The organism is Citrobacter sedlakii, from assembly GCF_018128425.1.
GTDB lineage: Bacteria > Pseudomonadota > Gammaproteobacteria > Enterobacterales > Enterobacteriaceae > Citrobacter_A > Citrobacter_A sedlakii.
Genome location: NZ_CP071070.1, coordinates 3,733,713 through 3,791,383 on the forward strand (window position 1 = coordinate 3,733,713; position 57,671 = coordinate 3,791,383).

A 57,671-nucleotide genomic window follows, 5' to 3' on the forward strand; every position below is an offset into this window, starting at 1 on the left:
CAGCGGAGTACGCGCTTCGTCGATCAGGATGGAGTCAACCTCATCCACCAGCGCATAGTGCAGTTTGCGTTGGACGCGTTCTTCAGGGCTGAACGCCATGTTGTCACGAAGGTAGTCAAAACCGTATTCGTTATTGGTGCCGTAGGTGATGTCAGCGGCGTAGGCTTCGCGCTTGGCGGGCGCAGGCATACCCGGCAGGTTAATGCCGACGGTCATGCCGAGGAATTCAAACAGCGGACGGTTGTTTTCGGCGTCACGCTGCGCCAGATAATCGTTCACTGTCACCACGTGTACGCCCTTTCCGCTCAGCGCGTTCAGGTAGGCGGGCAGCGTCGCGGTCAGGGTTTTACCCTCGCCGGTACGCATTTCTGCGATGCAGCGATCGTTCAGAACCATACCACCGAGCAACTGCACGTCGAAGTGACGCATACCGAATACGCGCTTGCTCGCTTCACGCACCACGGCGAACGCTTCCGGGATCAAGCTTTCCACGCTAGCGCCTTTCTCGAGACGCGCACGGAACTCTCCGGTCTTGGCTTTCAGCTCTTCGTCGGTGAGTTTTTCCATTTCCGGTTCCATGGCGTTGATCACGCCGACCACTTTACGCATACGACGCAGCGTGCGATCGTTACGGCTACCGAATACTTTAGTTAACAATTTGATTAGCATATTAAAATCTCAAACGCCCCGCACAGCGGAGTCATAATTATCAGAGGAAGGTTTTCTGTTTTTAGCTGAGGCGTTGAGGACCGGCACGAATACCCTGCGCCTGGCTTATCCAGGCAGGAACGGTAAAGACGGCCAGCGGCATGAAATGGGCGTACGCGACGCGCTGCGGAGTCGCAGCGGGCGTGCCTTCCTGAGTCAGCAGCGCGCTGAGCGTGTTCAGTAAGGCTAAATGATGCGCCTGAAGCGGCGACGGCTCTTCGACCACGGGCAATGCCTGCGGCGCCATGGCGAAGGAGAGATGGCGGATAACGGTGCGGATGGCGTGCTGATGCCAGTAATCGACAGTAAAATTAGGCCGACGGTTGGAGGCTTCCAGCAAAGCAAGCTGGCTGAAATTAACGCTGACCTGTTGATCGTGGCGACTGGCCGCCGCTTTAGCTGGCGTGTTGGGTTCCGCGGCATTGCTGAGCGCAGGCAGACCAAGACTCGCCGCGACCATCCCTAATAAGAGATGCGGCCAGAAATAGCGTCTACCTAACTGTCGCCAACGCGTCAGTATTCCACTCACGTTAAAGCCATCCCATAAATGTTATTCAAACGTTTTTTGCGCACAAATCTTATCATTAATGCTCAGGTACTACAGCAGTATTGATGAGAAGATACGGTTAAAAACGCTTAAGAAACCAGCGTTCGCACAGCATTTTAGTGCAGAATGGGTTTTGACATTGAAGAAAGTCTGTTACCCATACCGGCCCGCTCAACGAGCAAAAAAAAACGACTGGCTTACCTGGCCGGAGAGAGTGCCAGATTTACCAGTCGAATTTATGCGACAACGCGTGTCGTTATGCCAGTACGGTCGATGGTGCTTTGAAAGCCAACGGCAGTTCTGCGTCGTCTTCGAAGGTCACATATTCCCAGGCTTCCTGTTTTGCCAGAACAGCCTGCAACAATTTGTTATTCAATGCATGACCGGACTTATACGCGGTAAATGCACCAATAATGTTGTGACCACACATGAACAAGTCACCAATCGCGTCAAGCATTTTGTGACGAACGAATTCGTCTTCAAAACGCAGGCCGTCTTCGTTCAGTACGCGATAATCGTCAACAACGATGGCACAATCGAAGCTGCCGCCCAGGCACAGGCCGCGGGACTGCAGATATTCGATATCACGCATGAAGCCGAAAGTACGCGCGCGGCTGATCTGACGCATAAACGCGTCAGCAGAGAAGTTCATCGCATAGCGCTGCGTGCTGGAGTCGATCGCCGGATGGTTAAAGTCGATGGTGAAATCCAACGTAAAACCATTGTATGGCTTGAACTCAGCCCACTTGTCGCCATCTTCGATGCGAACGGTCTCTTTGATGCGAACAAATTTCTTCGCGCTTTTCAGTTCTTCGATACCGGCGTCAAGGAGCAGGTAGACGAACGGCGCAGCGCTGCCATCCATGATCGGGATTTCCGGAGCATCGACTTCAATAACGATGTTATCGATACCTAAACCCGCCAGCGCCGCATTCAGGTGCTCAACGGTTGAAATCCGTACATCATGCTCGTTGACCAGACACGTACAGAGCATGGTATCACGCACAGATTTGGCATCGGCCGGAAAATCTACCGGTGGATTCAAGTCGGTGCGACGATAGATGACCCCGGTGTTGGCCGGCGCAGGGCGTAAGGTCAGGGTGACTTTCTTGCCGGTATGTAAACCGACGCCAGTCGCCTGAACGATACGTTTAAGTGTCCTTTGTTTGATCATCGTATAATCTCGCCAAATTACCTATCCAACCGAAGTGTACTATACATTCGGTGGGCCAGTTTAGCACAAAGAGCCGCGAATCCCAACTTCCAGCTAATTCTTAATCAGCTTGCTTACGCAGGAAGGCAGGAATATCCAGATAATCCGGCTCTTTCGCGGTCTGCGGCGTATTGTCGTTTACCACTTTTGCGGCTGGCTTCTGCTCCTGGGTCAGCGGCGCCATGCCGTGCTGCTGGTAACGATCCAGTACCGGCTGCTGTACCTGTTTGTTGGTCACCAGCGTGATTTCCGGACGTTTGTCCATACCAATTCCGGTCGCCACGACGGTAACGCGCAGTTCGTCGTTCATATCCGGGTCCAGAGAAGTACCGATAACCACGGTCGCGTTATCCGAAGCAAACGCACGGATGGTGTTCCCCACGGTTTCGAACTCATCCAGACGCAGGTCGAAGCCCGCGGTGATGTTAACCAGCACGCCGCGCGCGCCAGACAGATCGATATCTTCCAGCAGTGGAGAAGAAATCGCCATTTCAGCCGCTTCTTCCGCGCGGTCTTCACCGCTTGCCACGCCGGAGCCCATCATCGCGTAGCCCATTTCGGACATCACCGTGCGCACGTCCGCAAAGTCGACGTTCATCAGACCCGGACGGGTGATCAGCTCTGCGATACCCTGCACCGCGCCTTTCAGCACGTCGTTCGCCGCGCCAAACGCGTCAAGCAGAGAAATACCGCGACCCAGCACTTTCAGCAGCTTGTCGTTCGGAATGGTGATCAGCGAGTCCACATGCTTGGACAGCTCAGTGATCCCCTGCTCCGCAAAGGCCATGCGCTTTTTGCCTTCAAAGTTGAAAGGCTTGGTCACCACGGCAACGGTCAGAATGCCTAAATCTTTTGCGACTTCAGCAACCACTGGCGCAGCGCCGGTACCGGTACCGCCGCCCATGCCCGCGGCGATAAACACCATGTCTGCGCCATCCAGCGCGGCACGCAAGGCTTCACGGTCTTCATCCGCAGCGTTGCGCCCCACTTCCGGGTTTGCGCCGGCACCCAGACCTTTGGTAATTCCGCTACCAATCTGAATGGTCTGGCCAACCGCAGTTTTACGTAACGCTTGCGCGTCAGTGTTCACTGCGAAGAATTCGACACCCTCAATGCGCTCGCGCACCATGTGCTCAACGGCATTACCACCGCCGCCACCGACGCCGATGACTTTAATCACCGCGTCGTTGGTTAATTCCATTGGTTCAAACATAATCTCTCTCTCCGTTGTGCCTGTCGCCTGAGACCGTAATTTTCGCCGGTCTCATAAAAAAATTAAAACTCTTTACGCAGCCAGCTGTTGATACGCTTGATCCACGAGCCGACCGAAGCTGTTACGCGTTTTTCTACTTCAGCTTCACCATTTAAGTGGGACTCTTTCCCGTAGTGAAGCAGCCCCACCGCCGTCGAGTAATACGGCTCCTGAGCGTAATCCGTCAGACCAGTAATATTCAGCGGCGCACCGATACGCACCTGCGTATGGAACACGCGCTGGGCGCAGGCAGCAAGACCTTCGATCTGCGCTGCGCCACCGGTTAACACAATCCCCGCCGCAAGATGATGTTTCACCCCCTGCTGGCGAAGCTGTTCCTGTAATTGCAATATTTCTTCGTTGACCAGGTTGAGCAGCTCGGTGTAGCGCGGCTCAATAACCTCCGCCAGCGTTTGTCGTTGCAGACTGCGCGGCGGACGACCGCCCACGCTCGGCACTTCAACGCTTTCGTCTTTACCGACGATGGAACCCAACGCGCAGCCATGGCGAACTTTGATCGCTTCGGCGTCGCTTGGCGGCGTACCGAAAGCGTAGGCAATGTCGCTGGTGACCACGTTACCTGCATAAGGTATCACCTTGGTATGGCGCAACGCCCCGCCAGTATAAACGGCGATATCCATTGTACCACCCCCGATATCCACGACGCAGACGCCCAGTTCACGTTCATCTTCCGTCAATACGGAATAGCTGGCCGCCAGGCCGGCAAATATCAGTTGGTCAACTTTCAGGCCACAACGTTCAACGGCTTTCACAATGTTTTTTGCCATATCGTTGTGGCAGGTGATCAAATGCACTTTCGCCTGCATTCGCACCCCGGAAAGACCGACAGGATTTTTGATGCCTTCCTGATAGTCAATCGCATATTCCTGCGGAATCACGTGCAGCACACGGTGCTCATCGCGTACGCGTACCGACTTCGCGGTATGCACGACGTTTTCCACGTCTTCCTGCGTCACTTCTTCTTCGGAAATCGGCACCATGCCGATTTCATTCTGACAGCTAATGTGCTTGCCGGAAAGCGCCAGATACACAGAGGAAATCTGGCAATCCGCCATCAGTTCTGCCTGGTCGATAGCGCGCTGTACGCACTTCACTACCGACTCAAGGTCATTAACCCCGCCTTTATCCATACCGCGCGACGGGCAACTGCCCACGCCAATGATATTGACCATACCGTCGGGCAGAACTTCCCCTACTAAAGCGGCAACCTTCGCGGTGCCAATCTCCAGTCCAACTACCAGTTTTCTGTCCGTCGCCTTGATCATTGTTGTTCTGCCTGTGCCTGATTCTGTTGCTGAGTAGATTCCTCAGGCGGTAAGGGCGCCCACCCTACTGCCGCACCTGAGTCATAACGCAAATCAACGTAGCTAATCCGTTTGCCATCGGTTTGCGCCTGCTGCTGTAAAACCGGATAGAGTTCTACAAAGCGAGCCAAACGTTTCATCGTGTCGCCCCTGCCAAGGTTGAGCTTAATATCGTTATTCAGCGTCAACTGCCAGGAACGACGTGCGGTCATCGCCGCTTCCTTCAGAGTAAATCTGTCCTTCGCCAGTATCTGTCCCATCTCGCGATAGCCCTGCAACACTTCACTTGCGCTGCCTTCCGGGCCATACAGCATCGGCAGGACCTGTTTGCTGGTACGTTCTGACGGCACGCTGAAAGCATTTCCTTCGGCGTCCACCATATGCTGATCATTCCAACGCGCTATCGGCACATATTCAACCAGATGAATCTTCAATTCATCGGGCCATTGCTTTCTGACGCTGGCCTGCTTGATCCACGGCAGGCGTTCAATCTGGTTCTGAATGATATTGACATCCTGCGTCATGAAGGTGCCGGGCGCGCCCAGCGCCAGAATTGACTGCCGGATATCATCATTTTTCGTGTAGTGCCGCTCGCCGGTTAACACCAGTTTTGACAGCGGTAAACGCTGCGCGTCTTCCATCCAGCCCAACACCACCCAGCCGCTGACAAACACGGTACACAGCACCGTCAGCAGAAATAAAATTCCTGCAAGACGCGTTCCATTATTGCGACGTGATGAAGACACCTCTTCGTCACTGTTTCGCGTGTTCAGCGCCGCCTGCGACATATCAGTCCGCCAACTCCAGAATACGTACCACTAACTGCGAGAAGCTCATCCCGGCCTGTCGCGCCGCCATCGGCACCAGACTGTGGCTGGTCATACCCGGTGAGGTATTCGCTTCCAGCAGATAAAACTGCCCATCGCTATCCAGCATGGCGTCAATACGCCCCCAACCTTCGCAACCTAACGTTGACCATGCTTTTTGCACTAAAGCGCGCAAATGGGTCTCCTGATCGGATTCCAGACCCGCCGGGCAGAAATATTGTGTCTCATCAGACAGATACTTCGCCTCATAATCATAGAAGGTTCCAGCGGGTTGGATACGTATCGACGGTAAAATTTCTTCACCCAGTATCGCGACGGTAAATTCCGGTCCGCTAAGCCATTTTTCAATCAATACTTCTTCATCATGCTGAAATGCCAGCGCTAAGGCGCTGTGTAAACCATCATATTCCGAAACCTTCGACATGCCGACGCTGGAACCTTCGCGGCTGGGCTTCACGATCAGCGGTAAACCGAGCGCAGAAATTTCCGTGACGGCCGCCTCGCTGAGGCCTTTCTCAAACTGGGCGCGAGTCAGCGCCACCCATGGCGCAACGGGTAACCCCGCGCCCTGCCACAGCAATTTACTGCGCAATTTATCCATGGAGATGGCAGAAGCCATCACGCCGCTGCCGGTATACGGCAGGCCGATCAACTCCAACAATCCCTGTAACGTACCGTCTTCGCCCCCACGACCGTGCAGCGCGATAAAGACTTTCTGAAACCCCATCGCTTTCAGTTGCGTCACGTCGGTCTCTTTCGGATCGACAGGATGCGCATCCACGCCGCCTTCACGCAGCCCGGCGAGCACCGCCGCGCCGGAATTCAGCGACACATCACGTTCAGCGGATGTCCCCCCCAGCAGGACCGCGATTTTATCAGCCATGTTGCTCGTCCTCCTGAATTTGCGGCTTCAGTTTGATTTCAGCTAAGGAACGCGCGATTTTGCCGATATTTCCCGCACCCTGCACCAGAATTAAATCATTGCCGGTTAAGACCGGCGCCAGCATTTCAGCGACCTGCGCCGGATCGGGAACCAGAATCGGGTCAATCTTACCGCGCCCGCGAATCGTGCGGCACAGCGAACGGCTGTCAGCGCCCGGAATCGGCGTTTCCCCGGCGGCATACACATCCAGCATCAACAGTGCGTCAACCTGAGTCAGCACGTTGGCAAAGTCGTCGTACAGATCGCGGGTACGCGTAAAGCGGTGCGGCTGAAACAGCATCACCAGGTTTTTATCCGGCCAGCCCGCGCGAGCGGCTTTGATAGTCGCGTCCACTTCCGTTGGGTGATGACCGTAATCATCCACCAACATCGCCGTTCCGGCCTTGCCATTTACTGGCTCAAGCGGGAATTCCCCGAGGAAGTCGAAGCGGCGACCGGTGCCCTGGAAACTTTCCAGCGCACGTAAAATAGCGTCGTCGGCAATGCCCTCTTCCGTCGCCACCGCCACGGCAGCCGCGGCGTTCAACGCATTATGACGCCCCGGTGCGTTCAGGGTTACACGCAGCTCAGGCATCCCCTGACGCAGCAACGTAAAATGCCCCTGCGGACCGATCTGCTGATAATCTTCCACGCGAACGTCAGCATCATCGCTAAAGCCGTAAGTCGTGGTCTGACGCCCGACGCGCGGCAACAGCTCGCGGATCACCGGGTCGTCAACGCACATCACCGCACGACCATAAAACGGCAGGTTATGCAGGAAATTAATGAACGTCTGCTTTAAATTTTCGAAGTCGCCATGGTAGGTATCCATATGATCGGCTTCGATGTTAGTGACAATCGCCACCATCGGTTGCAGGTGCAGGAACGATGCGTCGCTCTCATCTGCTTCCGCAATCAGATAACGGCTATGCCCGAGACGCGCATGCACGCCCGCCGCTTTCACCAGACCGCCGTTGACAAAGGTGGGGTCCAGGCCCGCTTCCGCGTATATGCTGGAAACCATCGCGGTGGTGGTCGTTTTGCCGTGCGTCCCGGCAATTGCGATACCATGACGAAAACGCATCAGCTCCGCCAGCATCTCCGCGCGGCGGATCACCGGTATGCGCGCTTCATGCGCCGCCACGATCTCCGGGTTATCGGCGGAGATTGCGCTGGAGACCACCACCACGCTGGCGTCGAGCACGTTTTCCGGACGATGGTTAAAGTAAATCGTCGCTCCCAGGTTGGTAAGCTGCTGCGTCACCGGGTTTGGCGCTAAGTCGGAACCACTGATCTGATAACCTTCGTTAGCCAGAACTTCGGCAATACCGCCCATACCGGCACCACCGATGCCGACAAAGTGAATGTGCCGAACGCGACGCATTTCGGGCACGATGGAACGCAGTTTTGCCAGTTGTTGTGTATTCATTCTTTACGCCATTAACTACTTCAAAAAATTCGTGCAGCGCAACACGCGCTGCGAGGGTTAAGCCCGGGCTGCCAGGCTGACTTCTTTCGCCACCCGTTCAGTGGCATCCGGGATGGCCGTCGCGCGCGCGCGTTGCGCCATCTCCAGTAATACGTCCCGATCCCACCCGGACAGGGTGTTCACAACGGCATCCACGGTAAACTGCGGCTGCTCAAGGATTTTAGCGGCGCCCGCTTTTTCCAGCGGTAGCGCATTCCAGTACTGCTGTCGGTCTTTGTGCTGGAAAGGCACAAACAGCGCAGGTAAACCGGCTGCAGCGATCTCACTGACCGTCAGGGCGCCTGAACGACATACCACCACATCGGCCCATGCGTAAGCGGCGGCCATATCATCTATAAATTCAGTCACTTTATGCTGCGGTTGCCCGGCGCTGGCGTAAGCCTGTTCGACCGTCTGCTGCCCACCTTTTCCGCTTTGATGCCAGATGGTCACGGCATTACCGAGTTTCGCGGCAACCTGCGGCAGCGTTTGATTCAGTACGCGCGCCCCCTGGGAACCACCGACCACCAGTATGCGAATCGGGCCAACACGCCCTGGAAGGCGATCCTGCGGCAGCGGTAACGCCAGCACGTCAGTCCGAACCGGGTTCCCTACCACTTCCGCATTCGGGAACGCGCCCGGGAAAGCCTGCATAACCTTGGTGGCAATTTTCGCCAGCCATTTATTGGTTAGCCCGGCAATGCCGTTTTGTTCGTGCAGCACCACCGGAATACCCAATGACCACGCGGCAAGGCCGCCGGGGCCGGAAACATAGCCGCCCATCCCCAGCACGACGTCAGGCTTAAATGACTTCATGATCGCGCGCGCCTGACGCCACGCATTGAAAATACGCAGCGGCGCGGCCAGCAGCGCGTTGACGCCTTTCCCGCGCAGCCCGGAGATGCGGATGAAATCAATGTCAATTCCGTGCTTCGGAACTAAATCCGCTTCCATACGGTCTGCGGTGCCCAGCCAGCGAACATCCCAGCCCTGAGCCATTAAATGGTGCGCGACCGCCAGCCCCGGGAACACATGTCCGCCGGTACCGCCCGCCATCACCATCAACCGCTTCGCCTGACCCCTCATCGTAAACCTCGTGTAAACGCCTGGGCTTTTTCCAGACGTGTTTCATAATCAATTCGCAGCAACATCATGATTGCCGTCGACATAATCAACAGACTTGAGCCACCGTAGCTGATAAGCGGCAGCGTCAGACCTTTGGTTGGCAGCATCCCCGCCGCGGCCCCCACGTTAACCAGCGCCTGGAAACTAAACCAGATCCCGATAGAGCAAGCCAAAAAGCCGGAAAAGCGGTGGTCAATCTGTAACGCCTTACGGCCAATCGACATCGCGCGAAAAGCGACGAAGAATACCATTAAAAGTGCCAGTACCACACCGATATAACCCAGTTCTTCCCCAATAATGGCGAAGATGAAGTCGGTATGCGCTTCCGGCAAATACTCCAGTTTCTGTACTGAGTTACCCAGCCCTTGTCCCCAGACTTCCCCGCGACCGAACGCCATCAGAGACTGAGTGAGCTGATAACCGCTACCGAATGGGTCTTCCCACGGGTTCCAGAACGAAGTCACGCGGCGAATACGATACGGTTCTGCGAGGATCAGCAGCACGACCGCCGAAATCCCCATGCCGATGATGGCGATGAACTGCCACAGCTTCGCCCCGGCCAGAAAAAGCATCGCCAGCGTGGTGACGAACAGCACCACAACGGTGCCGAGGTCAGGCTGCGCCAGCAGCAATACCGCCAGTACGAGGATCACGCCCATCGGTTTTAAAAAGCCGCGCAGGTTGTTACGCACTTCGTCAACCTTGCGCACCAGATAGTTCGCCAGGTAACAGAACAACGACAGCTTGGTGAATTCCGCCGGCTGAATACGCAGCGGCCCGAGCGCAATCCAGCGCGATGCCCCGTTCACCGAGCTGCCGACCACCAGTACGATCAACAGCATGATGATCGAGGCGATCAGCATCGTGGTGCTGTAGCGCTGCCAGAACTCCATCGGCAGGCGTAGCGTGATCATCGCCAGACAAAATGCCAGTAAAATATAGAGCGCGTCACGTTTGGCAAACAGGAACGGATCGCCCGCCAGACGCTGGCCTACCGGCATAGATGCCGAAGTCACCATCACGAAACCGATCGCCGCCAGGCCAAAAGTCAGCCACAGCAGCATACGGTCGTACATCACCAGGCTGTCGGTGTCTTTATCCCGCGAGCCCATCACCCAGCCTTTCAGCGCCGCAAAGATCCAGACCAGGATGCCAAATCCCGGCAGGCGCGGCAGTCTCAGGCGAGGGAGAGATAAACGCATCAACCTAACTCCTTCGCCAGACGGGTAAAGACATCACCCCGTTGCTCAAAATTCTTAAACTGGTCGAGGCTGGCGCAGGCCGGAGAGAGCAGAACCATATCACCCGACTTCACGCGCGGCGCCAGCAGGCGCATTGCTTCTTCCAGGGTTTCTGTCTGTTCGGCGATCTCCGGACGCAGCGCGGCAAGCTGCGCTCCATCGCGACCAAAGCAGTACAGCCGCACGCGATCGCCGTCGAGGTAGCGCGCAAGCGACGAAAAATCCGCCGACTTGCCGTCGCCGCCCAGCAGCAGATGCAGCGTGCCATCAACGTGCAGCCCGTTCAGCGCCGCCTCGGTACTGCCCACGTTGGTGGCTTTCGAATCGTTGATCCAGCGCACCCCGTTGTGCTCCAATGCCAGCTGGAAGCGATGCGCCAGGCCGGTAAAGGTGGTCAGGGCTTTCAGGCTGCTGGCGCGTGGTAAACCTGCGGCGTCCGCCAGCGCCAGCGCCGCCAGGGCATTGGTATAATTGTGCTGCCCGCTGAGTTTCATCTCTTTCACGTTCAGCACTTTTTCGCCTTTCACCCGCAGCCAGGTTTCGCCCTGCTGGCGGTTAAGGTGGTAGTCACCCATGTTTACGCCGAAGCTGACGCAACGCGCATCGGCGCCGCGCACCGGCATGGTCAGCGCATCGTCAGCATTGACGACGCACACTTTGGCGTTCTCATAGACGCGCAGTTTCGCCGCGCGGTACTGCTGCAGACCAAACGGGTAGCGATCCATATGATCTTCAGTCACGTTGAGGATCGTCGCCGCCACCGCCTGCAGACTGCAGGTGGTTTCCAGTTGGAAACTGGACAATTCCAGAACGTACAGTTCGCGCTCGGCATCCAGCAGCATCAACGCGGGCAGACCGATATTGCCGCCGACGCCGACGTTTACGCCTGCCGCTTTCGCCATCTCGCCCACCAGCGTGGTGACCGTACTTTTGCCGTTCGAGCCGGTAATCGCCACAATCGGCGCCTGCGCTTCACGGCAGAACAGTTCAATATCGCCGACAATTTCCACGCCTGCGGCGGCGGCGGCGCTCAGCGCCGGGTGCGCCAGGGCAATACCAGGGCTGGCGACAATCAGATCCGCAGCCAGCAGCCAGTCTTCATTCAGGCTGCCAATGTGGCGCTCAACCGCTTCGGGTAGTTTATCCAGCCCCGGCGGCGTCGCCCGGGTGTCCATCACGCGAGGAGTCACGCCGCGGGCAAGAAAAAAGTCCACGCAAGAGAGTCCGGTAAGCCCCAGACCGATAATGACGACGTTTTTGCCCTGGTAATCAGCCATGATTAACGTACCTTCAGCGTTGCCAGGCCAATCAGCACCAGCATCAGCGAAATAATCCAGAAGCGCACAATCACGCGCGGTTCCGGCCAGCCTTTCAGTTCATAATGGTGATGAATCGGCGCCATGCGGAAAATACGCTGTCCGCGCAGTTTAAAGGAGCCGACCTGCAGGATCACCGACAGGGTTTCCACGACAAACACGCCGCCCATAATCACCAGCAGGAACTCCTGACGCAGCAGCACAGCAATAATCCCCAGCGCGCCGCCCAGCGCCAGCGAACCGACATCGCCCATAAAGACCTGCGCCGGGTAAGTATTGAACCACAGGAAACCTAATCCCGCGCCGACTATCGCCGTACAGACGATCACCAGTTCCCCCGCATGACGCAGATACGGAATATGCAGATAGTTAGCGAAATTCATGTTACCGGTCGCCCACGCCACCAGGGCAAATCCCGCGGCGACGAAGACGGTAGGCATAATGGCTAAGCCATCCAGACCGTCGGTCAGGTTCACCGCATTCCCCGTCCCCACAATCACGAAATACGCCAGCAGGACGTAGAACAGGCCCAACTGCGGCATGACGTCTTTAAAGAACGGCACCACCAGCTCGGTGGCAGGCGTATCTTTCCCGGCGAGATACAGGGCGAATGCCACACCCAGCGCAATCACCGACATCCAGAAATACTTCCAGCGGGCAATCAGCCCTTTGGTGTCTTTACGCACCACTTTGCGGTAGTCGTCAACAAAACCAATAATGCCGTAGCCAATCAGCACAACCAGTACACACCAGACGTACGGGTTGGACGGATAAGCCCACAGCAGCACGGAAATCACAATCGCCGTCAGGATCATAATGCCGCCCATCGTCGGCGTCCCACGCTTGCTGAAGTGAGATTCCGGACCGTCGTTACGCACGACCTGACCGAAGGAGAGCTTTTGCAAACGGGCAATCATGCGCGGGCCCATCCATAAGGAGATGAACAGCGCGGTCAGCAGGCTGACGATGGCGCGAAACGTCAGATAGGAAAAGACGTTGAAGCCGGAATAATATTTGACCAAATGTTCGGCCAGCCAAACTAACATGTTCCATTCTCCTGTAATGCGCGTACTACCTCTTCCATGGCGGCACTACGTGAACCCTTCACTAAAATGGTAATGATCTGCTGCTCTGCAATCAGCGCCTTCAGACGGGCGATCAGCGCGGATTTGTCCGCGAAATGCTCGCCTGTGCCGCTGGCCTCGCTGATGGCATGGCTCAGTTTTCCTGTACTCAGTACACTGTCGATCCCCGCCGCGCGCGCGGCAGTGCCGACCTGCACATGGCACGCTTCGCTTTCTGCGCCCAGCTCCGCCATATCGCCCACCACCAGTACGCGGTAGCCCGGCATTTCGGCCAGGACCTGTACGGCGGCGGTCATCGATCCGACGTTAGCGTTGTAGGAATCATCCAGCAGCAGCTTGTTTTCTGCCAACTGAACCGGGAACAAACGTCCCGGCACCGCTTTCAGATCCGCGAGGCCGGATTTGATCGCCTCCAGCGGCGCGCCGACAGCCATCGCCAGCGACGCTGCCGCCAGCGCATTGGCGATGTTGTGACGCCCCGGCAGCGGCAACAGCACATCAATGCCCCCCACCGGCGTCTGGAGGGTGAACTCCGTACCGTGCGAGGTCACATGGATGTTGGTCGCGGTAAAATCGCTGTTGGCGGCATTCGGGGAAAAGCGCCAGACTTTACGGTCGCCAATCACGCTTTGCCAGTTCAGCCAGTCGTTGTTATCGGCGTTCATAATGGCAATGCCGTTTTCCGGCAGGCCGGTATAGATTTCGCCTTTCGCCTTCGCCACGCCCGCCAGAGAGCCGAAGCCCTCAAGATGCGCGGCAGCCAGATTATTGACCAGCGCCGCTTCTGGTCGCGTCAGGCTGACGGTCCACGCAATTTCGCCCTGGTGATTGGCACCTAATTCAATAACGGCAAAGTCATATTCTTCGGTTAACCGCAGCAGCGTCATCGGTACGCCAATATCATTATTAAGATTGCCTGCGGTGTATAAGGTTTTGCCACACTGACTCAGAATAGCGGCGGTCATCTCTTTGACGGAGGTTTTGCCGGAGGAACCAGTCAGCGCGACTACGCGAGCCGGTACCTGCGCGCGAACCCACGCGGCCAGTTCGCCAAACGCCAGACGGGTGTCCTGAACGACAAGCTGCGGCAAGTCACAGTCCAGCGGACGGCTGACCAGCAGCGCCCCCGCTCCGCCCTCTTTCGCCTGGGCGGCAAAATCATGGGCGTCAAAGCGTTCGCCTTTCAGCGCCACAAACAGGCAGCCCGGCGTCAGTTTGCGCGTATCGGTGGTCACGGCGTCGAGGGTCAGATCGTCCCCTTTCAGTTTGCCGTTAAGGATGCCGGCAAGTTGACTGAGCGTTACGCTAATCATGCGATAACCCCCAGCAGCCGCGCTGCGGTTACGCGGTCAGAATAGTCGAGACGCTGCGTGCCGATGATTTGGTAATCTTCATGACCTTTACCCGCTACCAGCACCACGTCGTTTTCTTTCGCCTGCATAATGGCGTTCGTGACCGCCTCGGCGCGGCCTTCCATCACCCGGGCGTGTCCGGCATCGAGCATTCCCGCCAGAATGTCATCGATAATAGCGCGCGGTTCTTCGGTACGTGGATTGTCGTCGGTAACGACAACCACATCGGCAAACTCTTCCGCGATCGCCCCCATCAGCGGACGCTTACCTTTGTCGCGATCGCCGCCACAGCCAAAGACGCACCAGAGCTGACCGGTACAGTGCAGACGCGCCGCCTGCAACGCTTTTTCCAGCGCATCCGGGGTGTGGGCGTAGTCGACCACCACGGTGGTTTTACCCGGCGCGCTGAACACTTCCATGCGACCGCAAACCGGCTGCAAACGCGCGGCGGTTTTCAGCAGTTCGCTCAGTGGATAGCCCAGCGCCAGCAGCGTCGCCAGCGCCAACAACAGATTACTGACATTAAAGGCGCCCATCAGACGGCTTTCGATTTCGCCTTCACCCCAGCTTGAAGCAAAGCGAATCGTCGCGCCGCTATCGTGATAGTTCACGTCGACTGCCTTCAGCCAACGGCCATGGCAGTTCGGGTTGATGTGATCTTCCATCGAGACGGCAACCGCGTCCGGCAGATTTGCCAGCCAGCGGCGACCCACTTCGTCATCCGCGTTGATAATGGCCTGACCATAATGATGCGTGGAGAAAAGCAGCCATTTTGCCGCTTCGTACTGTTCCATATCACCGTGATAGTCCAGGTGATCGCGGCTGAGATTGGTAAAGACGGTCGCGGCGAATTTCAACGCCGCCACGCGATGCTGCACCAGACCGTGCGAAGAGACTTCCATTGCGCCAAAGGTGGCGCCTTCATCGACCAGTCCCGCCAGGACATGCTGCACATCTACCGCCGACCCGGTGGTATTTTCAGTCGGGATCACTTTCCCCAACAGGCCATTGCCGACGGTGCCCATCACCGCGCTGGTTTCGCCCAACAGTTGGCTCCACTGCGCCAGCAATTGTGTGGTGGTGGTTTTACCGTTGGTGCCGGTCACGCCAACCAGACGCATGTTTTCAGAGGGTTCGTGATAAAAGCGACCAGCCAGTGCAGATAAACGTTCGTTCAGTTGGCTCAGATAGATGACCGGTACGCCGTGCATTTCACGAACTTCGCCGTCGGTCGCCTCTTCTTTCGCTTCTGCAATAATGGCAGCCACACCTTGCGCTATCGCCTGCGGGATATATCGACGCCCGTCCGCCTGATGACCTTTCACTGCCACAAAGAGATCGCCCGAAGCAGCCACGCGGCTGTCGAGTGTCATCTCTCGCAGTTCTCTCGCAGGTAAACCTGGTACCCACGGAGCAAGAAGGTCGCGCAAATTACGATCTGCCACCTGTTCCCTCGCCTTGATTAATTACGAATTCACTTTTTTCGCCCGTGGCCAGCGCATCCGGCTCGATGTTCATGGTGCGCAGTACGCCGCCCATGATGGCACCAAAGACCGGCGCGGACACGGCGCCGCCGTAGTATTTACCCGCCTGCGGATCGTTGATAACAACAACCAGCGCAAAGCGCGGCTGACTCGCAGGCGCAACGCCCGCGGTATAAGCAATGTATTTGTTGATGTAGCGGCCATCCGGTCCGACTTTTTTCGCCGTCCCGGTTTTAATCGCGATGCGATAACCTTTAATTGCCGCTTTCACGCCGCCACCGCCCGGCAGGGCCACGCTTTCCATCATATGTACGACGGTGCGCACGATGGATTCCGGGAAGATGCGTTCTCCCGGAACAGGGGGATCAACTTTGGTGATCGACAGCGGACGGTAAACCCCGTAGCTGCCGATGGTTGCGTAGACTCGCGCTAACTGTAACGGCGTTACCATTAGCCCGTAGCCGAAAGAGAAGGTGGCCCTCTCTATGTCAGACCACCGTTGTTTTTGAGGATATAAGCCACTGCGTTCTCCGACCAACCCCAAATTGGTCGCTTTTCCCAGCCCAAAACGTGAGTAAGTGTCTACTAACGCTGAGGACGGCATCGCTAACGCCAGCTTAGAAACACCGACGTTACTCGACTTCTGTAGAACCCCGGTCAGGGTCAATTCGCTGTAGCGCGCCACGTCTTTGATTTCGTGACCGTTAATTCGATAGGGAATGGTGTTGAGCACCGTGTTCTCGTTGACGATACCCCGCTGGAGCGCCGTCATGACCACCATCGGTTTGACGGTGGAACCCGGTTCGAAAACGTCGGTAATGGTCCGGTTACGCATCGCGCCTTTCGGCGTACCGCTGAGGTTGTTCGGGTTGTAGGACGGGCTGTTCGCCATCGCCAGGACTTCGCCGGTGTTCACATCCACCAACACCGCGCTGCCGGATTCCGCTTTGTTAAACGCCACCGCGTTGTTCAGCTCGCGATAAACCAGCGCCTGCAGGCGCTCATCAATACTCAGCGCCAGGTTGTGCGCCGCCTGGCTGTCGGTGGAGGAGATATCCTCAATCACGCGGCCATAGCGGTCTTTACGCACCACACGTTCGCCAGGCTGGCCGGTCAGCCATTTGTCGAAGCTTTTTTCGACGCCTTCGATACCCTGGCTGTCAACGTTGGTGAACCCGATGAGGTGAGCGGTCACTTCGCCGGAAGGGTAGTAGCGACGTGATTCTTCACGCAAATGAATGCCCGGTAGCTTCAGCTTTTTGATGTAGTCGGCCATATCCGGGTTGAGCTGACGCGCCAGATAGATAAAGCGCCCTTTCGGATTGGCGTTAATGCGGGCAGCCAGCTGATCGAGCGGGATATTAAGCGCGGTGGAGAGCGCTTTCCAGCGATCCCCGACGCTGACGCCACCCGCGTCATGCACTTCTTTCGGGTCCGCCCAAATCGCTTTCACCGGCACGCTGACCGCCAGCGGACGCCCGGAACGGTCAGTGATCATACCGCGGGAAGTGGCGACTTCCTGGACGCGCAGCGAACGCATGTCGCCCTGACGCACCAGCATATCCGGGGCGATAATCTGCAACCAGGCCACGCGGCCCAGCAGAAAACCCAGCGCCAATAAAATGCAGCCGCAAAGCAACGCAAAACGCCAACTGATAAAGTTGGTTTGTTCTTCCTGGCGTTTCGCTTTTATACGCGTCATGCTTCAAGCTGCCTCTGCGTTGGCTGCGCACACGTCTCCCGGTCGCTTACGTGTGTAAGCGCCTGGAGATTCATGTGCTTGCTGCCTTGATGCATCATGAATGCTTTTGCGTAGCGTGTTTCCTGCATTGCTTTCATGCGTCGCGCTGTTCCTTATTTTTGGACTACGATATTTTCTTGTGAGGGATCAACATGCTGCATTTGCAGCTTTTCCGTTGCGATCCGTTCCACCCGGCTATGGTCGCCGAGCGCGTTTTCTTCAAGGATCAGGTTGCGCCATTCAATATCCAGCGCATCACGCTCCAGAACCAGTTGTTCACGCTGCGCGGTCAGTAACCGCGTATGGTGAGCGGTCGTTACCACCGTCACCGCCGTCACAATGATGCAAATGAACAGGCAGAGTGGCAGCTTCCCGAATCGCAAAAGATCGTCACCGATCACGCCAGGCAAGGCATGGCGCTCGTTGCTTCCTATCGATCCCTTCACTTTGCTAAGGGCTTCTGTCACTCTGCTGATCATGCGTTCGTCCTCTCTGCAATGCGCAGAACTGAACTACGGGCACGAGGATTTTCTGCGACCTCTTGTTCACCCGGCATCAACTTGCCTAACGCTCTTAACTCACGGCCGCCCAGTTTACTGAGCTGCGCTTCCGTCATCGGGATCCCGGCGGGCACTTTCGGACCGCGGCTTTGCTCGCGCATAAAGCGTTTCACAATGCGATCTTCCAGCGAGTGGAAGCTGATGACAGAAAGCCGCCCACCCGGGGCCAGCACGCTGAGCGAGCTTTTTAGCGCCTGCTCTATCTCCTCCAGTTCACTGTTTACCCAGATGCGCACCGCCTGGAAGGTACGGGTCGCGGGATGTTTGAATTTGTCCTTCACCGGTGTTGCCGCCGCGACCACCTCCGCCAGCTCTTTGGTACGGGTCATCGGCTGCTCGCGGTTACGTTCAACGATGGCGCGGGCGATGCGCTTCGCAAAACGCTCTTCGCCAAAGGTTTTCAGTACCCAGGCAATATCCGCTTCTTCCGCGGTTTGCAGCCACTCGGCGGCGGAATGGCCGCGCGTCGGGTCCATCCGCATGTCCAGCGGGCCGTCGCGCATAAAGGAAAAGCCACGTTCAGCATCGTCGAGCTGCGGTGAAGAGACGCCAAGATCGAGAAGAATCCCGTCGATCTTGCCGGTAAGATCGCGCTCGCCGACATAGTCAGCCAGCGCCGAAAAAGGTCCATGAATGATGGAGAAGCGCGGATCATTGATGGTTTGCGCAACGGCGATCGCCTGCGGATCGCGATCGATTGCCAGCAAGCGCCCTTCTTCGCCAAGCTGCGAGAGAATGAGGCGCGAGTGGCCACCGCGACCAAATGTCCCATCAATGTAGATGCCATCAGGACGAATGTTCAGGCCGTTGACGGCCTCGTCGAGCAGCACCGTGGTGTGTTTAAAGTTTTCCATCATCTTATAGAGACAAGTCCTGCAGGCGTTCCGACAACGTCCCGGTAGCGCTCTGCTCTGCGTCGATATCTTCCTTGACCTGTTGATACCAGGTCGTTTCATCCCACAGTTCAAATTTGTTGAACTGTCCAACCAGCATCACTTCTTTCGTCAGACCGGCATGTTGCCGGAGAACAGGCGCTATCAGCAGGCGACCGGCGCTGTCCATCTGACATTCGCTGGCATGACCCAACAGCAGGCGCTGCACGCGGCGTTCTACCGGGTTCATGCTCGACAGACGCGATAATTTTTGCTCGATAATTTCCCATTCAGGCAGGGGGTAAAGCAGCAGGCATGGGTGATGGATGTCAATGGTGCAAACCATTTGACCGGTAGCGTTCTCGATCAGTTGATCCCGGTAACGGGTGGGCACGGCTAAGCGCCCTTTACTGTCGAGATTGACTAACGTTGCTCCCCGGAACATGCCAGCTCAACCCCTTATCACCACTTTGCCCCACAAATTCCCACTGAAAGGAGTTTACGGAGCGGAGGAAAAGCTTGTCAAGCGAGTCACAACGCTTACCAGAGTAAAAAACCCAATGTTTACGGCTAATATCAGCGTTGATTAAATTCTGTCCAACGAGCGAAGCAAATTAACGTCATGAATATTTGTAAGAAAAAATCCAAATACCCCTCCTCGTTTTTAAACGAACTTCTCTTCTCCTAAAGAAAATATAAAGTGTCAGTTTGCGACGCGAGCGGCATTTTAGGACATATTGCACTGCGAATACAGTCCCTGTTTAGCGCGGTTAACGCCGCGCGCCATCAAGCCAGCCGAGACTTTCGTAAAGAAGAAAAGGAAAGTGTCTGTTAATTCGGCAATTCGCGACAAACCTGTAACAAAAAAATACAAAACGGGCCGCGGTAAACGCAGTAATTACCCTTCGGGCTCGCACATGCGTTTAAAAAATCGTTTATTTGCCGTCGGGTGAGATAATACTAAGGAATAATCTTAATTCTGCTGGGGGTATTGTCTGGAAGGCATATTTCCCGCAGACCAGATTAACGCGAACGCCACCTGGACTGCGGTAAGGTTATCAGTTGCGGCTGAGAACGCCGCGACGGTACAGGTTACGTTTGATTCGCGTTAAGCCAGGCTTCGGTTTGCGCGGCTCGTCGAGACTCGCCAGCACGATCTCCAGCACGCGTTCCGCCACGTCGCGATGACGCTGCGCTACCGCCAGTACCGGGCACTGCAGGAAATCCAGCAGCTCATTATCGCCAAAGGTTGCAATGGCCAGATCGGAAGGCAGCTTGCCGTCGCGACGCAACGTCACATCCATCACGCCTTGCAGCAGAGCGAAGGACGTGGTGAACAGCGCCTGCGGCATCGGGTGTGTTTCCAGCCATTTTTCAAAGAGCTGCGCAGCCGCTTCACGCTCGTAGCTATTGGCGTACAGAAAGTGAACCTCACGCGGATCGTCTTTCCAGACGCTGCGAAAACCCTGCTCCCGCAGGAAACTCACGGACAGCTCCGGCAACGCGCCGAGATAAAGTACCGTTTCAGCGGGGAATTTACGCAGCTCTTGCGCCAGCATTTCCGCATCGTCCTGGTCGGCGCCGACGACACTGGTGAAATGTTCACGATCCAGCGCGCGATCCAACGCCACAATCGGGAAGGAGTCATTCGCCCAGCGTTGATAGAACGGATGCTCCGGCGGCAGCGAGGTGGACACGATGATCGCGTCAACCTGACGCTGCAAGAGATGTTCGATGCAGCGCATTTCATTGTCCGGCTGATCTTCCGAACAAGCAATCAGCAGTTGATAGCCGCGCTGACGCGCCTGGCGCTCAAGATAGTTTGCAATGCGGGTGTAGCTTGTGTTCTCAAGATCGGGGATCACCAGCCCGATTGAGCGCGTGCGTCCAGCGCGCAGCCCGGCAGCCACGGCGTTCGGGTGGTAATTATGCTCGCGTACCACTGCCATGACTTTTTCGACAGTCTTGTCGCTCACGCGGTATTGCTTTGCTTTTCCGTTTATCACGTAGCTTGCAGTCGTTCGCGAGACACCGGCCAGCCGAGCGATTTCATCCAGTTTCACAATTGCCCCTTGCATAAAAAGTACAAACCATAACCATTGTAACGGCATGGATTAGTTTCATTAACATTCAAGCGCAGAATAATGACTGCGGCAACCGCTTTTGTTCCGGGTTTCCGCTGATTTCGCAAAAAAAAGCCCAACTTTAACCGTTGGGCTTGCGGATCAAGAATAAAGGTAGAGCGGTTAAACGTTAACGTCACGCTTCCCCCCAGGCGTTAGCGCATGATTTTATCGCCGCGCGACAACCCCACGACGCCGGAGCGAGCCACCTCGACAATTTTGGCCACTTCGCGCAGCGTCGCCAGAAACGCGTCCAGCTTATCGCTGGTTCCTGCCAGTTGCACTGTGTAAAGGGTTGGCGTGACGTCAATAATCTGTCCGCGGAAGATTTCCGTGTTGCGCTTCACTTCCTCCCGGCCATAGCCGCTGGCCTGAAGCTTCACCAACATAATTTCCCGTTCAACGTGCGCCCCCTGCCCCAGTTCACTCACCCGCAGGACATCGACCAGCTTGTGCAGTTGTTTTTCGATCTGCTCCAGCACTTTTTCATCGCCTACCGTCTGGATGGTCATGCGGGAAAGCGTAGGATCGTCCGTTGGCGCAACGGTCAGGCTTTCAATGTTGTATCCGCGCTGGGCAAAGAGGCCAATAACGCGCGACAGCGCGCCGGACTCGTTTTCCAGCAGTACTGATAATATCCGGCGCATAATCAGGTTCTCTCCGTTTTGCTTAACCACATTTCGTCCATCCCGCCGCCGCGAATCTGCATCGGATAAACGTGCTCGCTGCCATCGACGTTAACGTCGACAAACACCAGACGGCCGCTTTGCACCTGGGCCAGCGCCTCGCTTAGCGTGTCTTCCAGCTCTTCAGGACGGGAAATCCGAATTCCGACATGCCCGTAGGCTTCCGCCAGACGGACAAAATCGGGTAGCGACTGCATATAAGACTGAGAATGGCGACCGGAGTAAATCATGTCCTGCCACTGTTTCACCATTCCCAGATAGCGGTTATTCAGGTTGAGCACCAGCACCGGAAGTTCATACTGAAGCGCGGTCGACAGTTCCTGGATATTCATCTGGATACTGCCGTCGCCGGTAACGCACACAACCGTTTCGTCCGGCAGCGCCATTTTTACGCCCAGCGCGGCTGGCAGTCCAAAGCCCATCGTGCCGAGGCCGCCAGAATTAATCCAGCGACGCGGTTTGTCGAAAGGATAATACAGGGCGGCGAACATCTGGTGTTGGCCGACATCAGAAGTGACGAACGCATCGCCACGGGTCAGACGCCAGATAGCCTCAATGACCGCCTGCGGCTTGATGCTTTCGCTGTGGGTATCATATTTCAGGCACTGGCGGGCGCGCCAGCGCTCAATCTGCTGCCACCAGTCACGAATATCATCCAGCGGTTGTTGCGCGGTTTCCTGAGGCAGGAGTTCCAGCATCTGCTCCAGCACCAGACGCGCATCCCCCACGATAGGAATGTCTGCCGTCACCGTCTTGGAGATAGACGTCGGGTCGATATCGATGTGCAATACCGTTGCATTCGGGCAATATTTCGCCAGATTATTGGTGGTGCGATCGTCGAAACGGACGCCAACGGCAAAAATCACATCGGCATTATGCATCGTCATGTTGGCTTCGTAAGTGCCATGCATGCCGAGCATCCCCAGCGCCTGACGATGGGTCGCCGGGAAAGCGCCCAGCCCCATTAATGAGGAAACGACCGGCAGATTGAGTGTTTCGACAGCCTGACGAAGCGGCGCATAGCAGCCCGCCGTCACCGCCCCGCCGCCGACATACACCACCGGTTTTTTCGCCGCGACGAGCGTTTGCAGCGCGCGTTTGATCTGTCCTTTATGGCCGCCGGTGGTGGGGTTATAAGAACGCATACTGACCGAATCAGGCCAGCTATACGGCAGTTTATTTGCCGGATTGAGAATGTCTTTGGGTAGGTCGACCACCACTGGCCCTGGTCGGCCGCTCGCTGCCAGCCAGAAGGCTTTTTTCAGCACCTGAGGGATATCTTCTGTCTGCTTAACCAAAAAGCTGTGCTTCACTACCGGGCGGGAGATCCCCACCATGTCGCACTCCTGGAAGGCGTCGTAGCCGATTAGCGAGGTCGCCACCTGGCCGGAAAGAATGACCAACGGAATGGAATCCATATAGGCCGTGGCGATGCCGGTAATGGCATTGGTGGCGCCCGGACCTGAGGTCACCAGTACGACTCCCACTTCTCCCGTCGCCCGCGCCAGGCCATCAGCCATATGCACAGCAGCCTGTTCATGGCGGACCAGCACGTGATCGATGCCGCCAACCGTATGCAATGCATCATAAATATCGAGGACTGCGCCCCCGGGATAACCGAATACCTGCTTAACGCCCTGATCGATGAGCGATCGGACGACCATCTCGGCTCCAGACAACATCTCCATGGCCTGCCTCACTGAATGACGAATAACGCGTGTTATTAAGTACAAAACACATTAACCGCTCGTTACTGCGCAGGCAATTCACTATCGGTTTTCTGACAGAAGGGAAATAAGAACAAACGAAAGGAAAGCGCCAAAGAAACGGGAAATTACACCAAATATGATTCTTTCGTTAATGAATAATCGCTTAAACCGGAAGGCTTGCAGAGAATCATCAATTTTTTGATCGATATGCCACCGCGCGCGCCAATCAATTCAGCATATAATTTCATAAAGAATGAAATAAAAAGAATAAACCGGATGTTCACACCCGGTTTATTTTGCCTACGCTTAGCGCTTGCAAACAGACGCCAGCAGTTCTTCCATCCATTGATGGCCCTTGTCCCGGCCTGCCGCTTCATGCCAGGAGAGATAACAGGTTCGACTATTGAGTTTTAACGGCAGCGGCAGCACTTGCAGATCCAGCGAATCAGCAAACTCATCCGCCAGCCAGCGCGGCGCAATCGCCACTAACTGAGTCTGCGAAACCACATTAAGCACGCTAATTAATGCCATTCCCTGATAGGCAATGCAGGATTGTTTATCCGCAGTGTCATACCACGGCTGGCTGAACGAGGCAAAACGGTCCAGAGACACAACGGCATGCTGTTCATTATAAACATCGCTTTCCAGTAATGGACCGCTAATACGCGGGTGCTTACGGCTGGCGACGAGAACCATTTCATCTTTAAACAGAGGGATACTGGTAAATTCAGGGCGACGGAATTCCTCATAACTAATAACGAATTCGGTTTCCTGATAACGTAATTGATGCTCTGTATTTTGATTTAATGAAGATTTGAAAACGACATGAATATTCGGCGCAATCTGCTCAACACGATTATAAATCAGGGAGGTAAGCACATTGTCCAGCGGGCTGCAGACGCAAAGATTAAACACGCGTTCACTGCTGGCCGGTTCGAAACCGGAACCCGGTAATTCATTTTGCACTAATTGCAACGCCTGGCGAACCGCGCCAAAAAGCTGGAAGGCGCGTGCGGTCGGTTGGATCCCACGACCATAGCGCACAAACAGTTCGTCGTTGAACATCACTTTCAGACGCGCAACCGCGTTGCTTACCGCGGGCTGCGACATCCCAAGGGCATGAGCGGCCCGCGTAATATTTTGTTCCTGCATCACCGCATCGAAGACTGTCAACAGATTAAGATCAACCATACGAAGCTGCGGCTTTTCCATCTCTATAAGAGGTGTATGAGGTTTATCATTTTTTACTTCTGGCATACTTAACTCCACTGTCACGCTTACTCCCTTTTCCAGCCGGAATGCAGAGAAATAATCTCAGAAAATATGATTTACCATGCATATAAAATAAGAAAAAGGGTACGGATAAAAATTAGGAAAACATAAAGATGCAAAAACAAAACACGAATAAACAGCGCAGGCGCGATGTGGCATCCTTCACGACACGACGAATCAATAAGTTTTAATGACGCGTGCAATATAAACATAAGCCAGACAAATAAACAATCATGTGTTTTATGAATAATACATTAAGTATTAATTAAATGTTTATATTACTCTGTCGTTAATTCTTAACATTAGCTTATCAATAAACGGTTTTCAGTAAATGTTAATTTATTCATTGTCGTTATAACAGCTTAAAAATCATAGAGATAACCAATCTTTTTCGAACGGTACACGTCCCGTATTTCTCTCACTAATTGAAAAAAAATATGCTTAAGTATGACAAAAGATGAAAATTATGTACGCGCGCTACGCGTTTATTCCGGAAGAGGGGCAAAAGTTCAGCACAATTAGCTAAAGCAACGGGTGAGATTTCTTCTCGCCGTGGCGGCCTTTTTGGCAAACGGGGTTGACATCAGCAGCGGTATCCAGTACCACTAAAAGCATATCGCATTCGCCTGGAGTTAAACTTAATGATACGTATCGCCCGCTTTAACGGTCTACTACTACTAAACGCATTTTCGTTGCGCGGTAGACTGGTGAGCGGCATTCAGCATTAAGTCAGCATCCAGTTAGATAAAAAACCCGCGCCGTTGCGCGGGTTTTTTTATGCTCGAAGCAAGGCGCCCTCAAGACCAAGGACCTAAACCATGAGCCAGCAAGTCATTATTTTCGATACCACTTTACGCGACGGAGAACAGGCGTTACAGGCAAGCCTGAGTGTGAAAGAAAAACTGCAGATTGCGCTGGCCCTCGAGCGCATGGGCGTAGACGTAATGGAAGTTGGCTTTCCGGTTTCCTCACCGGGCGACTTTGAGTCTGTGCAGACCATCGCCCGCCAGGTGAAGAACAGTCGGGTTTGCGCCTTAGCCCGCTGTGTGGAAAAGGACATCGACGTTGCGGCAGAGTCGCTGAAAGTGGCCGAGGCCTTCCGGATCCATACCTTTATCGCCACCTCGCCAATGCATATCGCCACCAAGCTGCGCAGTACGCTGGATGAGGTGATCGAACGCGCGGTGTACATGGTGAAACGCGCACGTAATTACACCGACGACGTTGAGTTCTCCTGTGAAGACGCGGGCCGTACGCCTGTCGCCGATCTGGCGCGGGTGGTGGAAGCCGCCATCAACGCAGGCGCCAGAACCATCAATATTCCCGACACCGTGGGCTATACCATGCCCTTCGAGTTTGCCAACATTATTTCCGGTCTGTATGAACGCGTGCCCAATATCGATAAAGCCATTATCTCCGTCCATACACACGACGATTTAGGTTTAGGGGTTGGCAACGCGCTGGCCGCCGTGCATGCGGGCGCTCGCCAGGTGGAAGGCGCAATGAACGGCATTGGTGAACGCGCCGGCAACTGCTCTTTGGAAGAAGTGATCATGGCGATCAAAGTGCGCAAGGATATTCTGAACGTCCACACCCGCATTAATCATCAGGAGATCTGGCGCACCAGCCAGTTGGTCAGTCAAATCTGCAATATGCCCATCCCGGCGAACAAAGCGATTGTCGGTAGCGGCGCCTTCGCCCACTCCTCCGGTATTCACCAGGACGGCGTACTGAAAAATCGTGAAAACTACGAAATCATGACGCCGGAATCGATCGGCCTGAATCAGGTGCAGTTGAACCTGACATCCCGTTCCGGACGCGCGGCGGTAAAACACCGCATGGATGAGATGGGTTACAAAGAAAGCGAGTACAGCCTGGACGATCTGTACGACGCGTTCCTGAAGCTGGCGGATAAAAAAGGCCAGGTATTCGATTACGACCTGGAAGCGCTGGCATTCATCAATAAACAGCAGGAAGAACCTGAACATTTCCGCCTGGACTACTTCAGCGTGCAGTCTGGCTCAAACGATATCGCGACCGCCTCGGTGAAACTGGCTTGCGGTAATACTGTAAAAGCTGAAGCGGCAAACGGTAACGGCCCGGTCGACGCCATTTACCAGGCGATCAACCGTATTACCGATTACCACATTGAACTGGTGAAATACGGCCTGTCCGCTAAAGGACACGGTAAAGACGCGCTGGGCCAGGTGGATATCGTCGCTCACTATAACGGTCGCCGCTTCCATGGCGTCGGTCTGGCGACAGATATCGTTGAATCCTCCGCCAAGGCGATGGTGCACGTACTGAATAACATCTGGCGCGCCGCTGAAGTCGAAAAAGAATTGCAACGCAAAGCTCAGAACAACGAGAACAACAAGGAAACCGTGTGATGTCGAAGAATTACCATATTGCTGTTTTGCCGGGTGACGGAATTGGCCCGGAAGTGATGGCGCAAGCCCTGAAAGTCCTGGAAGCGGTTCGCGGCCGGTTTGATATGCGTATTACCACCAGCCACTACGATGTCGGCGGAGCCGCCATCGATAATCACGGTCAACCGCTGCCGAAAGCGACCGTAGAAGGCTGCGAGCAGGCCGACGCCGTGTTGTTCGGCTCCGTGGGTGGCCCAAAATGGGAACATTTGCCGCCAGATCAACAGCCGGAGCGCGGCGCCCTGCTGCCGTTGCGTAAACACTTCAAATTATTCAGCAATCTGCGTCCGGCGAAACTGTATCAGGGGCTGGAAGCGTTCTGCCCTCTGCGCGCCGACATCGCGGCAAATGGCTTTGACATCCTGTGCGTACGTGAACTGACTGGCGGCATTTACTTCGGCCAGCCGAAAGGCCGCGAAGGTAGCGGTCAGCATGAAAAAGCGTTCGATACCGAGGTGTATCACCGTTTTGAAATTGAGCGTATTGCGCGCATCGCCTTTGAATCCGCCCGCAAGCGCCGCCGTAAGGTAACGTCTGTTGACAAAGCCAACGTCCTGCAAACGTCTATTTTGTGGCGCGAAATCGTCAACGACGTCGCTAAAGCGTATCCGGACGTTGAGTTGGCGCACATGTATATTGATAACGCCACCATGCAGTTGATTAAAGACCCGTCTCAGTTCGACGTATTGCTGTGTTCCAACCTGTTTGGCGACATCCTGTCTGACGAGTGCGCAATGATCACCGGCTCCATGGGGATGTTGCCGTCCGCCAGCCTGAACGAGCAGGGCTTTGGTCTGTATGAGCCAGCAGGCGGCTCCGCGCCGGATATCGCCGGGAAAAATATCGCGAACCCTATCGCGCAGATTTTGTCGCTGGCGCTGCTGCTGCGCTACAGCCTGGATGCGGATGAGGCGGCAACCGCCATTGAACGCGCTATCAACCGCGCATTAGAAGAAGGCATCCGCACCGGCGATTTAGCCCGTGGCGCCGCTGCCGTTGGTACCGATGAGATGGGCGACATTATTGCACGCTACGTCGCGGAAGGGGTGTAATCATGGCTAAAACGTTATACGAAAAATTATTTGATGCGCACGTGGTGTACGAGGCGCAAAACGAAACCCCGCTGTTATACATCGACCGCCATCTGGTGCATGAAGTAACCTCCCCGCAGGCGTTCGATGGCCTGCGCGCGCATGGTCGTCCGGTTCGTCAACCGGGAAAAACCTTCGCGACGATGGACCATAACGTCTCGACGCAGACGAAAGACATCAACGCCTCCGGTGAAATGGCCCGTATCCAGATGCAGGAGCTGATCAAAAACTGCAACGAATTCGGCGTTGAGCTGTACGATCTGAATCACCCGTATCAGGGCATCGTTCATGTGATGGGGCCGGAACAGGGCGTTACCTTACCGGGCATGACCATCGTCTGCGGCGACTCCCATACCGCCACACACGGCGCGTTTGGCGCGCTGGCGTTCGGCATCGGCACCTCGGAAGTTGAACACGTACTGGCGACGCAGACCCTGAAGCAGGGTCGCGCGAAAACCATGAAGATTGAGGTCAAGGGCCGCGCGGCGCCGGGTATCACGGCGAAAGACATCGTGCTGGCGATTATCGGTAAAACTGGCAGCGCAGGCGGCACCGGCCACGTCGTGGAGTTCTGCGGCGACGCGATCCGCGCCCTGAGCATGGAAGGCCGTATGACCTTGTGCAACATGGCGATTGAGATGGGCGCGAAAGCGGGTTTGGTCGCCCCGGATGAAACCACCTTCAACTATGTGAAAGGCCGTTTGCACGCCCCGAAAGGCAAGGATTTTGATGATGCGGTTGCGTACTGGAAAACGCTGCAAACCGATCCGGACGCCCGCTTCGATACAGTTATCACCTTACAGGCTGAAGAGATTGCGCCACAGGTCACCTGGGGAACCAATCCGGGCCAGGTAATTTCGGTAACCGACATGATCCCCGATCCGGCTTCTTTCGCCGATCCGGTTGAGCGGGCAAGCGCAGAAAAGGCGTTGGCCTATATGGGGCTGAAGCCTGGCGTGCCGTTAACGGAAGTGGCGATCGATAAAGTATTTATCGGCTCCTGTACCAATTCACGTATTGAAGATTTACGCGCCGCCGCAGAAGTGGCGAAAGGACGGAAAGTGGCGCCAGGCGTTCAGGCGCTGGTGGTGCCAGGGTCCGGTCCGGTAAAAGCGCAGGCGGAAGCGGAAGGTCTGGATAAGATCTTCATTGAAGCGGGCTTTGAGTGGCGTTTACCGGGCTGCTCAATGTGTCTGGCGATGAACAATGACCGTCTGAATCCGGGCGAGCGCTGCGCCTCAACCAGCAACCGTAACTTTGAAGGCCGTCAGGGCCGCGGCGGACGTACCCATCTGGTCAGCCCGGCAATGGCCGCCGCTGCCGCCGTCACCGGCCATTTCGCCGACATTCGCAGCATTAAATAAGGAGACCACCATGGCAGAGAAATTTACCCAACATACCGGCCTGGTTGTCCCGCTGGATGCCGCCAACGTTGATACCGACGCCATCATTCCTAAACAGTTCTTACAGAAGGTTACCCGCACCGGTTTTGGCGCGCACCTGTTTAACGACTGGCGTTTTCTGGATGACAAAGGCGAGCAGCCGAATCCGGCGTTTGTGCTCAACTTCCCGGAATATCAGGGCGCGTCTATTCTGCTGGCGCGGGAAAACTTCGGCTGCGGTTCATCCCGTGAACACGCCCCCTGGGCGCTGACCGACTATGGCTTCAAAGTGGTGATCGCACCGAGCTTCGCCGATATCTTTTACGGCAACAGCTTTAACAACCAGCTGCTGCCGGTGAAGCTGAGCGATGAAGAGGTCGATGAGCTGTTCACACTGGTGCAGGCGAATCCGGGGATTTATTTTGAGGTGGATCTGGAAGCGCAGGTCGTTAAGGCGGGCGAAAAGCGCTACAGCTTTACTCTTGATGCCTTCCGCCGTCACTGCATGCTGAACGGTCTGGACAGCATCGGTCTGACGTTACAGCACGAGACGGCTATCGCCGCTTACGAAGACAAGCAGCCCGCGTTTATGCGCTGATTGTCCTCCTGCGATGCGCTTTTAATTCACAGCGGCTTCGCGCTATCCGGCCCACAAACGCCCTTCCTGTGGGCCGGATACTCTCTCCTCAGACATCCTTCACCTGGCTGGTCATATACAGCGTTACCACAGAGATCGCCGCAATCACCCAGTAAACGGCATAATGCCCGACGCTCTGCGCCACCGCCCCCTGAATCACTCCCGCGAGGATCACGCCGGTTGAGATGCTGTTGGTGAAGAGCGTCGTCGCCGACCCCGCCCTGCCCGGCATCAGATCCTGAAACCAGAGCATCCCAATTCCGGCGACGATCCCGATGAACACCGCGTTGAACACCTGGAGAATCAATAGCGCCGCGTGGCTGTGAAAAACAATCAGACCGAGATAAAACAGCACGCCCGCCGCTACTGCAGTCACCATCATCCGGCGCTTGCCGAAGCGTTTGACATAAAAACCAGCGAGGATCATCGCCGGAATTTCCAGCCCTGCCGCGGTCCCCATCAGGATCCCGGCAAGCTTATCCGGCAACCCCAGCTCAGCGCTGATCCATAGCGGCATATCAATGATGTACATGGTGTTGCAGGTCCACATTAGCGTGGAGGCGATAAACAGCATGCGAACGTTGTTGTCCTGCCAGCCGCTAACCCGGGTGACAGGTACATCGGCCGGTTGTTCAACCCGCGCCACCGATGGCAGCATAAAGGCGATCAGGACAAAGCTCAGCGCAAAAATTCCGGCAGCAATAGAAAACATCACCGTAAAGCCGTAGTTAAGCGCCAGCATAAACGCCAGCGGCGGGCCGATCACCCAGGCCAGGGAAAGCTGCGCACGCATCACCGAACTGAACATCACCACTTCCCGCGCCGAGCTGTCAGCGTATTCCCGCGCCAACGCAAACAGCTGCGGCATCGCGGTATTCGCCAGCGACGCCAACAATACGCCGCAGGTGATCAGCGTCAGGTAATGACGGTTAAAAGCAAACAACAGGGCGTTGCCAATGGCCATCAGGCAACAAAACAGAATCAGTCTGCGCCGGTCGCCCTGGCTGTCGGAGCGCTTTGCCAGCGCGAGACTGACGCCAATCCCGGCGATGGCGTTGACGGTGTAAAACAGCCCCACCCAGAACGGCTGCGCCCCCACTTCACGGCTCAGGAAAAGGCTCAACGTCGGCGCCTGTAGCGCGCCCGCGATGCCCATCATAAAGGCGACCAGCATAAATGCCGCATAAACACCGTTGAGACGTCGTCCCATCGTCATGATCCAGAGCATAAACCTTTCCTTAGCGCGCAGCGGAAACGAAAAAAGCCAGCAGATAATACCTGCTGGCGGGGTGAATAACACCAATACTCAGTCACACATGATGTCTGCCAATCCGGGGTCGCGATGTCACTCCCACTGCATCAGTTCTTCCAGCATCTTTAAGCGCTGCGGTGCGCTCAGGCAAGCCAACCAGGACAACTTTTCTGTCGCGGAAAAATACTTCAGATAGAACTGGCGCATTGTTGACCCCTTCATCGTGCTTCATCGGGAATCATTATTGGCCTAATATAGGGATAATAAAATTGCTGAGTTTTTCGCTGGAGTTCCCCTTTTATGTCTTCTGGTCGTCTGCAACAACAATTTATCCGTTTGTGGCAATGCTGCGACGGCAAAACCCAGGACACCACGCTCAACGAGCTGGCGGAACTGCTGAACTGCTCGCGTCGCCATATGCGCACTCTGCTGAACACGATGCAGGCGCGCGGCTGGCTGACGTGGGAAGCGGAAGTGGGCCGTGGCAAACGCTCTCGTCTGACGTTCCTCTACACCGGACTTGCCCTCCAGCAGCAGCGCGCGGAAGATCTGCTGGAGCAGGATCGGATCGATCAACTGGTGCAACTGGTGGGCGACAAAACCGCCGTTCGCCAGATGCTGGTGTCACATCTTGGACGCAGCTTCCGCCAGGGGCGTCACATCCTGCGCGTCCTGTATTATCGTCCTTTGCAAAACCTGCTGCCGGGTACGGCGCTGCGGCGCTCAGAAACGCATATCGCCCGTCAAATCTTTAGCGCCTTAACCCGGGTAAATGAGGAAAATGGGGAACTGGAAGCCGATATTGCGCATCACTGGCAGCAAATTTCCCCGTTACACTGGCGTTTTTTTCTGCGTCCGGGCATTCATTTTCACCACGGTCGCGAACTGGAAATGGACGACGTGATCGCTTCGCTCACACGAATTAACACCTTGCCACTGTACTCGCACATTTCCCGCATCAATTCGCCAACGCCATGGACGCTGGATATTCACCTGTCGCAGCCTGACCGCTGGCTTCCCTTACTGCTGGCGCAGGTGCCCGCGATGATCCTGCCGCGCGAATGGGAAACGCTGAACCATTTCGCCAGTCATCCTATTGGCACCGGCCCCTATGCGGTAATGCGCAACACGCGTAATCAGTTAAAAATTCACGCTTTTGATGATTTCTTTGGCTATCGGGCGCTAATCGATGAAGTTAACGTCTGGGTGCTGCCGGATATCGGCGATGAACCGACCGGCGCGCTGACGCTGGAAGGCCCCACTAACGATGAAAAGGCCATTGAAAGCCGGCTGGAAGAAGGCTGCTATTACCTGCTGTTTGACGCCCGCACCCACCGTGGCGCAAATCAGGAGGTCCGGGAGTGGGTCAGTCGCGTCCTGTCGCCGAGTAATCTGCTCTACTATGCCGACGAGCACTATCAGCGCCACTGGTTTCCCGCTTATGGCCTGCTACCTCGCTGGCATCATGCCCGTCCGGGCCACGGCGAAAAACCTGCCGGGCTGGAGTCCCTCACCCTGACCTATTACCACGATCATATCGAACACCGGGTCATTGCGCAGATCATGAGCCAACTGCTGGCGGAACATCAGGTAAAGCTGAATATACAGGAGATCGACTACGATCAGTGGCACGCCGGAGACATTGAAAGCGATATCTGGCTAAACAGCGCCAACTTCACCCTTCCACTCGACTTTTCGCTGTTCGCGTATCTCTGTGAAGTTCCGCTGTTGCAGCACTGCATTCCGCTGGACTGGGAGGCGGACGCCGCCCGTTGGCGCACCGGTGAGATGAACCTGGCGGCCTGGTGTCAGCAACTGTTAGCCAGTAAAGCGATCGTCCCGTTGATTCACCACTGGCTGATCATCCAGGGACAGCGCAGTATGCGCGGTTTACGTATGAACACGCTTGGCTGGTTCGACTTTAAATCGGCATGGTTTGCGCCACCAGACCCGTGATTGCTGCATAGCAACAAAATCATTACACTAACGGCGTTCTCAACGGGGTGCTGATAAACATACACAACGTCATTCAGGATGAGGTGTACAGGCTGAGAAAATACCCGTCGAACCTGATCCGGATAACGCCGGCGAAGGGATTTGAGGCTACCGCTCAAAATCCTTTGCCACCCATCTATTGAGGTGCAAAGTGCTTAAAAAATGTCTTCCCCTGCTGCTCCTGTGCGCAGCGCCCGTGTTCGCCAAACCTGTGCTTACCGTTTATACCTATGATTCGTTTGCCGCCGACTGGGGTCCCGGCCCGGCGGTCAAAAAAGCGTTCGAGGCTCACTGTGATTGCGAACTGAAATACGTGGCGCTGGAAGATGGCGTATCGCTGCTCAATCGCCTGCGTATGGAAGGGAAAAACAGCAAAGCCGACGTGGTGTTGGGGCTGGACAACAACCTGCTGGAAGCCGCCACGCAGACCGGGCTGTTCGCTAAAACACCGATCCATACCGATGCCGTAAACGTCCCTTTCACCTGGAATAACGACACGTTTATTCCTTACGATTACGGTTGGTTTGCCTTTGTCTATAACAAGACAACGCTAAAAAATCCGCCAAAAAGTTTGAAAGAGTTGGTAGAAAGTCCGGAAAAATGGCGTGTGATCTATGAAGATCCCCGCACCAGTACGCCGGGTCTTGGCCTGCTGCTGTGGATGCAGAAAGTGTATGGCGATAAAGCGCCGGAAGCCTGGCAAAAGCTGGCGGCGAAAACGGTCACCGTCACCAAAGGCTGGAGCGAAGCGTACGGTCTGTTCCTGAAGGGAGAAAGCGATTTGGTGCTGAGCTATACCACCTCTCCCGCGTATCACCTCATCGAAGAGAAAAAGGATAACTACGCGGCGGCAAATTTCAGCGAAGGGCATTACGTGCAGGTGGAAGTGGCGGCGCGCACCGTCGCCAGCAAGCAGCCTGAGCTGGCGACGACGTTCCTGCGCTTCATTCTCACGCCCGCCTTCCAGAGCGCCATCCCGACCGGCAACTGGATGTATCCGGTTACCACCACCCCACTGCCCGCCGGGTTTGAGACGTTAACCAAACCAACCACCACGCTGGAATTCACGCCAGCTGAAGTGGCAAACCACCGTCAGGCCTGGATTAGCGAATGGCAACGCGCCGTCAGCCGCTAATTCCCGGCTGGCTGCTGCCCGGTTTTAGCGCCGCCACGCTGATGCTGGCGGTCGCGCTGGCCGCATTTCTGGCGCTGTGGCTTAACGCGCCGCAGGGGGAATGGTCCTCGCTCTGGCAGGACAGTTATCTGTGGCACGTGGTGCGCTTTTCCTTCTGGCAGGCGTTTTTGTCAGCTGTGCTGTCGGTCTTCCCGGCGATATGGCTTGCCCGCGCGCTCTACCGGCGTCGTTTTCCCGGCCGTTTGGCGCTGCTGCGCCTGTGCGCGATGACCCTGATCCTCCCGGTGCTGGTGGCGGTATTTGGTATCCTTAGCGTCTATGGACGACAGGGTTGGCTGGCTTCGCTCTGGCAGACGTTCGGGCTGGAATGGACCTTCTCTCCTTACGGTTTGCAAGGTATCCTGCTGGCCCACGTTTTTTTCAATATGCCTATGGCAAGCCGACTTCTGCTGCAGTCGCTGGAAAATATTCCCGGCGAACAGCGTCAGCTCGCCGCCCAACTTGGTCTTCGCGGCTGGCATTTTTTTCGTTTCGTCGAGTGGCCGTGGTTGCGCCGTCAAATCCCGCCCGTCGCCGCCCTTATCTTTATGCTCTGTTTCGCCAGCTTTGCCACCGTGCTATCGCTCGGCGGCGGGCCACAGGCGACCACTATCGAGCTGGCGATTTATCAGGCGCTGAGCTATGACTACGATCCGGCGCGTGCGGCGATGCTAGCGTTGATCCAGATGGTCTGCTGCCTGGCGTTGGTGCTACTGAGCCAGCGCTTAAGTAAAGCCATCGTTCCCGGAACCACGCTGGTGCAGGGGTGGCGCGATCCGGACGACCGCCTGCACAGTCGGATTAGCGATACGCTGCTTATTCTCCTCGCGTTACTGTTATTACTGCCGCCGCTGCTGGCGGTGATTGTTGATGGCCTCAACCGCCATCTGTGGGACGTACTGGCGCAACCGATCCTGTGGCAGGCAATGTGGACCTCGCTGCGCATCGCCCTGGCGGCAGGCCTGCTGTGCGTGATCCTCACCATGATGCTCCTGTGGAGTAGCCGCGAACTGCGGGCCCGTCAGCATGTGCTGGCAGGGCAAACGCTGGAACTGAGCGGAATGCTGATCCTCGCCATGCCCGGCATTGTGCTGGCGACCGGTTTCTTTTTGCTGCTCAATAACAGCATTGGTCTGCCGGCGTCGGCGGACGGCATCGTGATCTTCACCAATGCGCTGATGGCGATCCCTTATGCGTTAAAGGTGCTGGAAAATCCCATGCGTGACGCCGCCTCCCGCTACTCAATGCTGTGCCAGTCGCTGGGGATTGAAGGCTGGCGGCGGCTCAAGGTTGTGGAGTTACGCGCTCTGAAACGCCCGCTTGCGCAGGCGCTGGCTTTCGCCTGTGTGCTTTCCATCGGTGATTTTGGCGTGGTGGCGCTGTTCGGTAATGACGATTTTCGGACGCTGCCGTTTTATCTGTACCAACAAATCGGCTCGTACCGCAGTCAGGACGGCGCCGTGACCGCACTGTTACTGCTGTTGCTGTGCTTTATGCTTTTTACCGCTATCGAGAAATTACCAGGACGACATGCTAAAACTGACTGATATAACCTGGCTTTATCATCATCTGCCAATGCGCTTTACGCTTTCCGTGGCCCGGGGCGAGCAGGTAGCCGTTCTGGGGCCTAGCGGGGCGGGGAAAAGTACGCTGCTGAACCTGATCGCCGGTTTTCTTACTCCTGCCAGCGGCACGTTGATGATTGAGGGCGACGATCATACCGCTACTCCCCCTTCTCGTCGTCCGGTGTCGATGCTATTTCAGGAAAATAACCTGTTCAGCCATTTGAACGTGCAGCAAAACATTGGGCTGGGGCTGGATCCGGGGTTGAAGCTCAGCGCCCTACAGCGCGAGAAACTGATGCATATCGCGCGGCAAATGGGCATCGACAACCTGATGCGCCGCCTGCCCGGCGAACTGTCCGGCGGTCAACGTCAGCGCGTTGCGCTGGCGCGCTGTCTGGTACGCGATCAGCCCGTGCTGCTCCTTGATGAGCCGTTTTCCGCTCTCGACCCCGCCCTGCGTCAGGAGATGCTGGCGTTAGTCAGCGATGTCTGTCACAACCGACAGTTAACGCTGCTGATGGTTTCACACAGTGTGGAGGACGCCGCCCGCATCGCCCCCCGCTCCGTTGTCGTGGCCGATGGGCGAATCGCCTGGCAAGGCAAAACCGATGAACTGGTCAGTGGGAAAGCCAGCGCCTCGGCATTGCTGGGAATTAAAGGGTGATGGTTGTCATGGACGCTTCGCTTTCCCGGCCTACAGTGAAACACATTTGTAGGCCAGATAACGCGCAGCCATCCTTCAGCCAGAATCAGACGCCGACCACCTTCAGCAGGATATCCACGTAGACTGGCATTAGCGGATGACGAATCAGCATCACCAGCGCAACAATCCCCAGCGCCAGCACGCCAGGCGCGAGCCACAGCAAACGCGCTTTCGGGAGAAATACAGTTAACCGGTCGGTTGCCGCCTTTCCACTTCGCCACAGGCGCCAACACAGCCAGCCGCCAACCCATAACAGGAGCGCCGTTGCCAGCAGCAGCCATTTAAACTCGCCGCTCTGCATTCCCGCAGGAATATCGATCGCCGCACCCGCCAGTATCCCCGGCAGAAAGTAAAACGGCGGCCAGAGCAGACAGCCGATGATATTGGGGGTGATAAATTTCGAGACCGGCAGATCCAGCATTCCCGCCACCATCGGCACCAGCGGACGCGTCGGCCCGACAAACCGTCCGACCAGGATCGTAAACATACTATGCTGATGCAGCGCGTGTTCGGTTTTATCCAGCAGCGCCTTGTTTTTCTTAAGGAATGACCAGCGATGCAGCGGCTTTTTAAAGCGCCATCCCAGCCAGAATGAGATCCAGTCGCCGAGCAGGCAACCCACAATCCCCGCCAGCCACGCGTGCCAGAAATTAAGCTCGCCGCTACCGATTAGCGCGCCCAGTCCGGCCATCAGTACGGTGCCGGGTAAAATCAGACCGACCAGCGCCAGCGATTCCAGAAAGGCCACCAACACCACGGCTATCAAAGCGTACATGGCGGACTGCAGAATGAAGTGTTCCAGAAATGCTTGCATAGTTCGTCCGTCAGTTTTACGAAACAGGGATTCTGCAAACCCCTCGCTGCTTCGTCAAGCCATCAATTGTCTGAATAGTTACAGCTTATGACACCTTCACTGACACATCATTCACTTTTTCCTCACATCCCGCGCGGAACTCACTCGGGCTGGCGCCGGTGCATTTTTTAAATACCCGGGAGAAATAAAGCTGGTCGTCAAAACCTACGTTACGTCCAACAGTGGCTATTGGCATACGCGTAGTGCTGAGCAGCAGTTTCGCCTGGCTGATACGCTGATCCTCGCGCCAGCTCAGCACGCTGATCCCCAACTGCTGGCGGAACAGATGCGAGAGACGCGACGGCGACAGGCAAACATGCTGGGCAACGCTGGCGATATCAAAATGGCTGTCGGCGAGATGGTCGCTAATATACTGGCAGGCGTCGCGCACGCGGTTGTCCATTGGCGGATGCAGCGAGGCGTTTATCGCCTCCATACGGCGTAACAGGAGCTGTTCCAGCAGGTTAATCGCCAACAGTTCGGAATAGCGTCCTTCCCCCTGCCCGGCGCTGATGATCTGACCGAACAGTTCATTGAAGTGTGGCTGATGGGCTTCGTCCGGGCGGAAAAAACCGGTCTGGGCGAAAATCGGCGGCCAGGCCAGCCATTCTTGCCAGTAGGCGCGCGGACGGAAGTAAACCCACTGGTGATACCACTGGCTGGCATCCGGGTGACGTCCATAGTGATGAATTTCTCCCGGTGGAAACAACAAAATATCGCCGGGGCGGCAAACAAACTGCTTCCCCTGATTATTAATCACGCCCTCTCCACGAATGGTGAGATTGAGAATATAGCCTTTCATCCCCAGCGGGCGATCGATAAAGAAATCGAGATAGCCGTTGGCGTCGATGGGCGTTAACCCCGCCACCAGATGCGCGTTAAACGAGTAGCCGGGCAGGAGGGGATCATTTTGCGGTTCAGCCATAATTTCACGACTCCCGAAGTTCGGTGAGGAAACAAATTGTCCATATTACGTAAAAGGGTGTTATCTGCGCCCTGCTTTGCCCTGGCGTTGTTGCTGACAGAGCATCAACTCCGCTTTTTCACAGCATTTTGTAACAAAACTGCGCGGTCAGAGCGATAAAATCTGATAACAAAAGTGTCTATAACTACGGCAGAAATGTCCACATTGAATATTTGCACGGCGTCACACTTTGCAATGCTATAGCATTTTTATCCATAAGATTAGCGGATCCTGCCTGACGGTTTTTATCCCCACTCACTACTGTTTCTCCATACCCGTATTTCTGGATGGAGTAAGACGATGGCGATTGCAATAGGCCTCGATTTTGGCAGTGATTCAGTGCGAGCGCTGGCGGTGGATTGCGCCACCGGCAGCGAAGTGGCAACCAGCGTTGAATGGTATCCCCGCTGGCAAGAAGGGCGCTACTGCGATGGCCCGAACAACCGGTTTCGCCATCATCCGCGTGACTACATCGAATCAATGGAAGCGGCGCTAAAAAGCGTTCTCGCTGAACTGAGCGCCGCGCAACGCGCAGAGGTGGTCGGAATTGGCGTCGACAGCACAGGTTCCACCCCTGCGCCGATTGACGCCGACGGCAACGTCCTGGCCCTACGTCCGGAGTTTGCTGAAAACCCAAACGCGATGTTCGTTCTGTGGAAGGACCACACCGCGGTGGAAGAGGCGGAGGCCATTACCCGTCTGTGCCATACGCCGGGCAAAGCGGACTATTCCCGTTATATCGGCGGTATTTATTCCAGCGAATGGTTCTGGGCGAAAATCCTCCACGTCACCCGCGAGGACAGTGCCGTCGCACAGGCCGCCGTGTCGTGGATAGAGCTTTGCGACTGGGTGCCCGCCCTGCTTTCTGGCACTACCCGTCCGCAGGATATCCGCCGCGGGCGCTGTAGCGCCGGACATAAATCGCTGTGGCATGAAAGCTGGGGCGGCCTGCCGCCCGCCAGCTTCTTTGACGAGCTTGATCCCCTCATTAACCAGCATTTGCCCTACCCGTTATTCAGCGAAACCTTCACAGCCGATCTGCCGGTTGGCACGCTGTGCGCGGAATGGGCGCAGCGTCTCGGCCTGCCGCAGAGCGTGGTGATCTCCGGCGGCGCGTTCGATTGCCATATGGGCGCTGTGGGCGCAGGCGCGCAGCCGAACGCGCTGGTAAAAGTGATCGGCACGTCAACCTGCGACATTCTGATTGCCGATAAGCAAAGCGTGGGCGATCGCGCGGTGAAAGGGATCTGTGGTCAGGTTGACGGCAGCGTCGTCCCTAATTTCATCGGGCTCGAAGCCGGACAGTCCGCCTTTGGCGATATCTATGCCTGGTTTGGCCGCATTCTCGGCTGGCCGCTTGAGCAGCTTGCCGCCCAGCATCCTGAGCTAAAAACGCAGATCAAAGCCAGCCAGAAGCAACTGCTGCCCGCGCTCACCGAAGCGTGGGCCAACAATCCTTCGCTCGATCACCTGCCGGTGGTACTCGACTGGTTCAATGGACGCCGTACGCCAAACGCCAATCAGCGTCTGAAAGGGGTCATTAGCGACCTGAATCTGGCGACGGACGCCCCGGCGCTGTTCGGCGGTCTGATTGCCGCCACCGCCTTCGGCGCGCGCGCCATTATGGAGTGCTTCACTGAACAAGGCATTGCGGTGAATAACGTCATGGCGCTGGGCGGTATCGCCCGTAAAAACAAGGTCATTATGCAGGCCTGCTGCGACGTCCTGAATCGCCCGTTGCAGATCGTCGCCTCCAATCAGTGCTGCGCGCTGGGCGCGGCGATCTTTGCCGCCGTGGCGGCAAAGGTGCATGCCGACATCCCTGCCGCTCAACAAAAGATGGCGAGTGCGGTGGAAAACACGCTGCAACCCCGCCCTGAACAGGCGCAGCGCTTCGAACAGCTTTATCGCCGCTACCAGCAGTGGGCGGTGAGCGCCGAGCAACATTATCTTCCGACTGCCGCCCCGGTCATCAACGCACCGGCTCACCAGGCAACCCTGACTCATTAAGGACACGACAATGACAATTTTTGATAACTATGAAGTGTGGTTTGTAATCGGTAGCCAGCACCTTTACGGGCCAGAAACGCTGCGCCAGGTCACTCAGCACGCCGAACACGTCGTTAATGCTTTGAACAGCGAAGCCAAACTGCCGTGCAAACTGGTATTAAAGCCGCTGGGCACCACGCCGGATGAGATCACCGCCATTTGCCGCGATGCAAATTACGACGATCGCTGCGCGGGTTTGGTGGTCTGGCTGCATACGTTCTCTCCTGCGAAAATGTGGATCAACGGACTGACGACGCTTAATAAGCCGCTGCTTCAGTTCCACACTCAGTTCAACGCCGCCCTGCCGTGGGACAGTATTGATATGGACTTTATGAACCTGAACCAGACCGCACACGGCGGTCGCGAGTTCGGTTTCATCGGCGCGCGTATGCGTCAGCAGCATGCCGTAGTCACCGGTCACTGGCAGGATAAGACGGCACAGGATCGTATCGGCTCGTGGATGCGTCACGCGGTCTCAAAACAGGATACGCGTCATCTGAAGGTCTGCCGTTTCGGCGATAACATGCGCGAAGTGGCGGTCACTGACGGCGATAAGGTCGCCGCACAGATCAAGTTCGGCTTCTCGGTGAATACCTGGGCGGTGGGCGATCTGGTGCAGGTGGTTAATTCCATCAGCGACGGCGATATCAACGCGCTGATCGACGAGTATGAAAGCCGCTACACCCTGACGCCTGTAACGCAGATCCACGGCGAAAAACGGCAGAACGTGCTGGAAGCGGCGCGGATTGAGCTGGGAATGAAGCGTTTCCTCGAACAGGGCGGCTTTCACGCGTTTACCACCACTTTTGAAGATTTGCACGGCCTGAAACAGCTCCCGGGACTGGCCGTACAGCGTCTGATGCAGCAGGGCTACGGCTTCGCTGGCGAAGGCGACTGGAAAACCGCCGCTCTGCTTCGCATCATGAAGGTGATGTCAACCGGTCTGCAGGGCGGCACCTCATTTATGGAGGACTACACCTACCACTTCGAGAAAGGCAACGATCTGGTGCTTGGCTCGCACATGCTGGAAGTGTGTCCGACCATCGCGGTGGAAGAAAAACCGATCCTCGACGTGCAGCATCTCGGCATTGGCGGTAAAGACGATCCCGCGCGTCTGATCTTCAACACCCAAACCGGTCCGGCGATTGTCGCCAGCCTGATCGACCTGGGCGATCGCTACCGCCTGCTGGTGAACTGCATCGACACCGTCAAAACGCCGCACTCGCTGCCGAAACTGCCGGTCGCCAATGCGCTGTGGAAAGCGCAGCCGGACCTGCCTACCGCCTCTGAAGCGTGGATCCTGGCGGGCGGCGCCCACCATACCGTCTTCAGCCACGCGCTGGATCTGAACGATATGCGCCAGTTTGCTGAAATGCACGATATCGAAATCGCCGTTATTGATAACGAAACCCGCCTGCCCGCCTTTAAAGACGCGCTGCGCTGGAATGAAGTGTATTACGGATTCAAACGTTAACCAGGTAATTGCCTGATACGCCTCACTTATCCGGCCTGATCAAGGTGTAGGCCGGATAAGGCGTTTACGCCGCCATCAGGCAAGGAGACAAACATGTTAGACGATCTTAAACGCCAGGTGCTGGAAGCGAATCTGGCTTTGCCGCAGCATAATCTGGTGACGCTCACCTGGGGGAATGTCAGCGCCGTTGACCGCGAGCGCGGCGTGTTCATCATCAAACCGTCCGGCGTTGAATACAACGCGATGACCGCCGGGGATATGGTGGTGGTCAGCCTTGCGACAGGTGAAGTCGTGGAAGGAACGAAAAAACCGTCTTCCGATACCCCCACACACCGCCTGTTGTATCAGGCTTTTCCATCAATTGGCGGTATCGTACACACGCATTCCCGCCACGCAACCATCTGGGCACAGGCCGGACAGCCGATCCCTGCCACCGGTACCACCCACGCCGACTATTTCTACGGTACGATCCCCTGCACGCGTAAAATGACCGATGCGGAAATTAACGGCGAGTATGAATGGGAAACCGGCAATGTGATCGTGGAAACCTTCGAAAAACAGGGCATTGATGCCGCCCAGATGCCGGGCGTACTGGTACATTCTCACGGCCCCTTCGCCTGGGGTAAGAATGCTGAAGATGCGGTGCATAATGCCATAGTGTTGGAAGAGGTCGCCTACATGGGGATTTTCTGTCGCCAGCTTGCCCCGCAGCTACCCGATATGCAACAAACCCTGCTTGATAAACATTATCTGCGCAAGCATGGCGCAAAAGCCTATTACGGCCAGTAACACGCCGTTGCGCGTCCGGACAGAGACGCGCAACTTATTTATTCGGGAAGATATTCGGCGAATCGACTTTTGAATAAACAATTATTCGCGCTGATATATTCTATTGCATTATCAAAATAACCGCGTAATTCCTCCCCTTCCAGAGTATGAAAAAAAACGTAATCCGCGATCGTTGACTGCCACCGTTGCCCGTGTAAAAAATAATTAATCACCGTATCGCGATGGCCATTTCGACGATCGTGACCTTGCCAATGGAAAAACGCATTTCCATCTTCAATAGTTTCAGTACGCCAAATCTGCCCTGTCCATGTTTTATACTCAATATATTTACTGACGGTGTTCACCGACGGCCTTGAAACCAGTGTATTTACAAAAACATAGTTATGATAATTATTCTGATGTATTCGAGTAAATTCATTCATATACCCACTCCATGAAAAAGAAAACGCCCGTTCCCTAAGCTGAACAATAATCATCTACTTAAAACAAAATGATAACAGAGAGATATTCCCGACGAAATCGAACCGCATCCTTTTTATTCAGCAATAGATAAATTTAAATATATATTATATTTTATCGATAGGTTACCCAAATATATATTATATTCAGTCAAAGCAATCGGGCGTTTCAAAAGAAAGTTTTACACTTACGTTTAATGAAAACAAATAAAAATTGCTAAATTTTGCTATTCCGAGAAACAAGTAACAAAATCAAACAGGCACTAATCCGAATTATATATAATGTCCTCATTCAGACTTTATAAAGGTTGCATTCGTTAATTACTGTACAAAATAACAGTATTCTTTTTCAAACCAGGTTATACTGAAGACACATAAGTGAACAGGTATACAGCGTGGCGCAGGCAGGTTTTATTTTAACCCGACACTGGCGGGATACGTCGCAGGGAACAGAGGTCTCATTCTGGCTGGCTACAGACAGCGGACCTTTGCAGGTGACGCTTGCCCCTCAGGAATCCGTCGCCTTTTTCCCTGAACAGCAGACGCCACGGGTAAAATCACTTCTGGCCGCCGAAAACGGCTATCGCCTGGCGCCGCTTCGTCTCAGAGATTTTCATCGCCAACCGGTGTCTGGTCTTTACTGCCGTTCGCACCGACAGCTAATGCGTCTGGAAAAGCTGCTGCGGGAAAATGGCGTCACGGTGTACGAAGGCGATGTGCGTCCGCCAGAGCGTTACCTGATGGAACGGTTTATCACCTCCCCGGTGTGGGTAGAAGGCGAAGCGCGTCACGGCGCAATCGTCAATGCGCGGCTCAAGCCGCATCCTGACTATCGTCCGCCGCTGAAATGGCTCTCACTGGATATCGAAACCACCCGCCACGGCGAACTGTATTGTATTGGCCTGGAAGGCTGCGGCCAGCGCACCGTGTATATGCTTGGCCCGGCGAACGGCGACGCTTCCACGCTCGACTTCCAGCTTGAGTACGTCGCCAGCCGCCCACTGCTTCTGGAAAAGTTGAATGAATGGATTGCCCGCTATGACCCGGACGTTATCATCGGCTGGAATGTCGTGCAGTTCGATCTGCGCATGCTGCAAAAGCACGCCGAGCGCTACCGCGTTCCGCTGCGCTTTGGCCGCGACAACAGCGAACTGGAATGGCGCGAGCACGGGTTTAAAAATGGCGTATTCTTCGCTCAGGCCAGAGGTCGACTCATTATCGATGGCATAGAAGCGCTGAAGTCAGCCTTCTGGAACTTCTCGTCATTTTCCCTTGAGGCCGTCTCGCAGGAATTACTCGGCGAAGGCAAGTCGATTGATAACCCGTGGGATCGTATGGATGAAATCGACCGCCGGTTCGCTGAAGACAAACCCGCGCTCGCCACCTACAACCTGAAAGACTGCGAGCTGGTCACCCGGATCTTCCATAAAACCGAGATTATGCCGTTTCTGTTGGAACGCGCCACGGTCAATGGTTTACCTGCCGATCGCCACGGCGGTTCGGTCGCTGCCTTTGGACACCTCTATTTCCCGCGAATGCATCGGGCAGGTTATGTTGCGCCCAATCTCGGCGAGGTTCCCCCGCACGCCAGTCCAGGCGGCTACGTGATGGATTCACGCCCCGGTTTGTACGACTCTGTGCTGGTGCTGGATTACAAAAGCCTGTATCCGTCAATTATCCGCACCTTTTTGATCGACCCGGTGGGTCTGGTCGAAGGGATGGCGCACCCGGATCCCGCGCACAGCACCGAAGGTTTCCTTGATGCCTGGTTTTCACGGGAAAAACACTGTCTGCCAGAGATCGTGACAACGATCTGGCAAGGTCGCGACGAAGCCAAACGTCAGGGGAATAAACCGCTTTCCCAGGCGCTCAAAATCATTATGAATGCCTTTTACGGCGTACTCGGCACCACCGCCTGTCGATTCTTCGATCCCCGGCTGGCCTCGTCAATTACCATGCGTGGTCATGCGATCATGCGCCAGACCAAAGCGCTGATTGAAGCGCAAGGTTATGATGTGATCTATGGCGACACAGACTCCACGTTTGTCTGGCTGAAACGCGCCCACAGTGAAGCAGACGCGGCGGAAATTGGCCGCTCGCTGGTTGATCACGTCAACGCCTGGTGGAAGCAGGAACTGCAACGGCAAAACCTCAACAGCGCGCTTGAGCTGGAGTACGAGACGCATTTTTGCCGCTTTTTGATGCCGACCATTCGCGGTGCGGATACCGGCAGTAAAAAGCGCTATGCCGGGCTTATCCAGGAAGGCGATGCGCAACGGATGGTCTTTAAAGGGCTGGAGACCGTACGTACCGACTGGACGCCGCTCGCGCAGCAGTTCCAGCAGGATCTGTATCTGCGAATTTTCCGTCATGAACCCTATCAGGACTACGTGCGGGAGACGATCGCTAAACTGATGGCCGGTGAGCTTGACGATCGGCTGGTTTACCGCAAGCAGCTGCGTCGTCCGCTAAGCGAATACCAGCGCAACGTTCCGCCGCATGTCCGCGCGGCGCGGCTGGCGGATGAAGAAAACCTGAAGCGGGGTCGTCCAGCGCAATACCAGAACCGTGGCACCATAAAGTACGTCTGGACGATTAACGGCCCGGAGCCGCACGATTACCAACGTTCGCCGCTGGATTACGAGCATTACCTGACGCGCCAGCTGCAGCCCGTCGCTGAAGGTATCCTGCCTTTCATCGACGATAATTTTGCTACACTACTGACAGGACAATTAGGGTTATTTTGACGCGTGACGAATCCGCCGCCATCCATTACCATAGCGCCCTTTCCATTCCTGGACCCAAATAATCTTGCTGCCCACTTAGCGACTATCCCGGTAGGCGCCAGGCATGGCGGCAGGGTCGTTATACTCACCATAATTCGAGTGACGGGCTGGCGACGACGCCGCAAATCCGCAGACGCTTCCTGAGGGTAAGTGACGGGAGTGAGCGAGTCGCGCCAACGCATCTGCAGCCTGAAGTATGTCGAGTATTGCCTGCAATTAAAGATATAGAGCCGAACAAAATATGCCTTTTACACTTGGTCAACGCTGGATCAGCGATACAGAAAGCGAACTGGGACTTGGAACCGTTGTCGCCATGGATGCGCGTACCGTCACCCTGCTTTTCCCTTCTACCGGCGAAAACCGTTTGTATGCGCGCAGTGACTCCCCTGTAACCCGCGTGATGTTCAACCCTGGCGATACCATTACCAGCCACGAAGGCTGGCAGCTGCAAATCGATGAAGTAAAAGAAGAAAACGGTTTGCTCGCCTACATTGGCACCCGTCTGGACACCGAAGAAAGCGGCGTAATGCTGCGCGAAGTCCTGCTGGACAGCAAACTGGTGTTCAGTAAACCCCAGGATCGCCTGTTTGCCGGACAAATCGATCGCATGGACCGCTTTGCGTTGCGCTACCGCGCGCGTAAATTTCAGAGCGAGCAGTACCGCATGCCGTGGAGCGGCCTGCGCGGCCAGCGTACCAGCCTGATTCCACACCAGCTAAACATCGCCCATGACGTGGGTCGCCGCCATGCGCCACGCGTTCTGCTGGCGGATGAAGTCGGTTTAGGCAAAACCATTGAAGCCGGCATGATCCTTCATCAACAACTGCTGTCCGGCGCGGCGGAGCGCGTACTTATTATCGTTCCCGAAACCTTACAGCATCAGTGGCTGGTTGAAATGCTGCGCCGTTTCAACCTGCGCTTCGCCCTGTTCGATGATGAGCGTTACGCCGAAGCGCAGCACGACGCTTACAACCCGTTTGAAACGGAACAGTTAGTGATCTGCTCGCTTGATTTCGCCCGCCGTAACAAACAGCGCCTGGAGCATCTGTGCGACGCCGAATGGGATCTCATGGTCGTTGACGAAGCGCACCATCTGGTCTGGAGCGAAGACGCGCCAAGCCGCGAGTATCTGGCGATTGAGCAACTTGCAGAACGCGTGCCTGGCGTTCTGCTGCTGACCGCCACCCCGGAGCAACTGGGGATGGAAAGCCACTTTGCCCGTTTACGTTTACTCGATCCGAGCCGCTTCCACGACTTCGCCCAATTTGTCGAAGAACAGAAGAACTACCGCCCGGTCGCCGACGCCGTCGCCATGCTGCTGGCAGGTAACAAACTCAGCAATGACGAACTGAATATGTTGGGCGAGCTTATCGGCGAGCAGGATATTGAGCCGCTGCTGCAAACGGCAAACAGCGACCGCGACGGCGCGCAAAGTGCCCGACAGGAACTGGTCTCTATGCTGATGGACCGCCACGGCACCAGCCGCGTCCTGTTCCGTAACACCCGTAACGGCGTGAAAGGCTTTCCGAAACGCGAACTGCATACCATTAAGTTGCCGCTGCCGACGCAGTATCAGACGGCGATTAAAGTGTCCGGCATCATGGGCGCCCGCAAAAACGCGGAAGACAGAGCGCGCGACATGCTGTATCCGGAACAAATTTATCAGGAGTTTGAAGGCGATACCGGCACCTGGTGGAACTTCGACCCGCGCGTAGAATGGCTGATGGGCTATCTGACCAGCCATCGCTCGCAAAAAGTACTGGTCATCTGCGCCAAAGCGACCACCGCGCTGCAACTGGAACAGGTGCTGCGTGAACGCGAAGGCATCCGCGCCGCCGTGTTCCACGAAGGCATGTCGATTATTGAACGCGACCGCGCCGCCGCCTGGTTTGGCGAAGAAGACAGCGGCGCCCAGGTGCTGCTGTGCTCTGAAATCGGTTCTGAAGGTCGTAACTTCCAGTTTGCCAGCAACCTGGTGATGTTTGATCTACCGTTTAACCCGGACCTGCTGGAACAGCGTATTGGTCGTCTCGACCGTATTGGTCAGGCCCATGATATTCAGATCCACGTGCCTTTCCTGGAAAAAACCGCCCAGTCGGTGCTGGTACGCTGGTATCACGAAGGACTGGACGCGTTTGAACATACCTGCCCGACCGGTCGCGCCATTTACGATGCGGTCTACAACAACCTGATTGGTTACCTGGCGGCGCCGGAAGAGACGGACGGATTCGACGATCTGATCAAAACCTGTCGCGAGCAGCATGAGGCGCTAAAAGCACAGCTGGAACAGGGGCGCGACCGCCTGCTGGAGATCCATTCCAACGGTGGCGAGAAAGCGCAGCAACTTGCCGAAAGCATTGAAGAACAGGATGACGACACCAGTCTGATCGCCTTTGCCATGAACCTGTTTGATATCGTCGGCATTAACCAGGACGATCGCGGCGAAAACCTGATTGTGTTGACGCCGTCCGACCATATGCTGGTGCCGGACTTCCCGGGCCTGCCGGAAGATGGCTGCACCATCACCTTTGAACGTGATGTGGCGCTATCGCGGGAAGACGCGCAGTTTATTACCTGGGAGCATCCGCTGATTCGTAACGGCCTGGATCTGATCCTCTCCGGCGATACCGGCAGCAGCACCATTTCGCTGCTGAAGAACAAGGCGCTGCCGGTCGGCACGCTGTTGCTGGAACTGGTATACGTCGTCGAGGCGCAGGCACCGAAGCAGCTTCAGCTTAACCGCTTCCTGCCGCCGACGCCGGTGCGCCTGTTGCTGGATAAAAACGGTAATAACCTGGCCGCGCAGGTGGAGTTCGAAACCTTTAACCGTCAGTTGAGCGCCGTTAACCGTCACACCGGCAGCAAACTGGTTAATGCGGTGCAGCAGGATGTGCATGCGATTCTGCAACAGGGCGAAGCGCAGGTTGAGAAATCTGCCCGTGCGCTGATTGACGCCGCGCGTCATGAAGCTGATGAAAAACTGTCGGCAGAGCTTTCGCGTCTGGAAGCGCTGCGCGCCGTCAATCCAAACATCCGCGACGATGAGCTGGCGGCGATTGAGAGCAACCGTCAGCAGGTGCTGGAAAGCCTGAACCAGGCCGGATGGCGACTTGATGCGTTACGTCTGATTGTCGTTACGCATCAGTAACGGAGCTGAAGATGGGAATGGAGAACTACAATCCGCCGCAGGATCCCTGGCTGGTGATTCTGTACCAGGATGAACACATTATGGTGGTCAACAAGCCGAGCGGCTTGTTGTCCGTGCCGGGGCGTCTTGACGAGCATAAAGACAGCATCATGACGCGCATCCAGCGCGACTATCCACAGGCAGAGTCGGTGCACCGACTGGATATGGCCACCAGCGGCGTGATTGTCGTTGCGTTAACCAAAGCGGCGGAACGTGAACTGAAGCGCCAGTTTCGCGAGCGCGAGCCAAAAAAACAGTACGTCGCGCGGGTGTGGGGACATCCTCAGCCCGCCGAGGGGCTGATTGATCTACCGCTTATTTGCGACTGGCCAAACCGGCCAAAGCAGAAGGTCTGCTACGAGACCGGTAAAGCGGCGCAAACCGGGTATGAAGTGGTGGACTATGCGGCGGATAACAGCGCCCGCGTGGTGCTCAAACCCATCACCGGACGCTCGCATCAGCTTCGTGTCCATATGCTGGCGCTCGGTCATCCGATCCTCGGCGATCGCTTTTACGCCACCCCGGAAGCGCTGGCAATGGCGCCGCGACTGCTGTTGCACGCCGAAACGCTCACCATTACCCATCCCGCTTACGGCAACAGCATGACGTTTAAAGCGCCTGCCGATTTTTAACTTTGTTTACCGGATGGCGCTGCGCCATCCGGTAAACGACTCACTTAAATCCTTTCTGGTCTTTGATTAATTCATATGCTTTCTGAATTTCCTGCGCTTTCTGCTTCGCCATCTCCATCATTTCTGGCGGTAACCCCTTAGCGACCAGTTTGTCCGGGTGATGTTCGCTCATGAGCTTACGGTAGGCGCGTTTGATGGTGGTTGCATCATCAGAGGGCTTCACCCCCAGCACGTTACAGGCGTCCTCCAGCGTCGGACCGCGCTGCGTCTGCTGCCAGCCACCGCCGGATTGCTGCTGGTAACCACCGCCAAACTGCGCGCCGCCCTGCATCATACGCAGGAATTGCTCAAACTGAACGCGGGAAATGCCCAGCTCTTCGGCAATCACATACAGCACTTCGCGTTCGTTCGGGTGCAGCGAACCGTCGGCAAATGCCGCCTGGATTTGAATCTCCAGAAACATACGAATCAGGTCGAAACGACCAAAACAGACGCTACGAAACTGACGCATTTTTTCACGCAGTGGGTAATTGTCTGATTTTCCGACGCGGAACGCGTTTTGCGCCGCAGATCGCGATTCGCCATGTAAATTCATTCGATCCATAAGCACATTTGCCACATGGATATCCGCTTCGGTCACCCGTCCTTTTGATTTCGTTAAGTGCCCCATCACCTCAAAGGTCGTGGCAAAAAACAGCGCCTGACGCTCACGCTGGTTGGCAAACCACGCCATTTTTCGGCTGCGGGCTTTGTCAAACATATGGCCGATTAACAGCCCGAGAACCACGCCCCAGAAGCCGCCGCCCATCATCAGAGCCACGGCCACGCCAATAATTTTTCCCCAGTACTGCATAAACTCCCCAATTTGTCTCACGCCTGGTGAGGTTATGTCCCGCAAAATAAGCCGCTTTTTACCGTTTCACGGCAACGGTCAATTGTGGGACATCGCCTATAATTTGCATTATCATACCTGTCATTCAAAGCCGTGACTAACACCACAGACGCTATCCCGGCAGGATTAACACTAGCACTACGAACATGAGTAAGTTAGGCTGTGGCGGTTTGTCACGCGCGACGCTACTGATGATGGAACAATAAAATACAACGTATGAAAAAACGTATTCCCACCCTCCTGGCCACCATGATTGCCACCGCCCTGTACAGTCAGCAGGGTCTGGCAGCCAGCCTCGCCTCACAATGTATGTTGGGCGTGCCAAGCTATGACCGTCCTCTGGTACAGGGCGAGACGAATGAACTCCCTGTCACCATTAATGCCGATCATGCGAAAGGAAATTATCCCGATGACGCGGTGTTTAGCGGCAATGTGGACATCATGCAGGGCAACAGCCGTCTGCAGGCCGATGAGGTGCAGTTGCATCAGAAAGCCGCGCCAGGCCAGCCTGAGCCAGTACGCACCGTCGATGCGCTCGGTAACGTCCATTACGACGACAACCAGGTGATCCTCAAAGGGCCGAAGGGCTGGGCAAACCTGAACACAAAAGATACCAACGTCTGGGAAGGTGATTACCAGATGGTGGGCCGTCAGGGCCGCGGTAAAGCCGACCTGATGAAACAGCGCGGTGAAAACCGCTATACCATCCTTGAGAACGGCAGCTTCACCTCCTGTCTGCCGGGTTCTGATACCTGGAGCGTGGTCGGTAGCGAAGTGATCCACGACCGTGAAGAACAGGTTGCGGAAATCTGGAACGCCCGCTTTAAAGTGGGTCCGGTTCCGATTTTTTACAGCCCGTACCTGCAATTGCCGGTGGGGGATAAGCGTCGCTCAGGTTTCCTGATCCCGAACGCGAAGTACACGTCGAAAAACTATTTCGAGTTCTATCTTCCTTATTACTGGAACATCGCGCCAAATATGGACGCGACCATCACGCCGCACTACATGCACCGTCGCGGCGGGATAATGTGGGAGAACGAATTCCGCTATCTGACGCAAGCGGGCGCTGGCCTGATGGAGTTCGACTATCTGAACTCTGACAAGGTCTACGAGGACGAATATCCGCAGGATGATAACTCACGCCGCTGGCTGTTTTACTGGCAACACGCCGGGGTGATGGATCAGGTGTGGCGCTTCAATATCGACTACACCAAGGTCAGCGATCCTACCTACTTTAACGATTTCGATAACAAATACGGTTCCAGTACCGACGGTTACGCCACGCAGAAATTCAGCGTCGGTTACGCGGTGCAGAACTTTGATGCTACCGTGTCGACCAAGCAGTTCCAGGTTTTCGATACACAAAACAGCGACAGCTATTCTGCGCAACCGCAGTTAGACGTTAACTATTACCATAACGATCTGGGTCCCTTCGATACGCGTATTTATGGTCAGGCGGTGCATTTTGTGAACACCAACGACAACATGCCGGAAGCGACACGTTTGCACCTGGAGCCAACCATCAATCTGCCGCTGTCAAACAAGTGGGGAAGCCTCAACACCGAAGCGAAACTGATGGCGACGCACTACCAGCAAAAGAACCTCGAGAATTATCCGCAATATGATGATTCGGTGAACCGCGTTATGCCGCAGTTCAAGGTTGACGGCAAAATGGTATTCGAACGTGATATGAACATGCTCACCCCGGGATACACCCAGACGCTGGAGCCGCGCGCACAGTATCTGTACGTGCCGTATCGCGATCAGAGCAAAATTTACAACTACGACTCCTCTTTGCTGCAGTCTGACTATACCGGTCTGTTCCGCGATCGCACCTATGGCGGCCTGGACCGTATCGCCTCGGCGAATCAGGTCACGACCGGCGTCACATCCCGTGTATATGATGACGCGGCGGTTGAACGTTTTAACGTTTCTGTTGGTCAAATCTACTATTTCACCGAGTCTCGCACCGGCGATGACAACATTAAGTGGGAGAATGACGACCAAACCGGCTCTCTGGTATGGGCAGGCGACACATACTGGCGTATTTCTGAGCGCTGGGGACTGCGTGGCGGTATTCAGTACGATACCCGTCTGGACAGCGTCGCGACCAGCAGTTCCAGTATCGAATACCGTCGCGACGAAGACCGCCTGATACAGTTGAACTACCGTTACGCCAGCCCGGAATATATTCAGGCGACGTTACCGAGAGACAGTGAGGATAAGCGCTGGGAATCTGCGCAGTACAAAAACGGTATCAACCAGGTGGGCGCTGTCGCCAGTTGGCCGATCGCCGACCGCTGGTCTGTCGTTGGCGCTTACTACTACGATACCAACGTGAATAAACCTGCCGACCAGATGTTGGGTCTGCAATATAACTCCTGCTGTTACGCGATCCGCGTCGGTTACGAGCGTAAGCTGAACGGCTGGGAAAACGAAAAAGAACACGCGGTATATGACAATATCATTGGATTCAACATCGAACTTCGCGGTCTGAGCTCCAATTACGGTCTCGGCACGAAAGAGATGCTGCGCTCCAACATATTGCCGTATCAAAGCACTCTGTAATAGATTGATTTACCACGTAATCCGCAGTGCGGTTAATTGAAATGGAAAAAGTATGAAGAACTGGAAAACGCTGCTTCTCGGTATCGCCATGATCGCGAATACCAGTTTCGCTGCCCCGCAGGTGGTCGATAAAGTCGCAGCCGTTGTAAATAACGGTGTGGTGCTGGAAAGCGACGTTGATGGCTTAATGCAGTCTGTCAAACTGAACGCGAGTCAGGCCGGTCAACAGCTTCCGGACGACGCCACGCTGCGTCACCAGATCCTGGAACGTCTGATTATGGACCAGATCGTCCTGCAGGTGGGTCAGAAGATGGGCGTAAAAATCTCTGATGAGCAGCTTGATCAGGCGATTGCCAATATCGCCAAACAGAACAACATGACGCTGGATCAAATGCGTAGCCGCCTGGCCTACGACGGGTTGAACTATTCGACCTACCGTAACCAGATCCGTAAAGAGATGATCATTTCTGAAGTGCGCAACAACGAAGTGCGCCGTCGTGTCACTATTCTGCCGCAGGAAGTCGAGGCGCTGGCGCAGCAGGTGGGCAACCAGAACGATGCTAACACCGAGCTGAACCTCAGCCACATCCTGATCCCGCTGCCGGAAAATCCGACCTCTGACCAGGTGAATGAAGCGGAAGCGCAGGCGCGCTCGATTGTCGATCAGGCGCGTAACGGCAATGACTTCGGTAAACTGGCGATCACCTACTCTGCTGACCAGCAGGCGCTGAAAGGCGGCCAGATGGGCTGGGGTCGTATTCAGGAACTGCCAGGCATTTTCGCTCAGGCGCTGAGCACTGCGAAGAAAGGCGACGTGGTTGGCCCGATTCGCTCCGGGGTAGGTTTCCACATCCTGAAAGTGAACGATATGCGTGGTCAGAACCAGAGCATTTCGGTGACCGAAGTTCATGCCCGTCACATTCTGCTGAAGCCGTCGCCAATCATGACCGATCAGCAGGCTCGCCAGAAACTTGAGCAGATTGCGGCAGACATTAAGAGCGGGAAAACCACCTTTGCCGCCGCAGCGAAAGAGTTCTCCCAGGATCCGGGTTCCGCCAACCAGGGCGGCGATTTGGGCTGGGCTGCGGCAGATATTTTCGATCCGGCCTTCCGCGATGCGTTAACCCGTCTGAACAAAGGCCAGATGAGCACGCCGGTACACTCTTCCTTCGGCTGGCATCTGATCGAACTGCTGGACACGCGTAACGTCGATAAAACCGACGCCGCGCAAAAAGATCGCGCTTACCGCATGCTGATGAACCGTAAGTTCTCGGAAGAAGCGGCAACCTGGATGCAGGAACAGCGCGCCAGCGCCTACGTTAAAATCCTGAGCAATTAATGACGGTTGCTCAACGCGTTGTCATTACTCCCGGCGAACCCGCCGGGATCGGCCCGGATCTGGTGGTTCAACTGGCGCAACGCGACTGGCCGGTTGAACTGGTCGTTTGCGCCGACGCCGCGATGTTAACAGACCGGGCAAACCAGCTCGGTCTACCGCTTTCCCTCCTCCCTTATTCTCCCGATACGCCAGCCAAAGCTCAGACCGCCGGTACGCTGACACTGCTGCCGGTGGCGCTGCGCGCGCCGGTCATCGCAGGACAGCTCACCGTGGAAAACGGTGAATATGTCGTGCAGACGTTGGCGCGCGCCTGTGACGGCTGCCTGGAGGGAGAATTCGCCGCGCTGATTACCGGCCCGGTGCACAAGGGCGTTATTAACGATGCGGGCATCCCGTTTACCGGGCACACCGAGTTTTTTGAAGCACGTTCGCAGACACAAAAAGTCGTGATGATGCTGGCCACTGAAGCGCTGCGCGTCGCGCTGGCAACCACGCATTTGCCGCTTCGCGACGTCGCCGATGCCATTACGCCTGCGCTGCTTCATGAAGTGATCGGCATTTTGCATCACGATTTACGCACCAAATTCGGTGTCGCCGAGCCGCGGATCCTGGTCTGTGGCCTGAATCCACATGCCGGTGAAGGCGGCCACATGGGAACCGAAGAGATCGACACGATCGTTCCGGTGCTGGATACGCTGCGCGCTCAGGGGATGAAACTGACCGGCCCGTTGCCCGCAGATACGCTGTTTCAGCCGAAATATCTGCAACATGCGGACGCGGTGCTGGCAATGTACCACGATCAGGGTCTCCCCGTGCTAAAATACCAGGGATTTGGCCGCGGGGTGAATATCACGCTGGGCCTGCCCTTTATCCGTACGTCGGTAGACCACGGCACAGCCCTTGAACTGGCGGGCCGGGGTGATGCTGACGTCGGCAGTTTTATTACGGCGCTTAATCTCGCCATCAAAATGATTGTTAATACCCAATGAATAATCGAGTCCATCAGGGCCACTTAGCCCGTAAACGCTTCGGGCAAAACTTTCTCAACGATCAGTTTGTGATCGACAGCATTGTTTCCGCCATCAACCCGCAAAAGGGTCAGGCGATGGTTGAAATCGGCCCCGGTCTGGCCGCGCTGACGGAGCCGGTTGGCGAACGTCTTGACCAACTGACGGTTATTGAACTTGACCGCGATCTGGCAGCGCGTCTGCAAACCCATCCGTTTCTGGGGCCAAAGCTGACCATTTATCAGCAGGATGCCATGACGATGAACTTCGGCGAACTGGCGGAGAAAATGGGCCAACCGCTGCGCGTGTTCGGCAACCTGCCGTATAACATCTCCACGCCGCTGATGTTCCACCTGTTTAGCTATACTGATGCCATTGCCGATATGCACTTTATGTTGCAGAAGGAAGTGGTCAATCGTCTGGTTGCAGGACCCAACAGTAAAGCGTATGGTCGATTAAGCGTCATGGCGCAGTATTACTGCAACGTGATCCCGGTGCTTGAAGTGCCGCCGTCCGCCTTCACGCCGCCGCCTAAAGTCGATTCCGCCGTGGTGCGCCTGGTGCCGCATGCGACGATGCCGTATCCGGTCAACGATATTCGCGTGTTAAGCCGCATCACCACCGAAGCGTTTAACCAGCGCCGTAAAACGATTCGCAACAGCCTCGGCAATCTGTTCAGCGTCGAGGTTCTGACGGAGCTGGGCGTCGACCCGGCGATGCGAGCGGAAAATATCTCTGTCGCGCAGTATTGCAAGATGGCGAACTATCTGGCCGAAAACGCGCCGTCGAAGGAGAGCTAAGCATGATCAATTCGCCCCGAGTGTGTGTTCAGGTACAAAGCGTCTATATTGAGGCGCAATCTTCACCTGATGATGAACGTTACGTTTTTGCCTATACCGTAACCATCCGCAATCTGGGGCGAGCGCCAGTGCAGCTATTGGGACGCTACTGGTTAATTACCAATGGTCATGGCCGTGAAACCGAAGTCCAGGGAGAAGGCGTGGTGGGCGTTCAGCCGCACATTGATCCTGGCGAAGAATACCAGTACACCAGCGGTGCGGTGATTGAAACGCCGCTGGGCACTATGCAGGGTCATTACGAGATGATTGATGAGAACGGCGTCGCCTTTACCATCGATATTCCTGTTTTCCGACTCGCCGTTCCAACACTCATTCACTAAAACAATAGCTATGGCAACATACCTTATTGGCGACGTTCACGGTTGCTACGATGAACTGATCGCATTGTTAGACCAGGTAAAATTTACCCCCGAATCCGATACCCTCTGGCTTACCGGTGATTTAGTCGCTCGCGGCCCCGGCTCGCTGGACGTGCTGCGCTATGTGAAGTCACTCGGCGACTGCGTGCGCCTGGTGCTGGGCAATCACGACCTTCATCTGTTGGCGGTGTTTGCCGGAATAAGCCGTAACAAACCCAAAGATCGGTTAGGCCCCCTGCTGGAAGCGCCCGACGCTGACGAACTGCTAAACTGGCTGCGCCGCCAGCCGCTGTTACAGATCGACGAAGAGAAAAAGCTGGTAATGGCCCATGCGGGGATTACGCCGCAGTGGGATCTGCAGACGGCGAAAGAGTGCGCGCGCGATGTCGAAGCCGTGC

49 protein-coding genes and 1 riboswitch (2 of these 50 cut by a window edge) are annotated in these 57,671 nt (G+C 55.7%); of the genes, 21 read left to right on the forward strand and 28 right to left on the reverse strand.

Annotation, left to right across the window (positions count from 1 at the left end):
- From secA to leuO, 22 genes are all read right to left on the reverse strand, one after another.
- Positions 1–669, reverse strand: partial view of a preprotein translocase subunit SecA gene (gene secA / locus JY391_RS17840; protein ID WP_042290036.1) — the 5' portion only. The gene continues 2,037 nt to the left of window position 1, outside the view; only the first 669 of its 2,706 coding nucleotides appear in the window; it begins with the start codon at positions 667–669; its stop codon lies beyond the left edge, outside the window.
- 61 nt (positions 670–730) lie between these two features.
- A complete protein-coding gene (gene secM, locus JY391_RS17845) occupies positions 731–1,237 on the reverse strand; it encodes a secA translation cis-regulator SecM (RefSeq protein WP_042290039.1) in 507 nt (168 codons plus the stop codon).
- A gap of 274 nt (positions 1,238–1,511) precedes the next feature.
- A complete protein-coding gene (lpxC, locus tag JY391_RS17850; protein WP_211934760.1) occupies positions 1,512–2,429 on the reverse strand; it encodes a UDP-3-O-acyl-N-acetylglucosamine deacetylase in 918 nt (305 codons plus the stop codon).
- A gap of 100 nt (positions 2,430–2,529) precedes the next feature.
- Positions 2,530–3,681, reverse strand: coding sequence for a cell division protein FtsZ (gene ftsZ, locus JY391_RS17855; protein WP_042290043.1), 1,152 nt, complete (start codon positions 3,679–3,681; stop codon positions 2,530–2,532).
- 62 nt (positions 3,682–3,743) lie between these two features.
- On the reverse strand, positions 3,744–5,006 hold the full coding sequence (gene ftsA / locus JY391_RS17860) for a cell division protein FtsA (RefSeq protein WP_042290046.1): 1,263 nt from the start codon (positions 5,004–5,006) through the stop codon (positions 3,744–3,746).
- The gene (gene ftsQ / locus JY391_RS17865; RefSeq protein WP_042290047.1) at positions 5,003–5,833 is read right to left on the reverse strand and encodes a cell division protein FtsQ; all 831 of its coding nucleotides are present in this window, start codon (positions 5,831–5,833) and stop codon (positions 5,003–5,005) included. Before ftsQ ends, ftsA begins: the two co-directional genes overlap by 4 nt.
- 1 nt (position 5,834) lies before the next feature.
- Positions 5,835–6,755: a D-alanine--D-alanine ligase gene (locus tag JY391_RS17870; protein ID WP_211934761.1), complete on the reverse strand. Its 921-nt coding sequence runs from the start codon at positions 6,753–6,755 to the stop codon at positions 5,835–5,837.
- Complete coding sequence (gene murC, locus JY391_RS17875; protein ID WP_181821978.1) at positions 6,748–8,223, reverse strand: UDP-N-acetylmuramate--L-alanine ligase; 1,476 nt, start codon at positions 8,221–8,223, stop codon at positions 6,748–6,750. The genes JY391_RS17870 and murC overlap by 8 nt, the downstream gene beginning before the upstream one ends.
- 57 nt (positions 8,224–8,280) lie before the next feature.
- Positions 8,281–9,348: an undecaprenyldiphospho-muramoylpentapeptide beta-N-acetylglucosaminyltransferase gene (gene murG, locus JY391_RS17880; RefSeq protein WP_060570729.1), complete on the reverse strand. Its 1,068-nt coding sequence runs from the start codon at positions 9,346–9,348 to the stop codon at positions 8,281–8,283.
- Entirely contained in the window at positions 9,345–10,589 is a 1,245-nt protein-coding gene (gene ftsW, locus JY391_RS17885; protein ID WP_211934762.1) for a cell division protein FtsW, read from the reverse strand. The genes murG and ftsW overlap by 4 nt, the downstream gene beginning before the upstream one ends.
- Positions 10,589–11,905 (reverse strand): UDP-N-acetylmuramoyl-L-alanine--D-glutamate ligase, encoded by a 1,317-nt coding sequence (murD, locus tag JY391_RS17890; protein ID WP_211934763.1) that lies wholly within the window; start codon positions 11,903–11,905, stop codon positions 10,589–10,591. Before murD ends, ftsW begins: the two co-directional genes overlap by 1 nt.
- Positions 11,906–11,907: 2 nt before the next feature.
- A complete protein-coding gene (mraY, locus tag JY391_RS17895; protein ID WP_012904478.1) occupies positions 11,908–12,990 on the reverse strand; it encodes a phospho-N-acetylmuramoyl-pentapeptide-transferase in 1,083 nt (360 codons plus the stop codon).
- The gene (murF, locus tag JY391_RS17900; RefSeq protein WP_181821981.1) at positions 12,984–14,342 is read right to left on the reverse strand and encodes a UDP-N-acetylmuramoyl-tripeptide--D-alanyl-D-alanine ligase; all 1,359 of its coding nucleotides are present in this window, start codon (positions 14,340–14,342) and stop codon (positions 12,984–12,986) included. The genes mraY and murF overlap by 7 nt, the downstream gene beginning before the upstream one ends.
- Complete coding sequence (murE, locus tag JY391_RS17905; RefSeq protein WP_211934764.1) at positions 14,339–15,826, reverse strand: UDP-N-acetylmuramoyl-L-alanyl-D-glutamate--2,6-diaminopimelate ligase; 1,488 nt, start codon at positions 15,824–15,826, stop codon at positions 14,339–14,341. Before murE ends, murF begins: the two co-directional genes overlap by 4 nt.
- The gene (ftsI, locus tag JY391_RS17910) at positions 15,813–17,567 is read right to left on the reverse strand and encodes a peptidoglycan glycosyltransferase FtsI (protein ID WP_211934765.1); all 1,755 of its coding nucleotides are present in this window, start codon (positions 17,565–17,567) and stop codon (positions 15,813–15,815) included. Before ftsI ends, murE begins: the two co-directional genes overlap by 14 nt.
- Before the next feature lie 152 nt (positions 17,568–17,719).
- Positions 17,720–18,085: a cell division protein FtsL gene (ftsL, locus tag JY391_RS17915; protein WP_012904474.1), complete on the reverse strand. Its 366-nt coding sequence runs from the start codon at positions 18,083–18,085 to the stop codon at positions 17,720–17,722.
- A complete protein-coding gene (gene rsmH / locus JY391_RS17920; RefSeq protein WP_211934766.1) occupies positions 18,082–19,023 on the reverse strand; it encodes a 16S rRNA (cytosine(1402)-N(4))-methyltransferase RsmH in 942 nt (313 codons plus the stop codon). The genes ftsL and rsmH overlap by 4 nt, the downstream gene beginning before the upstream one ends.
- A 1-nt stretch (position 19,024) precedes the next feature.
- On the reverse strand, positions 19,025–19,483 hold the full coding sequence (gene mraZ / locus JY391_RS17925; RefSeq protein ID WP_042290072.1) for a division/cell wall cluster transcriptional repressor MraZ: 459 nt from the start codon (positions 19,481–19,483) through the stop codon (positions 19,025–19,027).
- A 613-nt stretch (positions 19,484–20,096) separates the two neighbouring features.
- The gene (cra, locus tag JY391_RS17930) at positions 20,097–21,101 is read right to left on the reverse strand and encodes a catabolite repressor/activator (protein ID WP_211934767.1); all 1,005 of its coding nucleotides are present in this window, start codon (positions 21,099–21,101) and stop codon (positions 20,097–20,099) included.
- 215 nt (positions 21,102–21,316) lie between these two features.
- Positions 21,317–21,808, reverse strand: coding sequence for an acetolactate synthase small subunit (gene ilvN, locus JY391_RS17935; RefSeq protein WP_042290075.1), 492 nt, complete (start codon positions 21,806–21,808; stop codon positions 21,317–21,319).
- A 2-nt stretch (positions 21,809–21,810) separates the two neighbouring features.
- A complete protein-coding gene (gene ilvI / locus JY391_RS17940) occupies positions 21,811–23,535 on the reverse strand; it encodes an acetolactate synthase 3 large subunit (protein WP_060570735.1) in 1,725 nt (574 codons plus the stop codon).
- Positions 23,536–23,862: 327 nt separating this feature from the next.
- The gene (gene leuO / locus JY391_RS17945) at positions 23,863–24,813 is read right to left on the reverse strand and encodes a transcriptional regulator LeuO (RefSeq protein WP_211934768.1); all 951 of its coding nucleotides are present in this window, start codon (positions 24,811–24,813) and stop codon (positions 23,863–23,865) included.
- A 656-nt stretch (positions 24,814–25,469) separates the two neighbouring features.
- Between leuO and leuL the strand changes: the two genes are divergently transcribed.
- From leuL to leuD, 5 genes are all read left to right on the forward strand, one after another.
- Entirely contained in the window at positions 25,470–25,556 is an 87-nt protein-coding gene (gene leuL / locus JY391_RS17950; RefSeq protein ID WP_042290080.1) for a leu operon leader peptide, read from the forward strand.
- A 90-nt stretch (positions 25,557–25,646) separates the two neighbouring features.
- Positions 25,647–27,218 (forward strand): 2-isopropylmalate synthase, encoded by a 1,572-nt coding sequence (gene leuA, locus JY391_RS17955; RefSeq protein WP_181821984.1) that lies wholly within the window; start codon positions 25,647–25,649, stop codon positions 27,216–27,218.
- Positions 27,218–28,309 (forward strand): 3-isopropylmalate dehydrogenase, encoded by a 1,092-nt coding sequence (gene leuB, locus JY391_RS17960; RefSeq protein ID WP_042290085.1) that lies wholly within the window; start codon positions 27,218–27,220, stop codon positions 28,307–28,309. The genes leuA and leuB overlap by 1 nt, the downstream gene beginning before the upstream one ends.
- Positions 28,310–28,311: 2 nt before the next feature.
- Complete coding sequence (gene leuC, locus JY391_RS17965) at positions 28,312–29,712, forward strand: 3-isopropylmalate dehydratase large subunit (RefSeq protein WP_200034942.1); 1,401 nt, start codon at positions 28,312–28,314, stop codon at positions 29,710–29,712.
- A 10-nt stretch (positions 29,713–29,722) separates the two neighbouring features.
- On the forward strand, positions 29,723–30,328 hold the full coding sequence (gene leuD / locus JY391_RS17970; protein WP_042290089.1) for a 3-isopropylmalate dehydratase small subunit: 606 nt from the start codon (positions 29,723–29,725) through the stop codon (positions 30,326–30,328).
- An 88-nt stretch (positions 30,329–30,416) separates the two neighbouring features.
- Here leuD and JY391_RS17975 read toward each other — a convergent pair whose 3' ends face one another.
- Positions 30,417–31,595: a sugar efflux transporter gene (locus tag JY391_RS17975; RefSeq protein WP_042290091.1), complete on the reverse strand. Its 1,179-nt coding sequence runs from the start codon at positions 31,593–31,595 to the stop codon at positions 30,417–30,419.
- Between the two features lie 117 nt (positions 31,596–31,712).
- Positions 31,713–31,826 (reverse strand): glucose uptake inhibitor SgrT, encoded by a 114-nt coding sequence (gene sgrT, locus JY391_RS17980; RefSeq protein WP_042290093.1) that lies wholly within the window; start codon positions 31,824–31,826, stop codon positions 31,713–31,715.
- Positions 31,827–31,919: 93 nt separating this feature from the next.
- On the opposite strand from sgrT, the gene sgrR reads away from it, so the two are divergent.
- The 4 genes from sgrR to thiQ all read left to right on the forward strand — a co-directional run bounded on the left by sgrR (position 31,920) and on the right by thiQ (position 37,017).
- Positions 31,920–33,575 (forward strand): HTH-type transcriptional regulator SgrR, encoded by a 1,656-nt coding sequence (sgrR, locus tag JY391_RS17985; protein ID WP_060570737.1) that lies wholly within the window; start codon positions 31,920–31,922, stop codon positions 33,573–33,575.
- A gap of 33 nt (positions 33,576–33,608) precedes the next feature.
- Positions 33,609–33,733, forward strand: a riboswitch (TPP riboswitch).
- A 32-nt stretch (positions 33,734–33,765) separates the two neighbouring features.
- On the forward strand, positions 33,766–34,749 hold the full coding sequence (gene thiB / locus JY391_RS17990) for a thiamine ABC transporter substrate binding subunit (protein ID WP_181821985.1): 984 nt from the start codon (positions 33,766–33,768) through the stop codon (positions 34,747–34,749).
- Positions 34,725–36,335, forward strand: a complete 1,611-nt coding sequence (thiP, locus tag JY391_RS17995) for a thiamine/thiamine pyrophosphate ABC transporter permease ThiP (protein ID WP_211934769.1) — start codon at positions 34,725–34,727, stop codon at positions 36,333–36,335. The genes thiB and thiP overlap by 25 nt, the downstream gene beginning before the upstream one ends.
- Entirely contained in the window at positions 36,319–37,017 is a 699-nt protein-coding gene (gene thiQ, locus JY391_RS18000) for a thiamine ABC transporter ATP-binding protein ThiQ (protein WP_042290102.1), read from the forward strand. Before thiP ends, thiQ begins: the two co-directional genes overlap by 17 nt.
- 85 nt (positions 37,018–37,102) lie before the next feature.
- Here thiQ and JY391_RS18005 read toward each other — a convergent pair whose 3' ends face one another.
- Both JY391_RS18005 and araC read right to left on the reverse strand, forming a co-directional pair.
- Entirely contained in the window at positions 37,103–37,870 is a 768-nt protein-coding gene (locus JY391_RS18005) for a DedA family protein (protein ID WP_060570740.1), read from the reverse strand.
- 85 nt (positions 37,871–37,955) lie between these two features.
- On the reverse strand, positions 37,956–38,834 hold the full coding sequence (gene araC / locus JY391_RS18010; RefSeq protein WP_042290107.1) for an arabinose operon transcriptional regulator AraC: 879 nt from the start codon (positions 38,832–38,834) through the stop codon (positions 37,956–37,958).
- A 339-nt stretch (positions 38,835–39,173) separates the two neighbouring features.
- Here araC and araB point away from each other — a divergent pair, with 339 nt between their 5' ends.
- The 3 genes from araB (at position 39,174) to araD (ending at position 43,185) form a co-directional block, all read left to right on the forward strand.
- Positions 39,174–40,883, forward strand: coding sequence for a ribulokinase (gene araB / locus JY391_RS18015; protein WP_211934770.1), 1,710 nt, complete (start codon positions 39,174–39,176; stop codon positions 40,881–40,883).
- A 10-nt stretch (positions 40,884–40,893) separates the two neighbouring features.
- A complete protein-coding gene (araA, locus tag JY391_RS18020) occupies positions 40,894–42,396 on the forward strand; it encodes an L-arabinose isomerase (protein WP_211934771.1) in 1,503 nt (500 codons plus the stop codon).
- Between the two features lie 93 nt (positions 42,397–42,489).
- The gene (gene araD, locus JY391_RS18025) at positions 42,490–43,185 is read left to right on the forward strand and encodes an L-ribulose-5-phosphate 4-epimerase (RefSeq protein WP_181821988.1); all 696 of its coding nucleotides are present in this window, start codon (positions 42,490–42,492) and stop codon (positions 43,183–43,185) included.
- A gap of 38 nt (positions 43,186–43,223) precedes the next feature.
- On the opposite strand, the gene JY391_RS18030 is transcribed toward araD, so the two are convergent.
- A complete protein-coding gene (locus JY391_RS18030; protein ID WP_211934772.1) occupies positions 43,224–43,607 on the reverse strand; it encodes a DUF4751 family protein in 384 nt (127 codons plus the stop codon).
- A 431-nt stretch (positions 43,608–44,038) separates the two neighbouring features.
- Between JY391_RS18030 and polB the strand changes: the two genes are divergently transcribed.
- The 3 genes from polB (at position 44,039) to rluA (ending at position 50,248) form a co-directional block, all read left to right on the forward strand.
- Positions 44,039–46,390: a DNA polymerase II gene (gene polB, locus JY391_RS18035; RefSeq protein ID WP_211934773.1), complete on the forward strand. Its 2,352-nt coding sequence runs from the start codon at positions 44,039–44,041 to the stop codon at positions 46,388–46,390.
- Positions 46,391–46,670: 280 nt separating this feature from the next.
- Complete coding sequence (gene rapA, locus JY391_RS18040) at positions 46,671–49,577, forward strand: RNA polymerase-associated protein RapA (protein ID WP_042290124.1); 2,907 nt, start codon at positions 46,671–46,673, stop codon at positions 49,575–49,577.
- Positions 49,578–49,588: 11 nt separating this feature from the next.
- On the forward strand, positions 49,589–50,248 hold the full coding sequence (gene rluA, locus JY391_RS18045; RefSeq protein ID WP_042290127.1) for a bifunctional tRNA pseudouridine(32) synthase/23S rRNA pseudouridine(746) synthase RluA: 660 nt from the start codon (positions 49,589–49,591) through the stop codon (positions 50,246–50,248).
- 40 nt (positions 50,249–50,288) lie between these two features.
- Here rluA and djlA read toward each other — a convergent pair whose 3' ends face one another.
- On the reverse strand, positions 50,289–51,101 hold the full coding sequence (djlA, locus tag JY391_RS18050) for a co-chaperone DjlA (RefSeq protein ID WP_042290130.1): 813 nt from the start codon (positions 51,099–51,101) through the stop codon (positions 50,289–50,291).
- A gap of 255 nt (positions 51,102–51,356) precedes the next feature.
- Between djlA and lptD the strand changes: the two genes are divergently transcribed.
- The 6 genes in view from lptD to apaH are tightly spaced (at most 52 nt apart) and all read left to right on the forward strand, a layout consistent with a single transcriptional unit that may run on beyond the window.
- Positions 51,357–53,708: an LPS assembly protein LptD gene (lptD, locus tag JY391_RS18055; RefSeq protein ID WP_211934774.1), complete on the forward strand. Its 2,352-nt coding sequence runs from the start codon at positions 51,357–51,359 to the stop codon at positions 53,706–53,708.
- Between the two features lie 52 nt (positions 53,709–53,760).
- Positions 53,761–55,047, forward strand: coding sequence for a peptidylprolyl isomerase SurA (surA, locus tag JY391_RS18060; RefSeq protein WP_211934775.1), 1,287 nt, complete (start codon positions 53,761–53,763; stop codon positions 55,045–55,047).
- Positions 55,047–56,036: a 4-hydroxythreonine-4-phosphate dehydrogenase PdxA gene (gene pdxA, locus JY391_RS18065; protein ID WP_042290137.1), complete on the forward strand. Its 990-nt coding sequence runs from the start codon at positions 55,047–55,049 to the stop codon at positions 56,034–56,036. Before surA ends, pdxA begins: the two co-directional genes overlap by 1 nt.
- A complete protein-coding gene (gene rsmA, locus JY391_RS18070; RefSeq protein ID WP_042290139.1) occupies positions 56,033–56,854 on the forward strand; it encodes a 16S rRNA (adenine(1518)-N(6)/adenine(1519)-N(6))-dimethyltransferase RsmA in 822 nt (273 codons plus the stop codon). Before pdxA ends, rsmA begins: the two co-directional genes overlap by 4 nt.
- Before the next feature lie 2 nt (positions 56,855–56,856).
- Positions 56,857–57,234 carry a Co2+/Mg2+ efflux facilitator ApaG/CorD gene (apaG, locus tag JY391_RS18075; RefSeq protein ID WP_042290141.1) on the forward strand — a complete coding sequence of 126 codons (378 nt, stop codon included), beginning with the start codon at positions 56,857–56,859 and terminating at the stop codon, positions 57,232–57,234.
- A gap of 10 nt (positions 57,235–57,244) precedes the next feature.
- Positions 57,245–57,671 carry the 5' portion of a bis(5'-nucleosyl)-tetraphosphatase (symmetrical) ApaH gene (gene apaH / locus JY391_RS18080; RefSeq protein WP_042290143.1) on the forward strand. It continues 422 nt past the right edge of the window, so only the first 427 of its 849 coding nucleotides appear in the window; it begins with the start codon at positions 57,245–57,247; its stop codon lies beyond the right edge, outside the window.

Bases quoted from the DNA above. Each gene is read 5' to 3' on its own strand.
- lpxC (WP_211934760.1), bottom strand. From the start codon at position 2,429: ATGATCAAACAAAGGACACTTAAACGTATCGTTCAGGCGACTGGCGTC.
- ftsZ (WP_042290043.1), bottom strand. From the start codon at position 3,681: ATGTTTGAACCAATGGAATTAACCAACGACGCGGTGATTAAAGTCATC.
- ftsA (WP_042290046.1), bottom strand. From the start codon at position 5,006: ATGATCAAGGCGACGGACAGAAAACTGGTAGTTGGACTGGAGATTGGC.
- ftsQ (WP_042290047.1), bottom strand. From the start codon at position 5,833: ATGTCGCAGGCGGCGCTGAACACGCGAAACAGTGACGAAGAGGTGTCT.
- JY391_RS17870 (WP_211934761.1), bottom strand. From the start codon at position 6,755: ATGGCTGATAAAATCGCGGTCCTGCTGGGGGGGACATCCGCTGAACGT.
- murC (WP_181821978.1), bottom strand. From the start codon at position 8,223: ATGAATACACAACAACTGGCAAAACTGCGTTCCATCGTGCCCGAAATG.
- murG (WP_060570729.1), bottom strand. From the start codon at position 9,348: ATGAGGGGTCAGGCGAAGCGGTTGATGGTGATGGCGGGCGGTACCGGC.
- ftsW (WP_211934762.1), bottom strand. From the start codon at position 10,589: ATGCGTTTATCTCTCCCTCGCCTGAGACTGCCGCGCCTGCCGGGATTT.
- murD (WP_211934763.1), bottom strand. From the start codon at position 11,905: ATGGCTGATTACCAGGGCAAAAACGTCGTCATTATCGGTCTGGGGCTT.
- mraY (WP_012904478.1), bottom strand. From the start codon at position 12,990: ATGTTAGTTTGGCTGGCCGAACATTTGGTCAAATATTATTCCGGCTTC.
- murF (WP_181821981.1), bottom strand. From the start codon at position 14,342: ATGATTAGCGTAACGCTCAGTCAACTTGCCGGCATCCTTAACGGCAAA.
- ftsI (WP_211934765.1), bottom strand. From the start codon at position 17,567: ATGACGCGTATAAAAGCGAAACGCCAGGAAGAACAAACCAACTTTATC.
- ftsL (WP_012904474.1), bottom strand. From the start codon at position 18,085: ATGATCAGCAGAGTGACAGAAGCCCTTAGCAAAGTGAAGGGATCGATA.
- rsmH (WP_211934766.1), bottom strand. From the start codon at position 19,023: ATGATGGAAAACTTTAAACACACCACGGTGCTGCTCGACGAGGCCGTC.
- mraZ (WP_042290072.1), bottom strand. From the start codon at position 19,483: ATGTTCCGGGGAGCAACGTTAGTCAATCTCGACAGTAAAGGGCGCTTA.
- ilvN (WP_042290075.1), bottom strand. From the start codon at position 21,808: ATGCGCCGGATATTATCAGTACTGCTGGAAAACGAGTCCGGCGCGCTG.
- ilvI (WP_060570735.1), bottom strand. From the start codon at position 23,535: ATGGAGATGTTGTCTGGAGCCGAGATGGTCGTCCGATCGCTCATCGAT.
- leuO (WP_211934768.1), bottom strand. From the start codon at position 24,813: ATGCCAGAAGTAAAAAATGATAAACCTCATACACCTCTTATAGAGATG.
- leuL (WP_042290080.1), top strand. From the start codon at position 25,470: ATGATACGTATCGCCCGCTTTAACGGTCTACTACTACTAAACGCATTT.
- leuA (WP_181821984.1), top strand. From the start codon at position 25,647: ATGAGCCAGCAAGTCATTATTTTCGATACCACTTTACGCGACGGAGAA.
- leuB (WP_042290085.1), top strand. From the start codon at position 27,218: ATGTCGAAGAATTACCATATTGCTGTTTTGCCGGGTGACGGAATTGGC.
- leuC (WP_200034942.1), top strand. From the start codon at position 28,312: ATGGCTAAAACGTTATACGAAAAATTATTTGATGCGCACGTGGTGTAC.
- leuD (WP_042290089.1), top strand. From the start codon at position 29,723: ATGGCAGAGAAATTTACCCAACATACCGGCCTGGTTGTCCCGCTGGAT.
- JY391_RS17975 (WP_042290091.1), bottom strand. From the start codon at position 31,595: ATGCTCTGGATCATGACGATGGGACGACGTCTCAACGGTGTTTATGCG.
- sgrT (WP_042290093.1), bottom strand. From the start codon at position 31,826: ATGCGCCAGTTCTATCTGAAGTATTTTTCCGCGACAGAAAAGTTGTCC.
- sgrR (WP_060570737.1), top strand. From the start codon at position 31,920: ATGTCTTCTGGTCGTCTGCAACAACAATTTATCCGTTTGTGGCAATGC.
- thiP (WP_211934769.1), top strand. From the start codon at position 34,725: ATGGCAACGCGCCGTCAGCCGCTAATTCCCGGCTGGCTGCTGCCCGGT.
- thiQ (WP_042290102.1), top strand. From the start codon at position 36,319: ATGCTAAAACTGACTGATATAACCTGGCTTTATCATCATCTGCCAATG.
- JY391_RS18005 (WP_060570740.1), bottom strand. From the start codon at position 37,870: ATGCAAGCATTTCTGGAACACTTCATTCTGCAGTCCGCCATGTACGCT.
- araC (WP_042290107.1), bottom strand. From the start codon at position 38,834: ATGGCTGAACCGCAAAATGATCCCCTCCTGCCCGGCTACTCGTTTAAC.
- araB (WP_211934770.1), top strand. From the start codon at position 39,174: ATGGCGATTGCAATAGGCCTCGATTTTGGCAGTGATTCAGTGCGAGCG.
- araA (WP_211934771.1), top strand. From the start codon at position 40,894: ATGACAATTTTTGATAACTATGAAGTGTGGTTTGTAATCGGTAGCCAG.
- araD (WP_181821988.1), top strand. From the start codon at position 42,490: ATGTTAGACGATCTTAAACGCCAGGTGCTGGAAGCGAATCTGGCTTTG.
- JY391_RS18030 (WP_211934772.1), bottom strand. From the start codon at position 43,607: ATGAATGAATTTACTCGAATACATCAGAATAATTATCATAACTATGTT.
- rapA (WP_042290124.1), top strand. From the start codon at position 46,671: ATGCCTTTTACACTTGGTCAACGCTGGATCAGCGATACAGAAAGCGAA.
- rluA (WP_042290127.1), top strand. From the start codon at position 49,589: ATGGGAATGGAGAACTACAATCCGCCGCAGGATCCCTGGCTGGTGATT.
- djlA (WP_042290130.1), bottom strand. From the start codon at position 51,101: ATGCAGTACTGGGGAAAAATTATTGGCGTGGCCGTGGCTCTGATGATG.
- lptD (WP_211934774.1), top strand. From the start codon at position 51,357: ATGAAAAAACGTATTCCCACCCTCCTGGCCACCATGATTGCCACCGCC.
- surA (WP_211934775.1), top strand. From the start codon at position 53,761: ATGAAGAACTGGAAAACGCTGCTTCTCGGTATCGCCATGATCGCGAAT.
- pdxA (WP_042290137.1), top strand. From the start codon at position 55,047: ATGACGGTTGCTCAACGCGTTGTCATTACTCCCGGCGAACCCGCCGGG.
- rsmA (WP_042290139.1), top strand. From the start codon at position 56,033: ATGAATAATCGAGTCCATCAGGGCCACTTAGCCCGTAAACGCTTCGGG.
- apaG (WP_042290141.1), top strand. From the start codon at position 56,857: ATGATCAATTCGCCCCGAGTGTGTGTTCAGGTACAAAGCGTCTATATT.